Consider the following 45,457-nt stretch of genomic DNA (forward strand, 5'->3'; position numbering starts at 1 on the left):
CCGAAAAAGCCCGATGCAACAATCCAAGTCGATGTGCCTCCATCTTGTCCATTACACATAAAGCAACATCCCTTTCGTCTACCAATACAACCCTATTTCTTTCCATAAGCTTATTTATTACAAATGATCGCTCCCTAATCTTATACAACAATTTATTATTATTTTATGATGAGACTATTGATATTTTTCGCTAAACCTTTTAAAGAAGTAAATATTCCATAAGATCATCATATAACCGTATACCGCGTCCTCGACGGGTACAGTACCTATACGGATTCCCATAAAATGATCGCTATTATAATTCACGATGGGTTGGTCCAATCCAGTGCCAGTAAGCACTCCATTCACCATAAAAAAACCTGGAAGCAGTATGGTATACACAAATGACAATTTACCGATCCAGGATACCTTCGCGATAAACTTCAAATACACTAGTGATAGCCCGGTCAAAAGAAACGTGATAAACGGATATATTAAGGCTACGGTCAATAGCGCACAAACCAAGCACAGAACAATAGCAAGGACTGAAAAATAGAAGTCTATTTTAGGCTTCCAATCCAACTCAAAGAACTTATCCAAGCAAAAGTAGGTAAACACGCAGGAGAACGGTATACAGACAAAAAAAAGCCATTCTTCGACCGGCAAACCTAGCAAACGAACACCCAAGAGGTAGGTATCATTAAACCACCACACGCCCATCCTCGTAAACCATGCATCCCACACAATAAACGGGATCAACACCAAAACAGCACTTTTAATAAAGGGTACAAAAAACCGATTAAACTTTATTTTAGGATGAAATGAAAAAATAAAGCAGACAATTACCGCGAAAAAATTGATCAGCAAATAAGTGTAGTGCAACATAATATTATACTTCTTAATTAGTTAAATATTAAGCTCTTTTATTTTTAAAATACATTTTGAAATACTTGATAGGTACCCATAAAAAGCCAAAACATTCCCCCTCCCTTTTTCCCGTATGTTTGTGATGCTGCTTGTGCGCCCTTCTAATCGCCAACAGATATGGATTTTGCGTATTTCGTAGCAGCTTAATGCGTTGATGAATGAAAATATCATGCACAAAGAAGTACGAAAACCCATATATTGTAATACCCAATCCGATATAGAACCAGTAATTGAAGCCTTGTAGCGATCCATAATACATTAATGCAAAAGCAGGAATCGCAAAAATGATAAAGAAGTAATCATTCTTCTCCACTTTTCCTTCGTGATCATGGTCATGATGATCTTTATGTAAATACCATAAGAAACCGTGCATGATATACTTATGCGTACACCATGTAAAACCTTCCATCAGCAGAAATGTTACTACTACGATTAATACACTCATATCATTTTTTATTAAATTCTTTCTCTAATACTTGAAACCGGAAATCGAATATGGTTTCCAATTTCTGCTTTACAAGAAGGCGATGTACCCAATCTCCGAGCAACCCAAAAGGCAATTCATAGTCAATTATGTCCGTCATCCGTACGCCATCTTCATTTTCGGCGAAATGATGTTGGTGGTTCCACAGTTTATACGGGCCTTTTCTCTGGTAATCCGTAAAACAGACTAAAGGCATTACTTTCGTAATCTCGGTCTGCCATTTCATGGGTATGCCCAGCAAGGGTGTAACATTATAGTCGATTAACATACCTTCATATATACCACCCTCTTCCAGTTCTGATCTAACTTTAAATTTCATTTCTGGAGGAGTTAGAACGGACAGATTCGAAGGCGAGGAAAAAAAAGCCCACGCCGTTTCAATATCCGTACACAATTGCTGTTCTCTATAGAGTAGATACCTCATATCCGTTATTGTTATTATATTCGATTTGTAATCCTATCACAACATTGCTAATTTATATTGAAAATAACTGCTCATCATCAGCGAAAGCTTCTTTCCGTTATTAATACGTATGCGTTGATGGATGATCTTATCAGCCGGCGTACGCTTAATCTTATTAAATAAAGACACGTAATAGGTATAAGCAAGATACACACCATATTTTGCCGATGTGGGCAACATTTTGATTCCACTTAAAGCAATATCAAATTCCTCTTTGATCTCCTTCTCGATGGTCGCTTTTACTTCGCAGGTAAATGCATTCATGTCTACAGCCGGGAAATAGGTTCTTCCCAAGATATGAAAATCCTCCTTCAAGTCGCGTAAAAAATTCACCTTTTGAAAAGCCGATCCTAACTTCATCGCATATGGCTTAAGGCGTTCATACTCCGACTTATTCCCTTGCACAAAAACCTGCAGGCACATTAGGCCCACCACCTCTGCAGAGCCAAGGATATAGGTATCGTATAATTCAGAGTTATAATCAATCTGCTTCAGATCCATTTCCATGCTTTTTAGAAAGGTATCAATCAACTCCGTGTCTATCTGATATTGATGCACCACATGTTGAAAAGCATTCAGTATAGGATTCAAGGAGATTTTTTCATCCAAGGCCTCCTGAGTCTGTTCTCTAAAGCGCTTCATTAATCGTTCTTTATCGTAATTATGGAAACTATCGACAATCTCGTCAGCCAGGCGTACATAGCCGTAAATAGCATAAATAGCAGGGCGAATATCTTCATTCAAAGCCAAAATGCCCAAAGAAAAACTAGTACTGTATTTCTTTGTCGTCTCTATGCTGACTTTAAGAGACAGCTCGTCGAATAAATGTTTCATAATCTTATCTTTTCGTTTATAAAAAGCATTGTTTACACACTTCGTTCGCTACAATTTTTCCAGATATGATAGATGGAGGTACCCCCGGTCCTGGCACCGTTAACTGTCCGGTGTAAAACAAGTTTTTCACCTTCTTGTTGCGCACCGCAGGTTTAAATACGGCCGTCTGTCGCAGGGTATTTGCCAATCCATAAGCATTTCCTTTAAATGCATGATAATCCTCCATAAAATCCGCAATACAAAAGCTTCTCTTGTAACGGATGCCGTCAATTAAACCTGTTGTACCCGTGTGCCTCTCCAACCTCGTAATCATCTGCTTAAAGTACTGCTCCCGAATAGATTCCCCATCATTCAATCCAGTAGCAATAGGCATCAGTAAAAAGATGTTTTCATGTCCGATTGGCGCCACCTCTGGATCGGTTTTCGACGGACAACAAACATAGAATAACGGATTAGTAGGCCAGATTTTCTCCTCGTAAATCTCCTTAGCCTGTTGGTACAGATCGTGCTCAAAAAACAGCGTATGGTGCTTTAGATTAGGAATTCTGCGATCGAATCCCAGGTAATAGATCAGACAGGAAGGAGCAAACGTGCGAGATTCCCAATACGCTTCTCCGTAGTTTCTATACTCCTCATCCAACAACATCTGTTCAGTATGGTGGTAGTCAGCAGAAGAAATGATAGCATCAGCAATACAAAAATCATTGTTCACTCGGATACCACGGGCAGATCCATCCTTCACCTCAATATGTTCCACCTCCGCATTACAATGAAATTTCACACCTAGCCTTTCGGCGATCGCAGTCATGCCCTCTATAATTTTCACAAAACCACCCATAGGATACCAGGTACCCATTCTGTATCCCCCATAATTCATCAAGCTATATAAAGCAGGAATATTGTCGGGCATAGCACCCAAAAAAATAACCGGAAATTCCATTAAAGTAACCAGTTTAGGGTGTTTGAAAAACTTACGCACAAACTGGCTAAAATCGCTTAACAAATCCAGTTTAAATGCACTTTTAGCTATTTTTAGGGATACAAATTCAAACCAAGAGTGACATGGTTTATTCACAAAATCCATCATGCCCACTTCATATTTATATTTCGCATCTGCCATAAAGCGATCCAGCTGGACCGCTGCCCCCTCTTCAATACGATCAAATAGCGCTTTCATCTCCGTATAATCGGCAGGAAGTGCAATCACTTCATCCTCGAAAACCATCTCAAATTGTGGATTAAGCTCGACCAATTCATAGAAATCAGAAGCTTTATAACCAAAATCGTTAAAGAAATTTTCGATCACATCAGGCATCCAATACCAGCTTGGGCCCATATCAAACGTATAGCCTCTATCAGTCGTAAACTGTCTGGCCCTTCCACCCAAGGTGTTGTTTTTTTCATAGACATGTACGTCATGGCCCTCTTTTGCGGCGTATGCCGCCGCCGCAATACCTGAAAATCCAGAACCAATTATAACAATCTTCATAACCGATTATTTTTTACCATTTCTACTGTCTCTATTACCTTGGATCATCGTAAATCATTCCGTATTTCGGATATATTCCTTGTAGGCCACGTCCAACAGTTGTGTTGGATCCACATTTTTGTGATAAATGGGCTGGTGGAAATTCTCCAATTTATTTAGGAGATGAATAAGTTCCAATTTCTCTTTTAGATTCAGATTTCCGGTTACAATCATCGTTGCCTGACGGATTTTGTCCATCTGGTTTTCTATGGCCAGTACGCCTGCCTCCGTTATCGTAATCACTTTACTACGTTTATCTACTTCCGAATCCGTCTGTGACACCCATCCTTGCTGGATCAATCGATTAATAATCTGTATACCAGAAGGTTTCTCATGAACATTCCGTTGTATGAGCTGCATCTTGGTCATCGCCCCGAAAGTGCGCAAATTAATTAAGTAAATAAATTCCTCCTGAGTGGAGAAGGCCGAGCCCGATATAGCCGACTTCGAATAGGATTTCGCATAGCGGTTTAACTGCACGAGCAACGTATTGATCGCACTTTCCGGACTTCTTCCTTTCTCCTTACCTTCCCAATAGGGCTCATAAAGGGTAAACGTGGAATTATTGTCCAACAGCCATTGGATAAAGCCCTCCTTAGATCTTGGATACAACGTGTTTTTTTCAGCTTCTTGCTCAAAATCTTCCATTAATCCAATGATATCTTTTAATAGATTATATTTCATTTTTAAAAAAAATCAATAATAGTACAAATATATACTTTTTATAATAAATAAAAGTAAAAATAAACACTTATTTACAACACTTGAGAACTATTCCCCAAAAATCATCACTAGAATAGGGATATATACGCATAAAAAGATAGGATGCCTTTTTGGGGCATCCTATCTTTTTATTGGCAAACATTAACCGATCTTGCTTTACTATTCTCCAAAAAGCTCTTGGAGCTTTTTGTCTAGCCCCTCGCCACGCAGATCTTTTGCAATGATCTTTCCATTGGGATCGACCAAGAAGTTCATAGGTATTGCTTTGATTTCATAGAGTACACCTGCCTCATTATCCCAACCTTTTAAATCACCTACTTGTTTCCAAGTCAAGCCATCGTCTTGGATTGCTTTTAGCCATTTTGCTTTATCGGCTGCCTTATCCATAGATACACCTAAAATTTCAAACCTATCCTTCTGGTATCTTGCATACGCTTTGACTAAATTAGGATTCTCCCTGCGGCAAGGTGCGCACCACGATGCCCAGAAATCTACCAATACATATTTACCTCTGTAATCGGATAGCTTCACGGGATTTCCATCTATATCCGGTTGCACAAAATTAGGTGCTTCTACGCCCTCCTGTGTTTTTTTTACGGTCGCAATTCGTGCGGCGACCTCCTTGCCCAAAATAGAATTTTGCAATGCTGGATCCAATGTAGCAAATACCTTTTCTGCCGCTACTGCATCGAACTCAGGCGGTAGCGTCGAGTTAAAAGCCATCAATGCCATGTAGCTCTTTGGGTTTTTCGACACAAAGTCCATTTTCGCATCGATAGTTTGCTGCTGAATGATCGCAGCACGGTCCTCCAGCGTCTGGATGTATTTCGGATCTTGCTGATCCGCCAGCGATTTCGACTTGTATTCCGCATCTAACGCATCATACTGATCATAGATTGGTTTCAACATCGCGTTCACTCTTTCATTCTCCGCATTAAGAGGGGATCCGGATATTTTTGCATTTTTGATAGAATCTGTGGACACAAATTTAATTGTTGTGCCTTCGATTAAAAACGGCAATACATCCTGTTTAGCAGGTTTTGCTGGATCAAAAGGAAGATCATCATGAATAATGCGCAAATGAGCTTCCATCGGCGAAGGAATTGTGCCCTTAAATTCAAATTTACCATTTTTGATATATACCGAATCTATCTTTGGATTTCCGCCGCTGTTTAATCGCAAAAATGCCTTCGCAGGCTTATTCAGTTTACCTACTTGGCCTTGAATCGTATAGTTCTGCTGCGCAAACCCCAAGACCGGCAATGCACAAACTAGCATTAAAATGCGTTTCATATTTTTCATTACTTTATTTTTTGTGTTGTTTTCTCGTATTCTGTTCCTTTACTCAATAACTGTTTATAGCGCTTTTCATCGCGCAAAACAAGTAATGCTTCTTTAAAACTCTGATTTGCTTCGTTTCGTACCCGCGCCATGTAATCGCCACCAGTGTATAAAAGCGATCCGATCTGCGCTTTCAACTGCACATCAATGGAAGCATGTGCCGCTACATGATCTTCAGCAGGGATTTCGATCGACAGATTACGTGCATATGCCACCAATTGACCATGAACCTCAAACGGAACCTTGAAGCGGGTATTGAAGCTGTTAAAATCAGGATACGCCTTAAGTAGAGCCGCTCTGTTTTGCTGTACGAACTCGAAACCTCCTTTTGATACAATACCCTTGTTCATCAACTTGGACATCCAATCGCTATATACATTTGTATCAATAGGAACGAATTGGTCTGGCATAATTCCGCCACCACCATAGACAATCCTATTCGTATTTAAGGTCTTAAATTTTAAGGAATCCGAAAATTGAACATGCCCCTCTTCTACTAATTCCTTTGATTCCAATCGACGACTAAAATCCTGAAAATAATCTTCTTTTCCATTGTTATAGGGTTTCTGAATCGACCGACCTGACGGTGTGTAATAGCGGGCACCAGTCAACTGCATTTCAGAACCATCCGAAAGAGGAACAGGTCGCTGCATTAAACCTTTTCCAAAGCTGCGCCGCCCTATTACCACTGCTCTATCCCAGTCCTGTAAAGCTCCAGTCACAATTTCACTCGACGAGGCTGTCGACTCATCGATCAAAACCACCAATTCGCCTTCGTAAAACCTACCGAATCCACCCGTAAAGTAATAATCCTTGCCGCCTTCGTTAGGCACCGAATAGAACACTATTTTTTCTTTGGGTAAAAACTCGTCTACCACACCTATTGCTGATTCCACATATCCGCCGCCGTTACTTTGCAAGTCTAAGATCAACTTTGTCATGCCTTGTTCCTGAAGCATTTTGATGGCATCATCAATCTCAGGCCTTGTCGTACGATTGAAGATAGACAATCCAATATAGCCTATCTCGCTATCTACCATATAGCTCTCCCGCACCGATTTCTCCAAAATATTTTCGCGTACGATACTTATTGTCCGTGCTTGGCTCGCTCCTGGAGAAAGAATATCCAATACGACTTCGGTGTCTTTATCACCACGAAGCTTCAGCATAATTTCCTTATTTCCCCAACTTTCGCCTTCAATAGATTCACCATCTATACGTACAATTTGATCGCCAACTCGTATGCCTGCACGGATCGCAGGTCCATCCGGATTGACGCCAGTTACAAACGTATTCCCGTCATTTTTTAGGAACTGAATCCCCATTCCTGCAAAACTGCCGCTCATGGCCTCGCGCATGGCCTCAGCTTCCTCGCGGCTCGTGTAGCGCGAGTGAGGATCTAAATCAGCAATCATTGCCTTTATCGCCGCATCGACTAAATGTTCTTCATTTACTTGATCCACGTAATTCTCCTGAATAAGCCTCAGAGCCTCTTCAAATTTGTATTTGGGGTTCATTTGTGCCTGTAAAGAAAGACTCAAACCGATTAAGCCCACAAGCAGCCCCGTCCCTTTTCTGTTCATATGTTGTGCTAGATTAAGCTCTTTATTTTTCATTCTTTAAAATCTCGATAGCCAAAGACAATTCATCCATCAATTTGCTTGGACTTCCGGAGTAACCACCCGAACAATAACGTACTTTACCATCTTTAACAATAATTTTGCGCGGAATAGAAGAATCACCGAACAGCGGCACAAGTTGTTTAAAAACAAAATCCTGCTCATTTGTTCTTGGATTAACCGAGTCGTGTAATAAATTAAACTGATATCCCTCACCCCGTACAAAATTGACCGACTTGCTTTTATAGTCTCCTGTCTGCATTGTCCCCACCATATATACTGCCACCGCTTTATCATCTTTATATTTATCGACCAATAGCTGCATACCCGGGAAAGCCATAATACAAGGACGACACCACGTAGCCCAAAAGTCTACCACCACAATCTTTCCATTCCAATCTGCTGGCGTCACAAAAAGCCCATCAGCATTTTCTAGACGGAATGTCGGCATCGTGTAGTTGACCCAATGCTGATCGACATAAGCTCTCATTTCCGCTTTCTCCTCGTCAGATCGTAGATTAGAAACATACGCTTCATACCCCTCTTCATTTCCATTATGTTGTTTAAGATATATCGATTTCAGCTTATCAAACATCTTTGGTGTCATGGCATTCTCGCGTGCGCTCATCTCCAAGAGTGGAAGAATTTGCTTATCATCTTGCAGTCCTTCTAAAACCTGTAAGTTGATCTCATTCAACTCTGCATTGCTGTATTTACCAGCTTCAGAAAGTTCAAAAAAATACGTTCTTGCTGCTTTATACTTCTTCAGATCATTTAACAACGAAATATGCGTAAACAGCCTGTCATCCAGCTGATTTAACATATTGGAATCAGCTTTTGCCTTATTATTAAAATCATTGAGGTACGAACCATCGTTTTTTCTAGCCATAAGTTTAGGTAATATGGCTTCTGAAATTTGGTATAAGGTATCTTGTCCTATCGTTTTAAACATATAGGCACGCATGATGTTCCAGCGCATCAGTTCATTTCCCGTACGGAAATCGATGTCGTCGTATAGGGCTATAAATTTATCAAACTGCTTCGTGTCAAAATATCCAGATCCTATACCACGGTACACGGCATAATAAAGAAACCCTTGATTATTTGGATTTTCCTGCCATTCTTTTAACGGAAAGCGTTTCAAAAAATCTTCATAAGATGTGGTCGCTTGATGGATATCCGAGCTGCTCTCGATGGTATTATTATAGGCTACAAAGCGAGCTGAAGCTCCTTTGGGAAACTGCGTCATGATTCGTGACTCGATGCGCTGTGTCAATACATTATCCTTCAAACGAAATTTCGTATACTGATAAAGTTCGCCTAAAGCTTCTTCGCTTAGATTTTTATCCGCTAACGATTTATTAATAAATTGCGATGCATAAGCATTGAAGTCGCTTCCCAAAGCAAGTTGCTGTAGCCTTAATAAAGTCTCAAAGTACTTCAAATACTGCTCGCCGGATAAAGCTTGTTCTTTCACCGCTAACGCTTTGAGGTAGCCTGCGTCGAGCGGAGCTGGATCTACAGTATAGTATCCAAATGTACCACCTGCAGCGATTTCAGGAGCTTGAAAGGCCGCTTCGCCTAGATAAGCACCTGGTATGGGATTGCCTTGCATATCTGCTAATGCGACAGCATATCCTTTATTGTTGTTGTTATCGAAAACATCCGGCTGGTTGATGTCGCCTTGAAAAAACTTGACACCGATTAAGGCCGTGCTAGGCATGACTGCAACTTGTACAGTCCACAGCCCTTCCTCATTCTTCACCATTTTCAGGCTTTCGCGCTTCCAACGAAAATTATCATAGATAAAGAGTGCAGCTTGTACTTCATCACTAAACTCCAAATCTTTATTCCGCGCATCATATACGATTTGAAGGGCCTCTCCACCTTTAGGCTGTCTCTGTTTAAAAACACTGCTATCGTATCGAGGCTGAGCATACAATGTCGCCTGGGCCATTAACAACAGTAAAAGAATCATCTGCTTTTTCATCAAAATATATTTTTTCTTTTTAACGATCATCATGCTCTCATGCATTTATACTACAAAGGTTTATGTGGTATACGCATGAGAGATTTGTATTTGTTATCTCGGATTTTGACCAATCTCGGGGTTAAAATCCAATACCTTTTGTTCAATAGGAAAAACCAAGCGTGGACTAGTTGCCTCCAAGGATACCGTCTGACCATTATACTCCCTTACTACTGTTTTGAAGTATGATCCGTCAAGTGTAAATCGCCTCATATCGTACCAGCGCAAATCTGTTCCTACAAACTCTCTTCTTCGTTCGTTTATAACTGATTGCAACAAATCGGTCTGTACATCTGAAACGGTCAAAGCTATGTAATCACTGGCTTTAAAACGTTTTTGACGTACTGCATTTAACATTTCAACCACTTTAGTAGCATCGTTATTCCGTGCATACACCTCTGCTCTATTTAAATAGATTTCTGGCGTAGACAGTCCAACTACAGCATAAAAAGAACCTGATTTTGTTGGCTTCATGTATTTAAAACCACCAAGGGAAGCGTTATTTTCCAAAAAGTACGTTAAACGTAAATCTTTATCGTCATAAATCCCGATCAATTCAGGATTAATCGGCCCCGTGATACTTCCAGCAGTTAATTTTGACAAAAGTATCTCTGGGTCTTTAAGTGGTTGCGGATATATTTCCGAGACGTAATCTTCCAAATTTAATAACTGGGGATTTAAAGCAAGTGCCATATCAGCATATTTTCCAGCTTCTTCAAAATTTCGCATGGTAAGGTTTACTCTGGAAAGAAGTAAATATACTGCAATCTTCGAAGGATGGTGATTCAAAGTCGAACTACTGGGCAATGCGTCTAACGACGTTAATAAGTCATCCAGAATTTGATCGTATATTCTTTGTAGGGATACACGATTTAAATTTTGGAATAAATCGGGCGTAAGCAAAAGTGGTAAACCTTCTTGCGAAGAGGCACTGCTTGGATTATAAATTGCAGCATATTGATTTGCCAATGAAAAATAAGCAAATGCGCGATGCACTTTAGCCTCTGCGGCTATTACTTGTTTCTGACTTGTCGATCCATCCTCGCTATCCATAACACCTGACAAAATTTCATTCGCTATATATATGTGTTTGTACAGATTAACCCATCCTATATCTTGTTGATCGTCTCCGAAAAAAGATTCGCTCCAGAGAAATGCATTTAGATACTGTTGATTCCATTGGTTTACTGCGGAAACCGATGGTTTCCCATCTAGATCGTCACTCGACAAGATTGGAAGAATGCTGGTCGTTTCAAAATTACCCTTATTATTGACAAGATATTGATAGTCATTTGTCTTTTTCAGTGTCCGTGTGCCATAGGTATCTATTTCTACATATTCTCGGCAACTCACTACAGACATTAAAATAATGACTGCTACACTATATATTGTTATTCTTTTAATTTTCATCTTCTTATTTTGATTAGTTGATTAAAAGGAAGCATTTAAGCTAAAAAAGAATGAAGGGGCAGGTGGTAAACTGGAATAACTATCCGTAACTCGGTAGCTTGGATCTACACCCTCTTTATTCTTTCGCCATATAATACCAAGATTACGCACCGCGCCGTTCAGACCAATGCTCTTAAATGGTGTTTTTGATATAAGATTTTGCGGAATACGATATCCAAAATCAATCTGCTGCAAACGAATATGACTACCGCTAATCACCAACTTGTCCGAATTAGAATAACGCGTCACACTGTTAAACTGCCACCCATCGTTTACGATAGCCGGAATATCCGTATTTGCTTCGTCACCTGCATTCTGCCAGCGATCGGCCAAATCAGATTGCAGACCAATAGCTCCAGAATAATAATTCCATTGAGGATAATTCTGTACAGAAAGTCTGCGCAAAACATGTCCTATTTCATATGTCACTCTTATTCCTAGAGAAAAATCCTTATAGCCAAACGTATTGAAGAGTCCACCCACGTAAGGAGGAGTGGTCCGCCCCATTTCTTGCAAATCCTCCACCGTCAGCTCATTAATACCTTGATTAGCGGTCACTATTGAACCATCAGCTTTATATATCTGAGATCTACCTTCACCATCTAAACCAGCCCAATTATATGCATAGATATAATCAGTAGGAAGGTCTACTATCGGCACACTTCCTGAAAGTAACTGAGATACATTTGTTGGCTTTTCGAACCGCGAATCTGTCACCTCGTTTACATTGTAACCAAAATTAAACATGGTATTCCATCTAAACGAGGTGGATCGGAACCAATTGGCTCGTAGTCCAAAATCGACACCTTGACCTTCCATTGTTGCACTATTAAATCGCACACTTGTCCAACCATAGGTTGGATTAAAAGGAAGGCTGTACAAAATGTCTGATGTACGTTTCGTATAATAGTCTACATTGAATTGCAAACTATTATTCCAAAATCCATAATCCAAACCAATATTAAAAGTCTTAACCTTTTCCCAACTTATTTGATTGTTTGCCGGAAAGCTAATAGTAGCTACCCCCTCGCCGGTTGTATTATCTGAACTCGTTGTGATTACTACAACGCTTCCAATACCAGTAGGAAGCGTACCGTTTACGCCATATGTCATCCGCAACCCCAAAGCATCCGCCCATGCAGCATCTTTCAAAAAATCCTCCTTTTTTGCATCCCATTTACCACCGATAGACCAAAGCGGTTTTGCACGTTGCTCACGTGATGCACCTACAACAGTAAAATCGTCAAAACGGAGACTTCCAGATATCACATACTTATTATTAAAAGCTGATAATGAGGAATTTGAATAATATGATAATGCTCTAATTTTGTTCTTAGCAATAGTACCATTTGATGAAAATGTTGTTCCCCACCCATCTACCGTATCGTAACGACCATTTGGTGTAAAAACAGAATGCACGTAAGTTAATGGATCAAATCCGATAAAATTACCGGATGAGGAACGGTAGTCATTCTGTTTAATCTCGGCACCACCAATAAAAGCTAGGGCATATATATCGCGCTGACCAAATGTTTTATTAATACTCAATTGGGTGCGTACAAGATATTGCGAACCATTATAATTACGCGTTCCCAAATTTCCGCCCATAGGATAATTATAGACTAAATTCCCGGCGCTGTTAACCGTAGTTCCATAGTTTATATTATTACGCATGGAATAGCTGTTCACATAGTCAATATTTTCTGTATTCTCCAATTTTCGTTGCAACTGGCCCATTACAGAAAAATTGGCCCAGCTCGTCAATTTCGTATTTATATCCAAATGCATGCGAATATTATGCGACTGATCATTGTAGTTTGACGTTTCCAGTTCCTCCATGGGGCTATACGCCCAATCAAGATAACCTAAACTTTCGAACTCCTCCATCACTTCTGGTCTATAGCGCAAGTACTTCCTGATATTATCTCCATTCTCATCCTTTAATAAATCATAAGGTAACAAACCTCCCATTTGCGGGTTGGAAGACATCGCATTAATTGCCGCAGTATTCGTCAATGAATTACCATAATTATAATTCACGCCTGTTTCAACCTTCACTCGATCATTAAACAACATGTTAGTCAAATTAGATGTCAGCGTCAAGGTTTCACCCATATTGGCACGGAACACAGGCACATCCTTACTATAATTACCAGACAGAAAAAACGTACTCTTATTGGAACCCCCGGAGAAGGACATATTATACTGTTGTGATGTAGCATTTTGCAGAAGATAATCTCGAATTTGACTTCTATTATCTATTCCTGCCAATTTTCCCAATGCTGCATCCCGTTCCATCTCCGTAGCTGTACCTCTCTTGACCTTAAACATCCATTCTAACGACTCCGTTAAAGGAGAATTTGTATTAAAATCCCCCCAATAGGTAACGTTATCATTTAACATCTCTTTATTAAACAGTTCTCTCTCCAATTCAATATACTCTGCAGTTGACATACGATCCAGCTTATTGAGATTTGCAGGAGACGACACACTAAAGGTAGAGCTAAAATTAACAGCGGTCGGCGCATTTCTGCCCTTCTTTGTTTCAATTACAATAACCCCATTCGCTGCCTTTGCACCCCAAATTGAAGAGGCAGCAGCATCTTTTAGTACTGTGATACTCTCAATATCATCTGGATTAAGCTGGGATAATATTGCTCCGCCACCACCTTGTAAACTGCTTCTTTCGGTAAAACCAAACCGGTTGTCTTCTACTTCCGCCATTGGAAAACCGTCAATTACAATTAGTGGATCCTTACTGACACCAAGACCGAAACTATTAACACCTCGGATCCGTATAGAGTTAGTTTTAATATCGACGTGCATCCCTGGTACTAACCCTTGAATGCGTTCCATAATATTAATAGTAGGTGTTTCTTTTATTTGCTTTGATGAAATTGTAACAAAAGAACCAGGGGCACGTTCTTTAGGAATTTGAGTATACCCCATAGAGACAACCTCAACATCTTCGATTAAATTCTCCGCCTTCCCCATCGATACATCAATCTGCGTATTGGTACCAATTACACGACGCTGTGGTTGCATGCCGACAAAAGAAAAAGTAAGCGCTTCTGCAGGCTGCGTTAACCGCAAGGTATAACGGCCATCACTACTTGTCGACACCCCATTGCGTGCGCCAACCCCATCCGGCATAACCGAGACCCCCACCAATGGATTTCCATCACTGTCCTTTACATGGCCGGTGATTACTTTCCAATAACGGTCGTCGCCATCGTTGTCCTTACTGCCACGGCTATCGCGGATAATAGTGTAATAATTATTCTGCACGTACAGAAATAAGAAACTACTTGGGTACAACAGTTCCTTTAAAACCGACTCGACCGGCGTATTTTTATTTTTAGGCACCAGGTCGGCGTTGACCTGCGCGTCGCGCAGAAGTCCCTCTTCGTAGGAAAACTTCGTTCCATAGATTCGGGTTACGTCATTCAACGCTTGTTCAAGGCTTACCTTCCTTTGGGCATATCCACCGCTGTAGACCAACAGGAAGATAAAAAGCATCAGTAATTTTGATTTCATAAATGTTAATTAATTGTATTTGTTATTTTGAATTGATGGTTATTTCCTTATCCTTAACCTGGATATTGACATCCATGGTATGCTTGATCACGAAAAGAATATCTTTCACCTTGCTCACCGGAATTGTCCCCGTTAACCGTTTTTCCAACAGATTTGAATCCGTTAATATCACTTTATAGCCGTAATTATCTTCTAGCACTTCGACAATATTGGATAGGTTAGCATGTTCGATATCCAATTCCCCTCTAGTCCATGAAGACACTTTCGCTACATCCTTTTTCAGTAATTGTTCCGTTTTCGCATGCTGATCATATACAAATGTCTCTCCTGGTACCAATAATTTCTCTATCCCGTTGCCACCAGTGATCTGCAAACTTCCCTCAAAAAGTGTCACCTCGATACGTCCGCGACGCTCTTTTACATTAAATTTAGTACCAAGAACCGTTAAGGCTAGATCTGCAACATGCACAACAAAACGATCATTTTCCCGAAGCCTATTTAATATAGCAGTATGTTTTACCTCGAACATCGCTTCACCGGTTAACCAGACTTCACGAGGTTTATCCGATTTCCAATCGCGCACATACGAAATCTTAGAATTGCTGTTCAAATCGATCATGGATTCATCCGGTAAAACCACTTCACGCCTTTCGCCGAAGGTTGTTTTGGCACTTTTTGGACCCAAATGACTAATCTCGTAGATCAGCATAACTGCGAGGAATACCGCTGCTATCCTTGCAGACCAACGGGTTATTGTTTGCACGCGGTATAATCTAGTCTGTCTACGCGCGTAGATTGGCAGCTTGTCTTGTATGTTCTGCCAAATCACTTCGGCACTTGCGCTTTGCTCCCGAATCGGCTGCTTACGAATGAGCAGAATCCATTTTTTTGCTGTTTCCATTTCGAGACGAAGCTCTGGATACGTATCTCCCAACGCATGCCAAAACAATAGATCATCTTCTTTCGAAGAAAATGCGCTCGACGAGAAAACCTCATCTTGAAAAAAATCGACTGCCTTAAAATTTTTATACATCAAAAACGTGGATTCCATACACTGATTTATTAGATTATACTTGAAATGAAAAAATTACCCCAGTTTTATTTATTTTTTTTATTTTATTTTTGGAAGGAGCAAGAAAAAGCCAAAAACATGAACTAGAAAACAACTAATTAGCGAAAAAAAACATAAAAATAAGTGATGTTAGGTGAATTTCGACAATTACCTAAAGAAGTTAACCTACGAAGAGCGCAAATAACCGACAATTGAAAGAAGAGCAAGTAGATTTATCTTACCGATATGTTTACGCAAGCTGTCCATGGCACGATAAAACAGTTTGTAGGTATCTTTTATGGAAAGTCCCATCACATCTGCTATTTCCTCGTAAGTCATTTCCTCAAAATAGCGAAGGTGAATTATTTCCCGTTGCCTTGGCGACATTTTATCCAAAGCCTGGCTAAGTTGCTGCCGAATTTCAGCAAGACGCTCTTTGCGCATCAAATCTACATCCGACGGCAACTCAATATCAAAGGGTAATTTTTCAGATGAAATGGTCTGCAAGCTCAAGAATCGACTGGCACGCTCCAATTTGCGCGATAAGATACGACGAAAGGATTTAAAAAGGTAGTTTTTGACCGAAGCCGTATCGCCAAGATTTTCCCGATTGTACCATAGCTTTACAAAAAGCTCCTGTACACAATCATCAATTAAATTTTCATCCTGAGTAAATTTATAGCCATAATTGAACAACAACGATTGATACCGCTCAAAAATACTCTTGAACGATGCCTCATCGCCCATGCGAAACATCTCCCACCACTGTGATTCATCTTTCATTTCGAAACTCCAGGATATTCCAATAATCTGCTCGTATCAGATGATACTCCACCAAGCCAAAATGTTGCTACTTGTATACGGTTTTTCAAACATAAATAAAATGCTTTGCATTTACGAAAAATTTGCGTTGAAATGCAATTTCATTCGGATTAGCCTATGCTTCAAACACAACATCCTTAAAATAGTAAATGCTGATATCACTCTCGCGATACCAGCATTTACGTAGAAATAAACCACTATCAATCTTTAAGCAGCCACATCACTTTATTGATCTCGTCATATCCATCAAACTGCCTATCAAGGGCATTACGGAGATTTGCACTGTTGTAATTAAGCTCAGAAGAAGGATAAAGGTAACGCAACGGAAGACTCCCCGGACTATTCACGTTCAGGTTAGTGCTGGGATCAATCGGAAATTCAGGATACCCATTTCTACGGTACTCAAAATAAGCCGTCTCGCCATCTATCAAAAAGTTTAACAAGTACCGCTGTAACCAAATCTGCTTCAATTGCTCGCTCGATTGGTTCTTAAAGGCCGCTGTACCCTCAAAATAACCTTCTATATCTGCCGTTGTAATAGCATGACCGTGCGCATAAGCCGCATCCGTAGCCATCATACTTATTAGTGCAGCTTTTACCCCATTTTTGTAGTATGCTTCCGCACTTCCACTTGTTATCCACCCCCTTACCCGTGCTTCCGCCAAGATAAGCTCTTGCTCTGCGTAGGTAAGTAACCTACGAGGCTCGCTATTCTGTTTAGTTTGGTAACGTAAGTTTATCTTCGAATAACTTCCTTTCGAAAACTCGGTATTCATCGCTGCATAGTCAATGGCTGCATTCACACCCACATAGGCTTCGCTATCTCCCGGTAAACGACCCGCCTGAATCTGTGCATTCGCCGGCTCCGCAAAGTAAAACAACCTTTTATCATTTAGTTGCTTAAGGTGATCAACGACCAAACTGCTTAAGATGGTTCGCCCTGTGAACATATCATTAGTACTGTACAGCGGATGTAGATTTACTGTATTATACTCCAACCCCAGAAAGTCATTGGCAGATTCCAGCAAGACATTGTCACTCACAAGCTGCGCAAAGCGCTGTTGTATGCGCAGATCGGCATCGTTAGATTTGGCACTTAACGTCATCAGTACCTTCAATGTAAAAGCATGTGTAGCACGCTGCCACTTTTTTGGATCACCTTTAAAAATTGTTGGATCCCCCTCAAAAGCCGGGCTCTGTGCGAAGAAAGCACTTGCTTGTTCCAGTTCATTTAAGATTCCAATAAAGACATCCTTTTGGGCATCATACACCGGTTTAAAATTACCTATCTCCCCTTGGTTAGCGGCGCTGAATGGGATATCCCCCATACGCATGGTCAAGAGGTAGAACGTATAGGCCCTTGCGAAATGAGCAACACCTTTGTACCCATTTTCAGCCGGATCACCTACTGCAAAGCCCAACATCTTATCGATATCCGGTAAGATAGTCATCGGCCCGAAGCTACCGTTATAAATAATATTATACTGTGTCGCCAACTGCCCTTCGTTCGCATATCCCACATACTTAGGCAAAGCGTTTTCTGAGATATAAGATTTAGCATCACCACCATTATATTTGGTCACGCTCAAAATAATATTAGTACACAACATCGAAGCACTCACGCTTGTCGGTGTATTTGGATTGGTGTTGATTGCGTCAAATTTGCTACATCCCACCAACAAGAAGATGCTGGCAAATGCTGCTATAATTTTTTTCATCTGTATATAATTTACTTGTTAAATATGATGAAGCTCTCAGATTTATCCATTCCCCTGTGGGGTTTGAACAAATCCAAGATGGTTTCATCTGTTTCTTTTAAATGGCTCCTCTATTTAATTCAGTTGATATCATGCTGTTTTTAGAAGTCGACTTTAATGTTGAATCCAATGTAGCGTTGCGACGGATCACTGAAATTATCCATTCCACCATCCGGATCCGAATACTTGAAATCCTTTGCCCATAAAAATAAGTTTTGACCGATAGCCGACACGGAAGCCCCCCTTGCACCGACAAACTTACTCATCGACTGTGGAATACGGTAAGTCACCGAAACTTCACGCAGCTTTAAAAATGTGGTGCTATAGGTATCCATAGGCGATGGCGCACCACCCCAGGCTGTACCTTTATGGATTCGCTTCACATAGTTTTCGTACGTTACCGGCACATCATTAGGTGCATATTGTCGGGTATCCGATGTAATATTGCCATAAACATCATAAGCAACGTTACCTGAGATCACTTTTACCCCATCACCCACATAGTTAGCCGTTCCGGTTGTTACATCCAGATACCGCGTATCATTCACAGAATTAGGGTGATTACCAGACTGCCACATATACATCTCCGTGGTTGTCTGCGCCAGTCCGCCAATACGACCATCCACTGATAGCGCCAGCGAAAAGTCCTTATACCGAACCGAAGATGCTAATCCCCATATTTGCCCCGGGTCCGAATACCCAAATACCGATTGGTAGGGTGAGTACACCGGAAGACCGCTCTCATAAATAACATTTCCGCCGGCATCTTTCAAAAAGTCGTTAAGTACATAGGCGTCCACGCGTTTTCCTACCTGTACCCAAGGACGGTCTACCGAAAACTCCTCATCCAGTTGCGTATAATAGCGCGCATATTGTGACCAGTTGGCCGTGATGTCCCATTGCCAATCTGTTGTCTTGATGGCGGTCACATTTGCTGTCAGTTCCACACCACGGCGTGTAATTTCTTCGTTGGTATTGATATAGTTTCCATTAAACCCAGAAGCGTTGCTTACATTGGTTGCACGTAAAAAATCAAACATACGTTTTGAGTAATATGTAAAATCAAGCGAAAGGATATTTTTAAACAAACGTGCAGCGGTACCTACCTCCCATGTTTCGGAAGACTCTGGCCGCACCATCGTGCCTCGTATTGTTTCTGGAAATGAAGCTGAATTAAGACTACCCCAAGCATTTGTCGTTATATTATAAGCCGAATTGATATCATAGATATTTGCTGGCGTCTTCGAGGAAGTCCATGACCCGCGAAATTTCCAAAACGACATCCAATCTGATTTCGGAATCACTTCCGACGCTAGAAAACTACCCGATAACGACGGATACAAGTAGGATCTTGTTGAAGAAGGTAAGGTCGAGCTCCAGTCATTCCGTAAAGTCCCCTCTACAAAGGCCATGTTACGCCAAGAAGCAGACAATTTTCCAAATACACTATTCACCTGCCGTTTATATGCCTGTGTATTCACCAATGCATTGGTTACAGAAGCCTTCAAAGAGTAGAATCCCGGAACCGACAAACCACCCTGCGTGCGTGCTTCGATTCCTTCATCCTCCGTATAGTAGATTGTACCTCCTACAAGACCATCCAATTCGAAATCACCAAAGCGCTTGTTGGCATTCAACATAACGTCCGAATTCAAGCTGTATCCATTTCCTATTCCTTCATTATACGAACCTTTCAGTGATTCGCCCCAAATCTCTGTACCGTTTACAATTACTTTCGCTACCCCGGCCCCGGTCAATGACCCCCTTGATATGCGGATTACCTGTTTATTATTATAAGTATCAAAACCCGTTCTTAGCATGGCATTCAACCATGGCGTCACTTGGTAACTAGCCGATACGAATCCATTAAAAACATTGCGGTCGATGGCGTGTACACGTTCAAATCGATCAAAGTACGGATTGTTGTTCGTACCGGTATAGCTATTATTCTGCGACTCATTCGGAACCAGCCAATAATCTTTGTAGTTCCTTACGTCAAAATCTGGCGCAGACCATACCAACAAGCTATACATGGGATCGTAGCCCGTATAACCACTAAAACCCTTATTCGGTGACGATTGTCTGTTGATCGATACCGAAGAAGACAACTTAAACCTATCCAAATTAATATCTCCCGCCAATGTATAGGTGTATTTGTCAAACCTCGAATTCGGATACTGTCCTTTGTTATTCATCCAGTTTACAGAAGAGCGCACATTTCCCAATTCGCCTTGTTGCGTAACACTAACATGATTATTTGTAATATATCCCTGCTCAAGAAAATTCTTAAAATTATCTTTTCCTATCGGCAAGTAAGGCATGGCTTTATACTCCTTACCGATTGGATCCCACTGCACGACTTCCTGACCCTCCATAGGTACGCCCCAAGAGCCCGTACCTGTATATCTGTTGGTTGCAGCATCAATTTGTCTACCGTAGACCGACTGCATTTCCGGAATGGCCAGGTAGCCAGAAGTGAACATGGTACTGCTGTTCAGTTCCACACGAAGCCCTTTTGCCGCACTACCTTTTTTAGTCGTCACTACAATTGCACCGCTCGCACCACGGTAACCATACAAAGCAGAAGCAGTAGGCCCCTTAAGCACATCTATGGTTTCGATATCATCAGCGGGAATATCACGTAGGGTCATATTTCCGTAAGGTACACCGTCAATCACCAACAAAGGACTTTCTCCGCGTAACTGTATAGCTGGCTCCTCAGTAAATTCCGTACTGTTTCGTATCATCAAGCCCGACACTTTGCCCGTTAAGGACGTAGCAACATCCACCCCTTTAACCGTTTGCAGCGTCGCCCCTTCCACTTTTTGAACTGCATAGCCAAGCGCCTTTTCTTCCCGTTTAATACCCAAAGCCGTTACCACCATCTCTTCCAATAGTTGTGCTTTTTCGTCTAGTATCACATCGAGGATCTGCCCTCTGCCTATTGCTTTTTCTATGGGTTCAAATCCAAGGTAGGAAAACACCAACACCTGGCCTTCCTCCACATCGATACTATATTGTCCCGAACCGTTGGTTTCTACGGAACCCGATTTACCCTTCACTGCGACCGTTACATTTGGAAGCGGATTGCTATTTCGGTCCGTTACCTTACCGCTTAGCCTTCGTTGCTGTTGCGGCGGGCGTGCAGTTTTATCCGTACGCAGTGTAATCACCTGCCCATCTATTTTATAGACTACTGTGTAGTGATCCTCTATTTCCTTAAGTAATTTCTTTACAGATTTTGTACCCGCTGGAATTGGCTTAGAAGCCTTAAGTGCCAACACGTCTGCATTGTATAGGAGCGAAAAATCAGTCTGATTTTCTAAAATCAAGATAAGCTCCTGAAGCAGATAATTGTTTTTTGACAGTGTTACCTGTGTATTTTCGATATTTTGCCCACCAAACGCGCTAGCGAAGTTCAGTTGTGCAGCATATATCATAAAAAAGAATACGAAAATTTTCCTTTTACCGGCAAGCTTTTGTATTGCAAGATGCATAAAATTGTTAATTTTGTTTTGAATTGATAATTATTATTAGTTTGAACCCGATAATTGGTGGCCGCCATGTTCGGGTTTTTCTTTTCGTGAGCAGTTTTTATTTTACATAGGCGTTTGTTTTTGACAAGGTTTTAAGGAGATCGTTACATTACCCATTGTATCAATGGCGTAATCCATATCGTTAATAAATTGAATACTTTTTAATATATCGGTTATGTTATCGCCAGTAAAACGACCGCTAATAGTGTCGCAGCTATACAACGGAGAATTCACTATCATGTTCACCTTAAACCGTCTTTCCAGCGTTTCTATCACTTCTCCTATCGGGGTGCGGTCAAAAAACACTTTCCCATCTATCCAAGCGATATAGTCTTCAGGACGATCTACATGTTCTAAAACCGGTGAAGATTTTTCTCTATCCAGCACTACACGTTGACTCCTTGTCAAGACATTCGTGCTAGACGATTTTTTATCGGTTACCTTGACCTTTCCGGAGAGTACGGTCACCGCTGGCAGTGTGCCTTCGTAATTGTTAATGATAAATGTTGTACCCAACACTTCTGTGGTAAAATCGTCCGAAGAAATTACAAAAGGATGCTCTTCATCTCTGGATACTTCAAAATAGGCCTCTCCCTCCAGTTCGACATCGCGCGCATCACTTCCAAAATCCGCGGTATAGGTTAGGCGACTTGCCGCGTTTAAAATCACAAGCGACGAGTCTGGCAATATCACCCGCTTGCGTTCACCCGCATCAGTTGAAATGACAATACGTGTAGCTGATACCGGTTTGATGCTATATTGAAACACCGCAGCTGTCGCAGCAACAAACAAGATGACGGCAGCTGCTAGTTCATAGTACCTCCGTCTTCGTCGAGCTAACGCCTCTTGGATACGCGTATAAATCCGGTCACCCGTTTCCGCAGCAGCTTCATCGACCGTGTTATTCCGGTTCTGAAGTTTCTCCAAGTAGGTATCTACGATCTTGACTTCCCTTTTAGAAGCTTTACCCTGGCTGTATCGTTTGAAAAGTTCTTTATATTTTATAGACATTGATCTGAATGCATGATGTACTGTTCGTTTATTAGTAAGTACAGCAAATTTGAAAAGCACCTATGCGAAACCAGAAAGGTTACAATTACTTCATATTAACTTAATATATGAAAACGAGAAAGAATCGCGAAAAAAAACAAGTAGAACGCTTATAATAAGAATGTTAACACGGTGTCAAAAACAGTAAAACGTAATTAATGCCAACAGATGGAGATCGTATATATTTTCGCTTCTAAGCAGCTTGAGTGCTTTGTTGATGTGGTTTTCGACCGTGCTTACCGATATCCTTCTTAGGTTAGCGATATCCTGTACACTCATGTGTTCGTAAAAGCGCAGCTTAAATACATCAAAGCATTTTTCGGGTAATATCTCCTGTGCCTTTTTTTGTACTTCAACCAGTAGCTGCTCTTGAGGAATTTGCTGTTCTTCCGTCTCATCCACCATCTGTATTGCCTCTTCGAGTAAAGCGGTCTCCATGGGCATCATTTTTTTCTTCCTCAATCGGCTAGCACATTGATTACGTACCGCCTGAAAAAGATAGGCCTGATAACTACCTATCTCGAGCTTCCGCATCCGTATCCATAGATCCACAAAAATTTCCTGCACAATATCCTCTGCAGTCTCTTTATCCCCGACAATACGATAGGCAAAAAGGAACAGTGCCTTCCAATGTTCCTTGTACACATGATCAAATACGGACTTTTTGTTGAGCAAATGAACTGGCGTCATGGATATGGTATTCTAATAATTGCCGCAAATCTACAACAGTAATTACGCTTATCACCCAAAAAGCATATTATCTTAAGGTTAAATTTTCCGGAAGCAGATGAATAATAGAAAAATTTGATTTTATAGGCAAACTTATCCCATTTTTGGCTATTATTGCAAAAGGATCTAGCGTATATGTTTAACATGCTGACGATTCCAATTTGTAAACCTTTCCAAAAATTTTGTTATGCACATTAATAACACACACGAAGAAAAAGAAAGCCTCACCAAACGAAAGTCTACCTTGGGTATACGTTTATTTTTTATTTATCTTTTATCTTATGCAGGTTTTGTCGCTATAGGCGTATTCCAGTACGAGCTGTTATCTATTCCGGTACTCGGCGGGCTTAATTTAGCCTTGGCATACGGGATCGGATTAATTCTATTTGCCGTCGTGCTCGGAATAGTATATAACTACTACTGCAGTAGATACGAAGATGAAGCTGATCAGACGGAAGAAACTCAAAAGGGAGGAACGGCATGATATACGATATTTCTTACACGGCATTATTCTTTTTCTTTGTTTTTGTCGGCTTAGTTATTGGCCTTTCTTTTTATTTTGGACGTAAGACCAGCTCATCCTCTTCCTATTACGCAGCAGGCGGAAATATACATTGGGCCGTAAATGGAATCGCCTTTGCAGGCGACTATCTATCGGCAGCATCTTTTCTCGGTATATGTGGCATGATTGCCGTATCCGGCTTTGACGGTTTTCTGTATGCGATTGGTTTTTTGGCAGGTTGGATCGTCGCCTTGTTCCTTATTGCCGAGCCCTTCAAGCGCTTGGGAAAATTCACCTTTACCGACGCACTGAACGCAAAATTTAATTCAAGGGCGATAACTTTATCGGCATCGGTCAGCACATTGATCGTATCCGTATTCTATCTTATTCCCCAAATGGTGGGCGCCGGAGATTTGGTCATGCCACTCCTAGGCTTGCCACATTGGGCTGGTGTGATACTTGTCGGGACTATCGTTATTATCATCGTTGCCAGTGCAGGCATGGCCTCAACAACCTACGTCCAGTTTTTGAAAGGCGGGTTGCTGATTATTCTCTCTGTTGTGCTCACTGTTTACATCTTAAAAAATGGATTGACGCTAACTCCCGATTCCAAGGGAGAAAAATACCATAGCTTTATGGAATTAACACCTCAGGTGGCAGATGGAAAGGTGACGGATGTAGCAGGCTGGGAAATTATTGGCCAGCAGGTCGTTGGCAAAAAAACATTTGTAAAACTAGCCCAAGATGGGGTTGACAGATGGTTTGATTTCACACAGGCAAACAATAAACCGATACTCAAAGAAACCCTGACCGTGACGCAAACCGCTGACGGAAACCAACTGTACAATGGAGAAGCGAGGGAGAAACGCCGTTTTTATCAAGTCGGCCATATGAGCAAGATTCTGGTTAATGGAGAAGAGGTGGATAAAACGGGACCGCTCGGCCCGTTCGAATTTCTATCTACGCTACAAGAAAGTGAAATCGTGCGGTTCCTTCAGGTGAAGTTTACAGACGGGCCCGATCAAGTATCGCTTTATTATCCGCAAGTCACTGCCGGCGAAACATTTATGCTTCCCGGACTCAAATACAAAATCGGTCGCGACTCAAATCTGTGGAGTAAATTGGATTTCATTTCGTTGATGTTAGCGCTGTTTTTAGGTACCGCTGCCCTGCCGCACATCTTGATTCGTTACTACACCGTGAAAACACCGCGTGATGCACGTAAGTCTACTATCCTAGCTATTGCAGCTATAGGTGGTTTTTACATTCTAACGCTGTTTATGGGACTGGGGGCTGCCGTAAATGGTGTTTTAGATGTGGAATCGAGTAACATGGCTGCTCCACTATTGGCACGCGCATTCGGTGCAGCGTTATTTTCTATTATATCCGCTGTCGCTTTCGCAACCGTACTTGGTACCGTAGCCGGTTTGATTGTAGCATCCTCTGGGGCAATAGCACATGACTTTATTGATGTCTATCTCAAAAAAAATCTGAGCGATCACAAAAAAGTGAAAGCTGGAAAGATTGCAGCTTTCGCTGTCGGCATTTTCGCTATTCTTTTGGGAATGGCTTTCAAAGGAATAAATGTTTCTTTCTTGGTTGGTTGGGCGTTTGCTATTGCCGCATCGGCAAATTTACCGGCCATCTTGTTCTTACTTTTTTGGAAAAGAACTTCGGAGACCGGAATAGCAGCCTCGATCATCGTCGGAATAGTGGCCTCTTTAACGATTATTCTAACCTCTCCTACTATGTGGGGTCGATACGGATTAGATCCTGCAAATGCGATACATCAACTTGAAAATCCAGCTTTGATTTCGTTTCCTCTTGCTGTTCTTACGGTTTATCTGGTTTCTATATTATATCCCAAACGGCAAAAAGACGCCACTCTTGTAACAAGTTAATAGCAGGCGTAACGTCGAACAAAACCTATCGCTATTGAGGCGATAGGTTTTTACCCTCCAGCACGTGCTGTATCCCAATTTTATAGGATGTCGGGGTAAAGCCAAAGGCGTGACAAAATTTTTCACTGTTAAAAAAATAATCCTGCTCGTATTGATATTGCATCTCGATGAGTTCCTTAATCGTCCGATCAAACAATCCGGCAAAGCCCAACATCCAGGAAGGTAATAGCAGAAAATCGGCTTTTCCATTTTTTACACCTCCTGCCATTTTGATCAAATCCCTTCCATTGAGTCGCTCGGCCGACGTTGGGAGATGCCAAACCTGACCGTATGCAGATGGTGTATTACCTAATATAGCGGTCGCTTTTGCCGCATCGGGCGTATAGGTAAACGAATGCACCTTATCGACATCCGCCAACCAGTTGGCCTTTTTACCCTTAGCCACATTATTTAACACCAGTGTATTGAGGATACCATTCTTCGATTCAGGACCATAAAAATCAGCACAACGTGCAATCAAAGCTATCAGCCCCCGGCTTTTCTGTGCGTCGTCGAGCATATTGACCACTTGGGCGCGTACTCTTCCTTTTCGCGTAGCCGGATTGATGGCGCAATTTTCCGTCATATCCTTTACATCTATTTTAGCATAGCTGTAGACATTATCAAAGAAAACCAATTTTGCATGATACCTTATACAGGCATCGATTACGTTTTTCATAATCTGTGGCCATTGTGCCGCCCAGACTCTACTGTCGTATTTCAGACCAACCGTAAGATACACTACCTCGGATCCCGACACAGCACGCGCAACTTCCGTCGCATCCAATAAATCTGCAGCCACGAGTTCGTCGCTGTTATTCACCTTCTGCGGTTTGCGTGCCACCAACCGTATTTTGTCTGTATAATGCGTTAGTTCCTTTGCGAGTAATGTGCTGATATCACCTCCAGCGCCCAATATTGTTTGCATCGTTATTCTATTATTTTATGCAACAAATTTACCACTCGGTAACCTCAAAACACTTGATCTGGGTTAAGAGTTGAAAATTTTATGCGATACGTTTTCGGATGCGGCTCAGACTTTCTGGGGCTATGCCCAAATACTGCGCGATATATCGCTGCGATACACGCTGTAAGATACCTGGCTTAGTCGATAGGAGATCCTCAAACTGCCTTTCGGGAGAAAGCGACAGCATAGACTGGATCCGTTTGATATTCTCTGTAGCAATTTGTTCAAGCACTGCCCTAAAAAATGTTGCTATGGCAGGCGACGCCTCAATTGCTTTTACCAGTTCCACGCACCGTATGACCAAACAAGTCGTAGGCTCTAAAGCTACAATAGTAGACCCCGAACGTGCCTGCCGGGAGAAACTTTCGAGATCTGTCAAAAACGCATTCTCAAAGGTAAAGTTACAGGTTCTCTCCAGACCATCCTCATTGACGAAATACTGCCGTAGCGCTCCCTCACAAACAAAAAAGGCTTCGTGAGCCACATCTCCCGATTGTAATAATACCTGGCCACGTTTGTATGTTGTCTCAGTAAAGTAAGACCGAAACTCCGTCGCTTCCGATGCTGTCATCTCCGTGTACTCGCTGATCGCTTTTAAGAATGGATCCATGTGTTAAAAATAGGGAAATTTGCATAGAAAAAAGATTAACCGTTGCAGTATTATGATGAGTTGTTATTTTCTAAAATATTTCTTGTCTCGGATCTCCTCCACAAACGCGCGGTAGACCGGTCCCGAGCTTTTTATCAGCTTTACATTTCTTATTTTTGTATGCGTATCCATTTCACAAACTTTACCTCTTAACCCACTTTATGGAGCTTAACCTTATGCAGTAGCCAGGCTGTCACCAGTTTCGATTTCCCACCATGTTTATAAGCAATGATCTTCGTTCCTAGATTATCCTTCAAGCTGATCGTGATTTCCTTATTCGACGCCTGTGTCGCACCTTCGACCGCATGAAGTGGTATCAGGTAATTTCGGTTCACGCGCATATAGTCATCGCATCCGAGTGTTCCTTCTAAGCTGTCAAGACTTCCGCTTTGATACCAAAACTCCGATCCTGAGAGCAGGCCTATGTATATATTGTCCTCTTTGGCGCGGAAGTAGGCCACATCCTCATCTTTATATCCCATTACCCTATCCTCGGTGTTTACAACATGGAGATGATGAACCCGCAGCTTTTGTTCGGCGACAGACCTTTCTTTCAAGTCTTCCTTAATCGCTTTGTAGACCTCTTGCAGCTCGTCAATTTTCACATCTGCTATACGCAGTAGCTGCCTGCTTTCTAACAGTTCTGTTTTATAGTGGTCTCTTTCTTCTTCCACAAGTTGCATTTCTGTACGCGCCTCTTCTCCGCTTGTCCTTAATAACGTACGTTCAGATTCCAGTGCACGCAAACATTCTGCATGCAATCGCTGCATTTCTTGCGTTGCATTGGTGACAAGCCGTAACTTACCGCTTAACGCGATATTTACACGTGCCAATCGTTTATTTCGATGCAATAGAAAAGCTATTGCGTACCATGCATTGATTAAGATCAGAAACAACAAAATAAGGTATACATCTGTATGCAGAAACGAGGATTGCTGTATGGCAGGGGGCAGCAGTTTGGACATTACCTTATGTAGTTCGACCATAATGAATAAAGGAACCGCTACACATGACGCAGCCTGGTAAAACAAACGCGATACCCAGCCCCGGTTCCAGGGCTGACGTCGATCCAGTGACGCCGTTTTCCAGTCCATACCCAGCATTAGCGCAATAGCAACTAGAAAATATAGACCTGTCACAAAGAGGAACTCCTCTTCGCCTAAAGCCTCAAAAAAGCTACCCCGATAACCATACACACTTATCGTTACGGCAAAAATGATCCCACGCAGCCATGCCGGTATATGGAATTCTCCATAGTCAGCAAACGTGGTTCCCACCCGCTTTTGGCCAGTATGCTTTTCTTTATTCATAATTTCCTTATCACAGTATACGGATACAAGTAGACCGCATCCTATTCTTACGTAAAAGCAATTTACGAAAAGTATTTTGAAAAAAAACATATGTAAGTATATGACAACCGATTAGCGACCGTTAGACTAATCATTACTCCCTATTCGACCCCATATTTTTTCAATTCACCCCCACAAAAAATAGACTCGCCCCCACATTTAGGCACTTCGATCATATTAGGAGGGAAAAATTAGCTCCGTATACAACAGATTTACAGCCGTTTAAACGTAAATTTACGGTATCTAATCATAAATATTATGAAGAAGTCAAGCTATTATTTTTGGTTTATCCGTGTGCTATTATATCTTATAACCATTTTATTGTGGGGTATTCTATATCGCCTTCTGCTTCTTTTTATGGAACATGTTGAACACTTGCCGTTATCAATGGAATGGTCAAGGATATTCGCTTTTGTGCTTTTAAGAATCGGTAATCTTGTTCTGATCGCTGTACTTGCTTTTATCATTTATATCCTTATTACCATTGTGATCGACTATCCGATTTTGCGTCCATCATTTATAGACCGCTACCGACGCGTACCACAGATCGATGCACTATTAAATAGCAGGGCTGCGCTAAGTAACCTATTTCTCATCCTGTTTTCGACAATCGGTACATTATACAGCATACTATACCGAGTAAGTATTGACTATCAGCTTGCGCTATCCGCCGTATTATTATTGCTTTTCTATCTGATCCGCTGGCACCCCAAGCCCAATAGTGGCCTTCCAACTTTCGTGTATCTATTGGTTTGCCTATTTGTATCGAGCATTCGCATCAGCAACCAGCAGCGATACGATCTATTCAATGACAACTGGCTATTCGTGCTGTCGCTTGTGCTGAGCCTACTTTTTGCAGCCGGATGGATTGTACTCAAGATCCGACGCGTGCCCCCCCGTAGCACGACAAGGCAATGGCACTTCTCGCTGATTACCGTGACCAGTGTATTTTTTATCCGCTATTTTGAAATCGCACTCACCACCATCAACTGCCAATACGATCCCATAAAAACAAATGTCATCTATACGGCAACAGTCGTTTCCATATATGAGCCCTATAAAGAAGAGTATCACCTGTGTCTGTCCTATCCGCACAAAGGGTCTGAACGTAACATTTTAATGCGGGTACACCCCGCTATATACAAAAAGGCAGTGGTCGGTAGTAAAATAGATATCCACCTGCATACCGGCTTGCTCGGTTGGCCTTGGTACCACGATGATATCCATACCCGCCACCCATGATGTCGACCTTATCCATATTGCAAGAAGCCGTAGACCAATATGTATCAGTCGAAGCAACGCATCTGTCCGTAACAGCAGACTCGGTAGACAGGGTGTGCAAACAAGTACTGTCGGACATGTCTGCTGTCTACAGGCAACGTACCAGCCTAGATATGGCTGCGCAGGATGCTAACCAATGCTATGTTTTTTTAATCCAGATCATCGATAAGTTATGGGGAAAAACCCACCTCTTGCACATATTTGATTCCTTGCAAGATCTATTGTGCAAGTTCGAACATCGCTATGGGCACTATATCAAGCCCTGCAACACGCTGCCTCTTTATCAACAGCAGATCCTACAGGATGAAGTCGCTAGGCGGCTCCCGGCTCTTATTAATAAGCTACATAAAAAGTCCATCCCCCATATTTATCTCGATGAATTGGATTATGCAATGAAAAGCCTTTTTCACCCCGGTAAGATGCCTGAACTCCGTTATGACCACCGCACCTACTTACCCAAGCTTATCGGCGCACTGGAAGCTATGGCCGACGACAAGCGATCCAAACCCTGGACCGATCGCTTTACAAAGCTCCTTGTCAATCTAAATTTTAATTATATGGGTTTCTACAACCGTTGGGAAAGTAAGCAGAACGAACAATTTGACGCTGCCAACCTACAGGGTACGGTACACGACGCCCTAATCAGCTTAGAATCGGAGCTAAAGCAGTATGGCACCACGAACCATCTGGCCTACCATCCTGAACACAAGCCACTATTGGACCACATGTGGGATTATCTACAGATGCAAAAAAAGCGGGCAAAGCGTGCAGATGGAAATGAACTGCAGCGTCTCTATCCGTTTATTCCCTTAAGGCTAAACGGACATCAGTCTAAGCTCTTTTTCCATGCATTTTGTGCTGCAGACCTCTTTCCAACGACGAGAAAAGAAGATTCGGCTAAAGCCGTAGCTGCTAACATACGTACAGAGAGTGGTACTGCGCTTACATTTCAAAGCCTGAACCGGTACGATCGGGATAAGCTGGGACCCCACGCTCCTTTTGTAATTCGAAAACTAAAGGAAATGACCTTATTTCTGGAAGACGATTTTAAGTAGCTCTTTCCATAAAGTTCCAAATTATTTTAAAAAAGTAGGGGACTCCCCCTAGCTCCCCCCTTCTCGAGGTAAAAATTCACTCCAAAAACTAGGCTTACGCCATCAAAACACAAGAAAACGACGCGCATTCTGCTACCTCCAAAAATAGCCAAAATCTCCCCCCTTCGGCACAGTACCCCCGCTCATTGCTCAGGAACCGAACCGGAACCCTAAATTCTGTCCCCCTATCTGCTTTCCTTTTTGCTATACTTTTGAATTATGCATCTCGCAGGAAGCGAGATAAGCATTGATAAGTACATAAAAAAACAGAAACGGCAAAGCATATGAAGACACGAAAAAACATACTAACACTAGCCCAGTATAGCTTTATCCTGCTTTGGGGTTATGCAGCTACCATTAAGTTATGGAACTGGGATCAGAGCCAACGTGAAATGCACCTGCAACCCTTTCCAGGCTGGATGGCGGATATCCTCTTCGCGCTGATCCCGCTTTTGGAACTAGGAATTGTCTACCTATTGATCAACCGTAAGACCGTAGAGCGTGGCATACAGCTGTCGGTACTGTTGCTCAGCGCATTTACGCTCTACCTTGTCCTAGCAGTCGGCAGCGCTTTTGGCAAGATCCCCTGTGCCTGCGGCGGAATCCTGAGTAATATGGGACATTTGGAACACATAGCATTCAACCTGCTCTTTATAGCAGTCGGAATAATAACATTGGTATTGGCCCACAGCAGCAGGCTGCGCGATGACGTCTCACGCAGAACCCGCAGAAAGGAGGATGACGCCTTAATCTAACAATACTGGGTGAGCAGGTATCGGGCTTTACCTGCATAGACGGATTCTCCCTCTGGCATAAGCCTTCGGAATGCCATGGAGCAGGTCGTGTGATGGACCTGATGAAATCAGAACACGCTAATTTTTTTAAATTTTTATATTATGGTAAAAACATTTAAAAACTTCGACAAGGGCGCCTTGGTTGCGTTGGCAGTTGCCGGATTCTTTGCGATCTCTTGGACCAATGCAGCGCATAAATTAGCGCCGCAATGGTATCAAGTGACTGAGTCCGGAACCGATCCTGATCCGGAAAAGAACCAGCATATTGTTGGTCTTTACCCGGGAGGAACGCCAACAAATCCATGTGACGAGACATCGGGCGAAATCTGTGCTATTCAGCTCGATTTCAATCCCGAAGAGACGGATATGCCCTCAACTGTATCGGAAGCAAAAAACCTTGCTGAAGTTACAGTAGGATCGAGCCGTTTTTCGCAAGAAAACTAGTCATTGAAGTTAATTTTTAAACAGGGCCAAAACAGTTAGGTCTGTCTGCTAGGACAGACCTAATTATTTATTCTTCGTTCTGCGGCACGTCTCCCAATTCTATTTCACTCTGGGGCAATGGCCAAATCCACCGCGCACTCGTCGGGATCAGTTCGTACCGCTTCCCATCAACAATACGAAAATAGATTTGGGGCCCCTCCGCATCAGTAGTGAGCCGTCTCATATCATACCACCGAAGGCCACGCATGAAAAGCTGTTTCTGCCTTTCTAAAAGAATCCTGTCAACAAATTCTTTCTGCCCGGCTATCTGTAAAGGCTCAAATGAATCATTGTGCCTTTTTGCCAGTAATTTATTTAACCACGCGGAAGCTTCTACTAGATTATTCAAACGCGCTCTTGATTCTGCGGCAATTAGATAAAGTTCGTCGACGGCTATTCCTACAAAATATCCAGATGGCCCACTATAAGATCCTTTAAACGAAACCCGATTATCAGCATGATATGTAAAATACAGCTTAGCTCTTAAATCTGTCGCCTCGTAGGAATCCAGTATATGCCTGGCGACATTAAGCCTTGCTGAATTTATGATTGTGGCATTAGCTCTCTGAAAGAAAATAACTTCCGGATTATCTTCACCGTAATTTTCCGGAAAAGTGAAAGCAGCCGTTTCATCCAACGAGTTATAGTCAAGTAATTCATCATAAATTTTTAAACTTTCCTCTGCATAGTGAGCCGATCGTTCATAATCTCCCATTTGCAAATACACCCGTGCCAATAAAGCATATACCGTATTTTTACCGGGTCTAAATTTATGTACGGATCTTTCCGGCAATAATTCGGCCGACTGTTTCAGATCTGCAAGTATCTGTTCATACAGTTCCTTTACGGTCCCCCTTCCTATACGGACTTGGATATCATAATCCAGGCGCAAGGGAATACCCATATCCCTATTTGCACTATTGGGATCATACTTCCTGCAGAATAACTCAGCCAGCTGAAAGAAGGCAAGTGATCTATAAAAAAGCGCTGTTCCCTTCACCGTATTCCAGTCATCTTGATCGGATGGCCTCGGCGATATCTTCTCGACATCCAATGCAAGGTTTGCATGGAGAATCTGTTGATACCCCCAATTCCAATCATTGCTCTCTCCACCTTCAAATATATCTCCCGCAGACCACATGTACGCGTTCTTCTGATAAGCTTGGCTTAGTGCATTGTATCGTACATCCGAAATGGTATACTCATCCGATCCGATCAATGCTAATTCTAATGCATTGACCTGGTTGAATACGTCATAATTATCCAATATCGCTTGATAATCACTAATCAAAACAGGAACCGTCTGGTTTGACACCCTTTTGATGTCCAAAAAATCTTTACCACACCCAGCGAATACGCATGCGGCGGCAATATAATATGTAAGTATTTTAGTTTTCATTTCTGATCTTGTAAAATTTAGAATCCAATCTGCACGCCCATTGCCATCTGCAAAGGTGGCACATAATCAGCATCTACGTAGTCCGGGTCGATCCCATGTCGATTGGCCTTCCACAGAACACCTATGTTCCTCGCATATGCAAACAATCTTAAATTGTTAAATCCAGCTTTTTTTAGTGCAGATTCGGAAAATGTGTAGGACACGTTAAGGTCCTGTAACCGAATGAAATCACCTCGGGTGACCAATATTTCGGAGAAGGAATACGATTGCGCCCTATAAGAATCATATGTACTCATTCGTGCCGGCACATTCGTTAAGTTTTCGTCTCCCGGCATTAACCACCTGTCGAGGTAATCGAGATGATAGTTCTGATGAGCATCTGTTATTGATGAAGGGTCTATTGATTTCCGCCGGAATACAAAATTAGACTTAAATGTCAGCAGAGCAGAAATAGAGATGCCTTTCCATGAGAATTCATTTCTTAGAGAACCATACAAAGGCGGTACCGTTACGCCGGCCCTAATCAAATTTTCGACGTTGAACGACGTATAATAAGTTTGGTAATCTTGTGAGACCTCTCCATCGATCAGAACTTGAAGATTCCCTGTCGACGGATCAAGTCCAGTCCATGGCATAGCATACATAATATCACGGGATACTCCGCGATGGGGTGGAGCCGGATTTTGTGCATAGTACCCTATCGACAACACATCCTGGGTTGCGTAATCCTTAACTTCATTACCAACATAATTGATCAATACCGTACTATTCCATGTAAATATTCCGGAGAGATTCCGGCTGTTCAGCTGTACATCCAATCCTCTTGTTTTTAGGTCTGCATAGTTTACCAGATTAGAATTAACTGCGGTTCCGCCAGTAAAAATTCCGGTGCTGGGTGGCAGCAGATCTTGACCGATCAGATCATGGGCATTTTTTAGATAATAGTCTACACTTCCCGACAACCTGTTGTTCTTACTTCTAAAATCCATCCCTAAGTTGGCCGTATTTATGAGCTCCCATCTCAGTGAAGGATTACCAACAGAAGTAAGCGTACTATATGGAAGCTGCGAAATCCAATGCGCGCCCCAGTGATAAATTGTAGGATAAGCACTTACGGTCTTATTTACATTTCCAGCGCTACCATAGGTACCTCGAAAACGTAAATAGTCGATAACTTCCGTTCTGAACCAGTCTTCTTTTGATATCTCCCAACTGCCGCCCACAGACCACAAGGGTGTACCTTTCTGATTGGTCTTAACACCGAATAGATTGGATCCATCCCAGCGCATGGATCCCGAGAGCATATACTTTTCCCTATATGTATGACTTACATTACCAAAATAGGACAGATAACGATCGATAAATCGCAGATTGGAATTCGAGGGCGCATTTATGCGGGCGCGCGAGGTGGGGCGGACAGTATAGTTCTGCGTGTAATTAAAATTTGTAACACCTGTCATCAATTCAGGATCGTAGTTGTACAACGTGCTGCCGGGCATACTACGTTCTACAAATTCACGTACCTCCCCACCGGCAAGCGCATAGATCTGATGATCTGAACCAAACCTCTGCTCATAGTTTACCTGCATACGGCCTGAATGACTACGTGAGGCTGATGGACTTGCTTGCTGAAAGATGCCCCCATGGGGTATAATCCTCGAGCCATCAGCTTGCGTAAAGCGGTTTACCATATTACGAACGTAGTAGCTATCCTTATCGTACTCCACCGTACTGTTGCTATTGCCCTTGATATATTGGTAGGTCGCATTGAGGTTAAAGTGATCTAAAAAGTTATATCGGACACCTACATTTGCGCGGAGCTCCTCCGCGTTACTTTGTCTGTCAATTAGATCCCGCTCCGCCAATGGTCTGTACTGCCAGTCCAGTAGCCCCTGTGCTTCTGCCTCATCTATATAAGTCTGCCGGTAGTCCTTTATAATTGCCCGCGGATCACCATTATTGTCCGCCAGTCGCGTATAAGGCGACAGACCGACATGTGTTGCATGCCCTTTTAGATCGTTCAGACCGATGCCGTTGTTGACCGCTTTCTGCTGGCTGTACCAGAGGGCAGTGCTAAATTCTAACTCTTTAGCCGGCTTAAATGTATTCTGGATATTCAGGTTGATCCGTTCATTCCGGTTACCGATCACATCTGCGCGGTTCCGGTCGTAGCCCCCTGAGACGAAGTAGGTAAAACGTTCTCCACCTCCCCTTGCATTCAGCGCATACTGCTGGTACACAGAAGGCTGATAAAGGTGGGCCATGGCTTCCTCACGTACCTCGGTCGTTTTCATAATTGCCTCCCGCCGGGCAAAATCCTCCTGACTGAGGGTTCCATTTTCCAGCGCGATAAGCATTTCGACATATTCTGGGAATGGCACCTGTTGCACATTTGACAGGTAATATCCCCCATGTTCATATTTTTCCCTTTCGATCTGCATCACTACTTCCGAAGGCAATCTATTGCGACTGTACATCAGATCTGGCTTCTGTCCGATTGTTACATTGCTATTCAGCGACAATTGTCCCTTTTGATTATATCGTCCCTGTTTCGTCGTAATGACGATGACGCCGTTGCCCGCTCTTGCCCCCCATATGCTCGCCGCCGCCGCGTCTTTCAATATGGTTATGTTTTCGATATCGTTGGGATTGATACTGCTGATGTCGCCTTCATATGGGAAATTGTCCACGACGATCAGGGGCGATGCATCGGACTGTATTGTTGCCAGTCCGCGTACACGGATGTCCGATGCCCCGGTACCTCCGGCATTGACAAACTGTACGCCCGAAGCAACGCCTTCCAGACGTTGCAGGATGTTACCGCCTACAGACCGGTTAAGCAGCCCGTTGTCGACCTGCGTGAAAGATCCCGTCGCCCGTTCGCGCGGAATGCTATAGAAGCCGGTATTTATTGCGACCTCTTCAATGACATTGGATTCTTTTTCTAAATAAACTGAGATATCACGCATGACACTACCGACAGCGGTCTTTTTCGATAGGTATCCGATGTAGCGTACCAGCAGTGTATCTGGTGCTGTAGCCGTTTCGAAGCTGAATTTCCCTTCCCTATCGGTCATCGTTGACCTACCGCCGCCCAGCAATTGTACGGTAGCTTCATTCAGGGGCTCCCGGCTTTCCGAGGAATAGACCGTCCCCTGCAGTTGTGCAGTAGCGTTCGTTACACTTAGCAGCATATAGATGACGACTGTCACTAAAATATTATCTACTCTTCCCATCAGCAGCTCCTCCTGTATAGCGTTTATCAAAATAGGTCAAAAAATCATTCATTGTAATGCCTAGCGGTATCCTGCGGAGCGCCTTTCCAATAAGTTCCGGCGTCACATCCTTATGGTGCGGGATAGCCAGTAAACGGCCGTCGTGGATCCACACCTGGCCGAAGCTTTTATAGGAATAGAATAGCCGGTTGATTATCGTATCCGCGGTGTTACCTACTGCTATGGGCAGTGTCCATCCCTTTTTCTCGGCAAAGGGGCCTATCCGTTGGTTATCTCCGTAAAGGTGGACCGGTAATACAGCTACTTCCTGACGATACCTCTCCTGAAGCTGATGCCATTTATCCACCGAGGCAATACAGGGCACGCAAGCCGTATTCAGAAAATCCAATACAAGCAACTTGTCTCTATAGTCGGCAAGCTTGATTTTGGTAAGACCTTGCGGATGATTGATCACCTGGAGTTCCTGGTTCCAGAAGGCTTCCGGCAGACTATCGCCGATGACCATACCGCCCCCGGGAATGCTGATCTCAGTAAGCCCCTCCACAGCCCGCTCTCCAGCGGACTGCGCCTGGGCATCACTAAACAACACAACTAAACACAATAGGAATGTACTGAAGACTGCTGATCGCTTGCTTGGCGAGAGCCGGACCCTCCTTGCTGAAGCTACCGTTAAGCTACCAAATGCATGTAGGTCGGCCGTGGCATTCCGGTACAGAGCCACTAGCTTGTTACCGACTTCCCGGTATCGGGTTGGTAGCTTTTTAGTAAGTCTGTGGTAAGTCTTTAGTAAGTCTAGGCTATACTTTTGGTAAGTAACCCGTATACTAACAGTAGCTTTTTGGTATAGCGACAATAGGTTAAGCGCATTTTTTTCGCTCGTTGTTCTGACTGTATTCTGCCTTAGTTCTCCCTTTCTTCTACCTTTGTTCTGCTTTTCCGGCTTGGCGCTCCGATCATTGTCTGATCGCGCTCCGATCGCCATCGGAGCACGAAGCCGGCGCGAAGCCGTACTGAAGCCGTGGCGATCGGAGGCAGGCAGAACTTGGTAGGTACATGGTAGGGTGTTGTCCCGATCTGCTGTATTCGCATAGTACGGGTTCTGTATCGTTGAAGTACCGTTTTTATGTGCTATTGCTTTGAAAATGCGGGCTATATTGTACAATATTGACATAGCATAAGGCCATCTCACTGCCGAAATCGGGGCTTTTGTACTATGTTCGTTTAGTACTATATCAGTACTTAGCGTGTACTTAACACATACTTGGCGAGTAGGGAGCACTTGCTTAGGACAAGAATGTACAACTTTGTTGGACAAGAGGAGCGATGTTCGAGGAAATCTCGGAGTTTCGGATTTCCGTTGTTGTTCGAGACTTGTTCGACATTCCTTCGGGTCTTGTTCGAGAGTTCTTCGAGACCGCTTCGACTCTTCTTCGAGAGCTGTTCGACTGGTCTTCGACTGCTGTTCGACTGCGCTTCGACTGTTCTTCGGCAACGAGTCGAAGCCGACCCGAAGCGCAGTCGAAGGATTGTCGAAGAAAGGGTTACCCTTCCCCGAAGCTGTTACGGCTCTGGTACAGACCGATGGTGTAAACGTGCCGAACAAAGTCCGAATAAAAGCGAATGGTTTTGGCCAAGCTTTATCTGTATTGATTTCGTTTTGGGCAATGTTTAAGGGTATTTCACTTTCTAGTGAGTTGTCTTTTTTCTTTAGGAACAGGACATACCTCTCCCAGTTACGGAATTTTCGCATTCTTTTAGTGGTTTTTGGAAAGACCTAAAACTGTAGATTTGTAGATAGCTGGAGCTTCTAGCAAATTTTAGTACTTAATTTCGAAGTCTTTTACCGTTAAAAAATTGTAAGAAAAAAATGAGAATGCGGAATTTCAGTCATAATTCTAGGTTTCTATTCTTCATCATCAACGCACTCCTCGGTGGAGACCAAATATTGGTCGAAACTTCACCGAATTATTCCGGTGGGCAAATAATAAGAGAAAAGGCATCATCCATAAACGGACGATGCGGAATATACACAGTACAGAAAAGGCACCTCCCTAGCTCAATGGTTGAGCGTGAGAAACTACGCGACCATGACCTAAAATTAAGGGAGGTCCTTTCTGAATATTTGATGTACTTTTTTAAGTCTATACTTCTCATTCATGCTGGTTTTAGGTTTCTCACGCCGAACCGCTGAATGAATAAACAAATATAAATAAAACCTAACAACCAAACAAATATGTTTGGATTATTTTTTCACATTATGCCGTGCTTAGTATAAATGGATGATAAAGAATTACGTTTTAGGAAGTTGCTGGGAGCACGCATTCAAGAATTGAGACAGAATAAGCCAATGACTCAACCAGAACTTGCTGCTTTGATTGGTTTCAAGGATTACCAAGCTGTCGGTAGAATAGAAAATGGTCGTGTTACCCCATCTGTATATGTTATTTATCAAATAGCCGAGGCTCTCGAGGTAGGCTTCGAAAAATTATTCGTGTTTGATTAACATTTAGAATGAGTTAATCTTCTGTTGACACAGCTCAAGTATAACTGATTCAAGAATTTCAAGTTTACCGATTAGTTTTTTTAAGTCCTCAGGGGCGATATAATAATCATCTTGGTAACGAGCGTCCAAATAGGCTTTATTGAGAATATCAAACAACCTATACTCTTCTCTATCATCAATAGGATATTTAAATACCTGATTCAGATTTTCGTCGATGTGTTTCGAATATTTTCGATAGACCTTTAACTTGTGGGTCTTGGGCTTATAACCGGTGTATACAAGCAATAATCCGCCATAGAACTTTTCAGCTGATTGATTCAGTGTAAAGATTATTTCATTTAAAGGATCTCCATCTTTTTCAGCTACCATTACAGAGTTTTTTGTGATCTTCAAAAAGCGCGAGCCACTTTTAATCCATTTATCGAAGTTTCGAATAGCTATTTCCTTTTCTTGTTCGTTAGTTAGTGGTTTGGGTTCCGAAAAGATATGTTCTCCAGTATCAAAAAGGACAATTCCCTCCTTGACGATATCCCTGAAGAAGTACTGCCCCATTTCAAGCCCTTTGTTCACATAATCAATGCTATGTACGATTGGACTTACGTCGTTCTTATATTTTAGTGTTCTGTTTTCTATTTTACTGGCAACATCATGCTCTTTTTCTTTATCGCCATCTGGTAGAGCTACTAATATATCATAATCACTGATGTAAGAATAGGTCGACCCCTTCTCCTCATACACATCCTCCACCCACTTGTCTGTTGTGTGACTACCAAACAAGATAATCTTAGCCGGATCTGCTATCTCACAGATAACCTTGACAATTTCTGCTAGTTCTTCTTGTTTGTGTACGGGTAAGTGGGATAATGGATTCATAGATTAAAGATAGTAAATTTTGAGCTTTGGGACAATACGCTAGCAGACTTCAAAATTAGAAAACCTAGATTCAATTCCCGTAAATTCACTTCTCAACTCTTCATTATGCTTCTCTGTGGCAATATAGCTGAACGGATTAGATGATACTGTCTCGAATCCCCATTGACACAATCATCATGTCCCACCATTTAACGACACCCTTATTGAAATACTTTAAATCGTCTAAAATGAGATCTAATGTATTTGTAGCTTTAGTTAAACTACGTTCAGCGAGCCATTCTCTGTAAATGTTTGCCATTTTTTGTAAGGATTTTGGATTTTCGTTAACTTCTTGCATTGAAGATGAGTCAAATAAAACCGGATAGGTAGAAACTTTGTGTAAATAAGCATGATAAAATAATCTGTTTATGGCAAACATGGCATCGACAGCAATGTTGTACCTTTTGCTTTTAGGAATTGGCATACCTTGGTATTCGATCTGAAACGAATTCACATAATACCGATCGACCTTTTTACAGCTGAGCGTATAATCGTTCAAACACGGCAAAAGAGCTTCGACAACCTCTAACCTATCATTATAGGTGAGTTTGCTGTCATACAAAGCTTCCATATGATAGTTGTTCGTATTCCTAACCCATATGTTGTTGCCTTTTTGTATGGTAATTTTCAGATAAAAACCATCATACTCCTCTTTACAGGGAATTTTTTCCACTTTAACATCTATCCCTTTCCCGTAAGAGACCAAGTTCATTGAAATGAATAAACATAACAAAAAATAATTTCTCATATAAATCAATCTAACATTTCTTCTACTATCTTTTTTAATCTCCTATGAAATTCTTCCTGATCTTCAATTCCCTTTAAAAAGCTCATATCTATGGAAATCCCTGTGTAATGTTTTTGTGGTCTTTTATCCTGAAACGGCCAAAAACTGAATTGTTCATTCCCTACTCCAGTCCTAGTTGCAGCTCTATCAAAGTTCCAACCCGTATATTTTTCATAGTATCCATGATCTCCTTCAAATAAGGAAATGTTCTTCTTAAAAATATGCATAGCTCTATTCTTACTTCCTCTCGCTGTCATAACAAAACCGTCTGCCAAAAAATTATTTTTAGCGGTATAGACATCTCCATTACCGCTATAGTTAACCATAACACCCTCTTCTTCAAATATTTTCACCAATAACGCATCACCCTCATTTTCTGTTTTTCCCTCATAGATCGGTAAATAAAACTGACCATCCGTCAAAACAAACCCGTAGCAATTGGATGCCATATCAAATTTAAAGCCTTCAGCAGCCTCCCGTTCAGGTACACCTTGCGACACCATTCTCCAAGCTTCAACAGCAGTTCCTTTATTTGTCTTTATATTAAATGCCATATAACGTGCACCATTTAGTTCCACAGTTTTTGGATGTCCGTTCTCCAGTATTATCGGGGCAGCGATGATCCTTCCATATTGGTCAACAATAAAGTTACCGTCCTTATCTATAAATTTCAGCGGATTTCCTAAAGCATAACCATATGATGTCACCTCTCGATATACTTCTCCCAATTTATCTACGACGTTCCACCTCCCTATCTCCGCATCGTAGAACCGAGCCCCGTAATCGTAATGAGGCAACTTGTAAGGTTACTCTTTTCAATCTAGAGCACTCCAGTTCATTGTGTCATGATCTTCATAGTAATTGGCAATGATGTCCATTGTATGCAGCTTCGGTTCATTTTTGAAGCCGAGCTTTTTTAGGTAGGCTAAGTATTGAAGGTGATCCGTAAATCCTTTTTCAATTTTTAAAGACGGGGAAACAATCCACCAAGACTCTTTTACTTCGACACCCATTAGCAGAGTGCTGCCGGTATGCGCCAAAATAAACCCATCTTGAACAGTCGCGCTTTTAATATTGCTAAACGAGGAGTCTCCGCCTTCTAATGCCTGTAAGCCCATTATCCAATTGTACTTTCTGTCGTATATCACCGCCTCATACGGTTTAATAAAAGGTATCCGGGCAGAATCCCATTCACCTTTCTCGGTATAAAATTTATCAACTTTACCCTTGCCATCTTGCCTGCACCCTGATAATGATGCGAGCAGCAAAAGCAATCCAAAGACTCTTAAAAAATGTGCTATCATTTTGTTATCGTTTCGTTCCATCTTACTTCAACCTTCATATCCTGATTTCCGTGAAAAAAGTCAACCCATACAGGTTCCAAAATACCATTAATTCCATTGTATACGCCCCCCCGTCCCTCCTGTTGTCGTATATCGAAAGTATCGACGATACTATAATTTATTGTAGTTGTGCCATTCGATTCAACAAAATTGGCATTTATAACAGCTCCCCGAATCGAAAGCTTCAATTCAAGATCACCTTCTAGTGAAAAAAACTTGTTACCCCCAAGTTTAAACGGTTGCACACGTGATTTAATCAAAGGATTTAACTTATATTGAGCAATTATCTGCTTCCGCCAAGCCTTGAACGCCGGATCTTTCTTCACCCGATTCAATAGATCCCCTTTAACCACAGATGTCTGAGCGTTTCGCCGGGTTGCATTATATGCCAGATCGGTAAAGTTCTCTGCCGGATACTTATCCTTCTTCTGAGAGGTCCAATCATTAAATATTTTAAGCGTTTTATCCATAGGCTGAAATAGAGGTGATAAAACGGCAGCTGATTTAGTTCCTTTTACCAACACCTCCTTTAGATAAATCATTGCATTTGCGGAGTCAAGCCCAAATGGATCTATATACAATAACGGATTGTTAACACAATATGCATATGGCGATATGTTTGACCGCAAATCTGATATTGGATCCGGCACATTCCACCTTCCTATCTCCGCATCGTAGAACCTTGCCCCGTAATCGTAATGGCCTTCCTGCACATAAGAACTTCCGAAGGAATGCACACCGCCCCTCAGCTCATCCTGCAGCTCCTTCCCGTTATAAAGATAGCGATTATCATTGTGAACGTAAGCAGCGTTGCCATGCCTTTTTCCGAACGGATAGTAATCGCTCTGCTGCACTATCTCCGGTACGCTAGCGCTCGCAACTTTTTTCAGTACCGAACGTACATTGCCAAGGTGATCTTTGAGGTTGTAGTGGTAGATGTAGCTGCTACCACTCGGTGTAAGATATCCTTCCGATGTGGCTATGCGGTCTATTGCCAGTGTTCCCGAACCGACCTTACTGTATTCTATCGACCCAATATATTCGCTTATCGAGACGATACTGTTTTCCGTTGCAGTCTTTCTGAGTTTGTTTCCAAGTGCATCGTAAAGATACGACACATTGACTCCGGTCCTGACCGCTGTTTTAGGAAGGTTCAGATAGTTGTAGCTAAAGGTCATACCCGTACGGTCCTTTGTCGCATTACCATTGGCATCGTAGGTATATGTTCCCGTAAATCCGCCCGATAGCGACTGGAGACGGTTACTCTTCTGTCCGCTTATCAGATAGCTGTAAGCTATGGGTGTTTTATTATCACGTTGCAGTGATTCGATATTGCCCATATCATCATAGCTCAATACCTCGCTCATCACCACGCCGGTACTTGTACCGTTGATAAGTCTGTTCAGCTTGTCATAGGTATAGGAAAACGTATTCGTCGTAGTCGACGCATGCCCCCATAGCTGCTGTGAGATGTTACCGTTGTACTGTGGATTGGTACCCGCATCATAGTTCAGCTGATAGCTGAACTGTGGAGCAACGGCTTTTGTGGTCCACCCCCTTTCGTTATAGCTATAGGCTACTGAGCTCAGGAATGTACTGCCGTTGTTCTCGCTGTGCAGACTCCTGCTCTTCAGCTGGCCTATTTCATTGTATTCATTCTTGGCAAGGACAACCTCTGTCTGACTGTTAATCTTATGTCTGCTCGTAAGCAACCTGCCCACATGGTCATACGCATTGGTAGTCAGGACGGTAGTGGCCGCTCCTGTAGGACTGGCCTTATGTTCGTGTCTACTGGTCAGCAGTTCTCCCACGAAACTGTACGTATTGGTAACCCGGTCAGTGCCGCCAAGGTGGTTCTGTGATACGGCCTGGATCAACCTGGCACGGTCATCGTAATAATTTACCGTTAGCAGCGGAGCTGTACCGTCATCCTTACTGACCCTCGCACCGGTCAGAAGGGCATTTGTTCTCTGGCTCCTCGTGATTCCCGAAGGTAACAGTGCCGCATTCGTGGCTCCATTGAACGTATAGTCATCATAATAGTTGACCGTGTACTCAATGGTACCAGCGGTTGGAAACGCCTTGTTGGTGTAATTGGCGACCTGGATACGGTCTTCCCATAATGGTCTGACACCATTGACCAAAGGATGGCTGTTTACCGCATTCTGTGCCAGCAACTGGCTGGTCAGCGCAGTATTGGTATAGATACCGGTCGATGTCATCCTGCCAAAGGCATCGTACTTCATATAGGACCATTTCCCGACTGCACGCTGCACCGCATCCTGTGTAAGCACCGTTTGATCGTTGCCATTGTAGACGATATACTCCCAGCCCTTGCCCGGAATTTTCTTTTCGATCAG

Annotated in this window: 36 protein-coding genes (1 of these 36 only partly in view); 7 read left to right on the forward strand and 29 right to left on the reverse strand. The window is 42.3% G+C overall.

What is annotated here, in order from left to right:
• The 18 genes from idi to FAZ19_RS20085 all read right to left on the reverse strand — a co-directional run.
• On the reverse strand, positions 1-106 hold the 5' portion of the coding sequence (idi, locus tag FAZ19_RS20000) for an isopentenyl-diphosphate Delta-isomerase (protein WP_136822538.1). The gene continues 434 nt to the left of window position 1, outside the view; the window shows 106 of its 540 coding nt (coding positions 1-106); it begins with the start codon at positions 104-106; the stop codon falls past the left edge of the window.
• Between the two features lie 68 nt (positions 107-174).
• Positions 175-864 (reverse strand): lycopene cyclase domain-containing protein, encoded by a 690-nt coding sequence (locus tag FAZ19_RS20005; RefSeq protein ID WP_136822539.1) that lies wholly within the window; start codon positions 862-864, stop codon positions 175-177.
• Positions 865-892: 28 nt separating this feature from the next.
• On the reverse strand, positions 893-1,351 hold the full coding sequence (locus tag FAZ19_RS20010) for a sterol desaturase family protein (RefSeq protein ID WP_136822540.1): 459 nt from the start codon (positions 1,349-1,351) through the stop codon (positions 893-895).
• A gap of 1 nt (position 1,352) precedes the next feature.
• Positions 1,353-1,814 (reverse strand): SRPBCC family protein, encoded by a 462-nt coding sequence (locus tag FAZ19_RS20015; protein WP_136822541.1) that lies wholly within the window; start codon positions 1,812-1,814, stop codon positions 1,353-1,355.
• 36 nt (positions 1,815-1,850) lie between these two features.
• Positions 1,851-2,687, reverse strand: a complete 837-nt coding sequence (locus tag FAZ19_RS20020; RefSeq protein ID WP_136822542.1) for a phytoene/squalene synthase family protein — start codon at positions 2,685-2,687, stop codon at positions 1,851-1,853.
• A 16-nt stretch (positions 2,688-2,703) separates the two neighbouring features.
• The gene (locus FAZ19_RS20025) at positions 2,704-4,176 is read right to left on the reverse strand and encodes a phytoene desaturase family protein (protein WP_136822543.1); all 1,473 of its coding nucleotides are present in this window, start codon (positions 4,174-4,176) and stop codon (positions 2,704-2,706) included.
• Positions 4,177-4,230: 54 nt separating this feature from the next.
• Positions 4,231-4,899, reverse strand: coding sequence for a MarR family winged helix-turn-helix transcriptional regulator (locus tag FAZ19_RS20030; protein WP_136822544.1), 669 nt, complete (start codon positions 4,897-4,899; stop codon positions 4,231-4,233).
• Between the two features lie 198 nt (positions 4,900-5,097).
• Positions 5,098-6,231 (reverse strand): TlpA disulfide reductase family protein, encoded by a 1,134-nt coding sequence (locus FAZ19_RS20035; RefSeq protein ID WP_188876175.1) that lies wholly within the window; start codon positions 6,229-6,231, stop codon positions 5,098-5,100.
• 8 nt (positions 6,232-6,239) lie between these two features.
• The gene (locus tag FAZ19_RS20040) at positions 6,240-7,895 is read right to left on the reverse strand and encodes a S41 family peptidase (RefSeq protein WP_136822546.1); all 1,656 of its coding nucleotides are present in this window, start codon (positions 7,893-7,895) and stop codon (positions 6,240-6,242) included.
• Positions 7,885-9,921, reverse strand: coding sequence for a TlpA family protein disulfide reductase (locus FAZ19_RS20045; protein ID WP_169305720.1), 2,037 nt, complete (start codon positions 9,919-9,921; stop codon positions 7,885-7,887). The genes FAZ19_RS20040 and FAZ19_RS20045 overlap by 11 nt, the downstream gene beginning before the upstream one ends.
• Positions 9,922-9,981: 60 nt before the next feature.
• Positions 9,982-11,337 (reverse strand): RagB/SusD family nutrient uptake outer membrane protein, encoded by a 1,356-nt coding sequence (locus FAZ19_RS20050; protein ID WP_136822548.1) that lies wholly within the window; start codon positions 11,335-11,337, stop codon positions 9,982-9,984.
• A gap of 21 nt (positions 11,338-11,358) precedes the next feature.
• The gene (locus FAZ19_RS20055; protein ID WP_136822549.1) at positions 11,359-14,913 is read right to left on the reverse strand and encodes a SusC/RagA family TonB-linked outer membrane protein; all 3,555 of its coding nucleotides are present in this window, start codon (positions 14,911-14,913) and stop codon (positions 11,359-11,361) included.
• A 22-nt stretch (positions 14,914-14,935) separates the two neighbouring features.
• The gene (locus tag FAZ19_RS20060) at positions 14,936-15,964 is read right to left on the reverse strand and encodes a FecR family protein (RefSeq protein ID WP_136822550.1); all 1,029 of its coding nucleotides are present in this window, start codon (positions 15,962-15,964) and stop codon (positions 14,936-14,938) included.
• A 186-nt stretch (positions 15,965-16,150) separates the two neighbouring features.
• The gene (locus FAZ19_RS20065; RefSeq protein WP_136822551.1) at positions 16,151-16,747 is read right to left on the reverse strand and encodes an RNA polymerase sigma factor; all 597 of its coding nucleotides are present in this window, start codon (positions 16,745-16,747) and stop codon (positions 16,151-16,153) included.
• A 239-nt stretch (positions 16,748-16,986) separates the two neighbouring features.
• Positions 16,987-18,504, reverse strand: coding sequence for a SusD/RagB family nutrient-binding outer membrane lipoprotein (locus tag FAZ19_RS20070; protein ID WP_136822552.1), 1,518 nt, complete (start codon positions 18,502-18,504; stop codon positions 16,987-16,989).
• Positions 18,505-18,644: 140 nt separating this feature from the next.
• Complete coding sequence (locus FAZ19_RS20075) at positions 18,645-22,040, reverse strand: SusC/RagA family TonB-linked outer membrane protein (RefSeq protein ID WP_211245542.1); 3,396 nt, start codon at positions 22,038-22,040, stop codon at positions 18,645-18,647.
• Positions 22,041-22,142: 102 nt separating this feature from the next.
• Positions 22,143-23,090: a FecR family protein gene (locus FAZ19_RS20080; RefSeq protein WP_136822553.1), complete on the reverse strand. Its 948-nt coding sequence runs from the start codon at positions 23,088-23,090 to the stop codon at positions 22,143-22,145.
• 174 nt (positions 23,091-23,264) lie between these two features.
• A complete protein-coding gene (locus FAZ19_RS20085) occupies positions 23,265-23,819 on the reverse strand; it encodes an RNA polymerase sigma-70 factor (protein WP_136822554.1) in 555 nt (184 codons plus the stop codon).
• A gap of 226 nt (positions 23,820-24,045) precedes the next feature.
• Between FAZ19_RS20085 and FAZ19_RS20090 the strand changes: the two genes are divergently transcribed.
• Positions 24,046-24,342, forward strand: coding sequence for a DUF485 domain-containing protein (locus FAZ19_RS20090; RefSeq protein ID WP_136822555.1), 297 nt, complete (start codon positions 24,046-24,048; stop codon positions 24,340-24,342).
• Complete coding sequence (locus FAZ19_RS20095) at positions 24,339-26,261, forward strand: sodium/solute symporter (RefSeq protein ID WP_136822556.1); 1,923 nt, start codon at positions 24,339-24,341, stop codon at positions 26,259-26,261. The genes FAZ19_RS20090 and FAZ19_RS20095 overlap by 4 nt, the downstream gene beginning before the upstream one ends.
• A gap of 31 nt (positions 26,262-26,292) precedes the next feature.
• Here the strand turns inward: FAZ19_RS20095 and FAZ19_RS20100 are convergent, their stop codons facing one another.
• The 3 genes from FAZ19_RS20100 to FAZ19_RS20110 all read right to left on the reverse strand — a co-directional run bounded on the left by FAZ19_RS20100 (position 26,293) and on the right by FAZ19_RS20110 (position 29,226).
• A complete protein-coding gene (locus tag FAZ19_RS20100; protein WP_136822557.1) occupies positions 26,293-27,228 on the reverse strand; it encodes an NAD-dependent epimerase/dehydratase family protein in 936 nt (311 codons plus the stop codon).
• A 79-nt stretch (positions 27,229-27,307) separates the two neighbouring features.
• Positions 27,308-27,877: a Crp/Fnr family transcriptional regulator gene (locus FAZ19_RS20105; protein WP_136822558.1), complete on the reverse strand. Its 570-nt coding sequence runs from the start codon at positions 27,875-27,877 to the stop codon at positions 27,308-27,310.
• Between the two features lie 188 nt (positions 27,878-28,065).
• Complete coding sequence (locus FAZ19_RS20110) at positions 28,066-29,226, reverse strand: LytTR family transcriptional regulator DNA-binding domain-containing protein (protein WP_169305721.1); 1,161 nt, start codon at positions 29,224-29,226, stop codon at positions 28,066-28,068.
• Positions 29,227-29,523: 297 nt separating this feature from the next.
• Here FAZ19_RS20110 and FAZ19_RS20115 point away from each other — a divergent pair, with 297 nt between their 5' ends.
• From FAZ19_RS20115 to FAZ19_RS20130, 4 genes are all read left to right on the forward strand, one after another.
• The gene (locus FAZ19_RS20115) at positions 29,524-30,507 is read left to right on the forward strand and encodes a hypothetical protein (protein ID WP_136822560.1); all 984 of its coding nucleotides are present in this window, start codon (positions 29,524-29,526) and stop codon (positions 30,505-30,507) included.
• Entirely contained in the window at positions 30,504-31,601 is a 1,098-nt protein-coding gene (locus tag FAZ19_RS20120; protein WP_136822561.1) for a hypothetical protein, read from the forward strand. The genes FAZ19_RS20115 and FAZ19_RS20120 overlap by 4 nt, the downstream gene beginning before the upstream one ends.
• A gap of 323 nt (positions 31,602-31,924) precedes the next feature.
• Positions 31,925-32,395 carry a MauE/DoxX family redox-associated membrane protein gene (locus FAZ19_RS24535; protein ID WP_169305722.1) on the forward strand — a complete coding sequence of 157 codons (471 nt, stop codon included), beginning with the start codon at positions 31,925-31,927 and terminating at the stop codon, positions 32,393-32,395.
• 141 nt (positions 32,396-32,536) lie between these two features.
• Positions 32,537-32,878 (forward strand): hypothetical protein, encoded by a 342-nt coding sequence (locus tag FAZ19_RS20130; protein WP_136822563.1) that lies wholly within the window; start codon positions 32,537-32,539, stop codon positions 32,876-32,878.
• Between the two features lie 67 nt (positions 32,879-32,945).
• Here FAZ19_RS20130 and FAZ19_RS20135 read toward each other — a convergent pair whose 3' ends face one another.
• Genes FAZ19_RS20135 through FAZ19_RS20145 form a run of 3 tightly spaced genes read right to left on the reverse strand, consistent with a single transcriptional unit; the run spans position 32,946 to position 39,302 of the window.
• Positions 32,946-34,316 (reverse strand): RagB/SusD family nutrient uptake outer membrane protein, encoded by a 1,371-nt coding sequence (locus FAZ19_RS20135; protein ID WP_136822564.1) that lies wholly within the window; start codon positions 34,314-34,316, stop codon positions 32,946-32,948.
• Between the two features lie 17 nt (positions 34,317-34,333).
• A complete protein-coding gene (locus tag FAZ19_RS20140) occupies positions 34,334-37,582 on the reverse strand; it encodes a SusC/RagA family TonB-linked outer membrane protein (RefSeq protein ID WP_136822565.1) in 3,249 nt (1,082 codons plus the stop codon).
• Positions 37,536-39,302, reverse strand: coding sequence for a TlpA family protein disulfide reductase (locus FAZ19_RS20145; protein ID WP_136822566.1), 1,767 nt, complete (start codon positions 39,300-39,302; stop codon positions 37,536-37,538). Before FAZ19_RS20145 ends, FAZ19_RS20140 begins: the two co-directional genes overlap by 47 nt.
• 525 nt (positions 39,303-39,827) lie before the next feature.
• On the opposite strand from FAZ19_RS20145, the gene FAZ19_RS20150 reads away from it, so the two are divergent.
• Positions 39,828-40,055, forward strand: coding sequence for a helix-turn-helix transcriptional regulator (locus FAZ19_RS20150; protein ID WP_136822567.1), 228 nt, complete (start codon positions 39,828-39,830; stop codon positions 40,053-40,055).
• 3 nt (positions 40,056-40,058) lie between these two features.
• Here the strand turns inward: FAZ19_RS20150 and FAZ19_RS20155 are convergent, their stop codons facing one another.
• From FAZ19_RS20155 to FAZ19_RS20175, 5 genes are all read right to left on the reverse strand, one after another.
• The gene (locus FAZ19_RS20155; protein WP_136822568.1) at positions 40,059-40,928 is read right to left on the reverse strand and encodes a HEPN domain-containing protein; all 870 of its coding nucleotides are present in this window, start codon (positions 40,926-40,928) and stop codon (positions 40,059-40,061) included.
• A 136-nt stretch (positions 40,929-41,064) separates the two neighbouring features.
• Positions 41,065-41,715, reverse strand: a complete 651-nt coding sequence (locus FAZ19_RS20160; protein ID WP_136822569.1) for a hypothetical protein — start codon at positions 41,713-41,715, stop codon at positions 41,065-41,067.
• Between the two features lie 5 nt (positions 41,716-41,720).
• Positions 41,721-42,551 (reverse strand): RHS repeat-associated core domain-containing protein, encoded by an 831-nt coding sequence (locus FAZ19_RS20165; RefSeq protein ID WP_136822570.1) that lies wholly within the window; start codon positions 42,549-42,551, stop codon positions 41,721-41,723.
• Positions 42,552-42,569: 18 nt separating this feature from the next.
• Complete coding sequence (locus tag FAZ19_RS20170) at positions 42,570-43,058, reverse strand: hypothetical protein (RefSeq protein ID WP_136822571.1); 489 nt, start codon at positions 43,056-43,058, stop codon at positions 42,570-42,572.
• On the reverse strand, positions 43,055-45,457 hold a 2,403-nt coding region (locus tag FAZ19_RS20175; protein WP_136822572.1), incomplete at its 5' end, for an RHS repeat domain-containing protein. The genes FAZ19_RS20175 and FAZ19_RS20170, both read right to left, overlap by 4 nt.

It is taken from the genome of Sphingobacterium alkalisoli, from assembly GCF_005049105.1.
GTDB lineage: Bacteria > Bacteroidota > Bacteroidia > Sphingobacteriales > Sphingobacteriaceae > Sphingobacterium > Sphingobacterium alkalisoli.

Excerpts from the sequence above, each read along its gene's own strand:
- FAZ19_RS20005 (WP_136822539.1), bottom strand. The coding sequence starts at position 864 with ATGTTGCACTACACTTATTTGCTGATCAATTTTTTCGCGGTAATTGTC.
- FAZ19_RS20010 (WP_136822540.1), bottom strand. The coding sequence starts at position 1,351 with ATGAGTGTATTAATCGTAGTAGTAACATTTCTGCTGATGGAAGGTTTT.
- FAZ19_RS20015 (WP_136822541.1), bottom strand. The coding sequence starts at position 1,814 with ATGAGGTATCTACTCTATAGAGAACAGCAATTGTGTACGGATATTGAA.
- FAZ19_RS20020 (WP_136822542.1), bottom strand. The coding sequence starts at position 2,687 with ATGAAACATTTATTCGACGAGCTGTCTCTTAAAGTCAGCATAGAGACG.
- FAZ19_RS20025 (WP_136822543.1), bottom strand. The coding sequence starts at position 4,176 with ATGAAGATTGTTATAATTGGTTCTGGATTTTCAGGTATTGCGGCGGCG.
- FAZ19_RS20030 (WP_136822544.1), bottom strand. The coding sequence starts at position 4,899 with ATGAAATATAATCTATTAAAAGATATCATTGGATTAATGGAAGATTTT.
- FAZ19_RS20035 (WP_188876175.1), bottom strand. The coding sequence starts at position 6,231 with ATGAAACGCATTTTAATGCTAGTTTGTGCATTGCCGGTCTTGGGGTTT.
- FAZ19_RS20040 (WP_136822546.1), bottom strand. The coding sequence starts at position 7,895 with ATGAAAAATAAAGAGCTTAATCTAGCACAACATATGAACAGAAAAGGG.
- FAZ19_RS20045 (WP_169305720.1), bottom strand. The coding sequence starts at position 9,921 with ATGATGATCGTTAAAAAGAAAAAATATATTTTGATGAAAAAGCAGATG.
- FAZ19_RS20050 (WP_136822548.1), bottom strand. The coding sequence starts at position 11,337 with ATGAAAATTAAAAGAATAACAATATATAGTGTAGCAGTCATTATTTTA.
- FAZ19_RS20055 (WP_136822549.1), bottom strand. The coding sequence starts at position 14,913 with ATGAAATCAAAATTACTGATGCTTTTTATCTTCCTGTTGGTCTACAGC.
- FAZ19_RS20060 (WP_136822550.1), bottom strand. The coding sequence starts at position 15,964 with ATGGAATCCACGTTTTTGATGTATAAAAATTTTAAGGCAGTCGATTTT.
- FAZ19_RS20065 (WP_136822551.1), bottom strand. The coding sequence starts at position 16,747 with ATGAAAGATGAATCACAGTGGTGGGAGATGTTTCGCATGGGCGATGAG.
- FAZ19_RS20070 (WP_136822552.1), bottom strand. The coding sequence starts at position 18,504 with ATGAAAAAAATTATAGCAGCATTTGCCAGCATCTTCTTGTTGGTGGGA.
- FAZ19_RS20075 (WP_211245542.1), bottom strand. The coding sequence starts at position 22,040 with ATGCATCTTGCAATACAAAAGCTTGCCGGTAAAAGGAAAATTTTCGTA.
- FAZ19_RS20080 (WP_136822553.1), bottom strand. The coding sequence starts at position 23,090 with ATGTCTATAAAATATAAAGAACTTTTCAAACGATACAGCCAGGGTAAA.
- FAZ19_RS20085 (WP_136822554.1), bottom strand. The coding sequence starts at position 23,819 with ATGACGCCAGTTCATTTGCTCAACAAAAAGTCCGTATTTGATCATGTG.
- FAZ19_RS20090 (WP_136822555.1), top strand. The coding sequence starts at position 24,046 with ATGCACATTAATAACACACACGAAGAAAAAGAAAGCCTCACCAAACGA.
- FAZ19_RS20095 (WP_136822556.1), top strand. The coding sequence starts at position 24,339 with ATGATATACGATATTTCTTACACGGCATTATTCTTTTTCTTTGTTTTT.
- FAZ19_RS20100 (WP_136822557.1), bottom strand. The coding sequence starts at position 27,228 with ATGCAAACAATATTGGGCGCTGGAGGTGATATCAGCACATTACTCGCA.
- FAZ19_RS20105 (WP_136822558.1), bottom strand. The coding sequence starts at position 27,877 with ATGGATCCATTCTTAAAAGCGATCAGCGAGTACACGGAGATGACAGCA.
- FAZ19_RS20110 (WP_169305721.1), bottom strand. The coding sequence starts at position 29,226 with ATGAATAAAGAAAAGCATACTGGCCAAAAGCGGGTGGGAACCACGTTT.
- FAZ19_RS20115 (WP_136822560.1), top strand. The coding sequence starts at position 29,524 with ATGAAGAAGTCAAGCTATTATTTTTGGTTTATCCGTGTGCTATTATAT.
- FAZ19_RS20120 (WP_136822561.1), top strand. The coding sequence starts at position 30,504 with ATGATGTCGACCTTATCCATATTGCAAGAAGCCGTAGACCAATATGTA.
- FAZ19_RS24535 (WP_169305722.1), top strand. The coding sequence starts at position 31,925 with ATGAAGACACGAAAAAACATACTAACACTAGCCCAGTATAGCTTTATC.
- FAZ19_RS20130 (WP_136822563.1), top strand. The coding sequence starts at position 32,537 with ATGGTAAAAACATTTAAAAACTTCGACAAGGGCGCCTTGGTTGCGTTG.
- FAZ19_RS20135 (WP_136822564.1), bottom strand. The coding sequence starts at position 34,316 with ATGAAAACTAAAATACTTACATATTATATTGCCGCCGCATGCGTATTC.
- FAZ19_RS20145 (WP_136822566.1), bottom strand. The coding sequence starts at position 39,302 with ATGCGAAAATTCCGTAACTGGGAGAGGTATGTCCTGTTCCTAAAGAAA.
- FAZ19_RS20150 (WP_136822567.1), top strand. The coding sequence starts at position 39,828 with ATGGATGATAAAGAATTACGTTTTAGGAAGTTGCTGGGAGCACGCATT.
- FAZ19_RS20155 (WP_136822568.1), bottom strand. The coding sequence starts at position 40,928 with ATGAATCCATTATCCCACTTACCCGTACACAAACAAGAAGAACTAGCA.
- FAZ19_RS20160 (WP_136822569.1), bottom strand. The coding sequence starts at position 41,715 with ATGAGAAATTATTTTTTGTTATGTTTATTCATTTCAATGAACTTGGTC.
- FAZ19_RS20170 (WP_136822571.1), bottom strand. The coding sequence starts at position 43,058 with ATGATAGCACATTTTTTAAGAGTCTTTGGATTGCTTTTGCTGCTCGCA.